A 57671-nucleotide genomic window follows, 5' to 3' on the forward strand; every position below is an offset into this window, starting at 1 on the left:
CCTGCCGCCGAGCGTCACAGCGGAATGTTTCCATGCTTCTTCGGCGGGAGCGAAACCATCTTCCGCTCGAGCAGGCGCAGCGCGGAGACGATCTGACCGCGCGTGTGCGACGGCGGGATCACCGCGTCGACGTAACCGCGCTCGGCGGCGACGTACGGGTTCACCAGGGTGTCCTCGTACTCGTTCTGCAGCTCGAGGCGCAGCGCGTCGACGTCCTGACCGTTCTTGGCGGCCTCGAGCAGGCGCTTGCGGTAGACGAAGCCGACGGCGCCGGAGGCACCCATGACGGCGATCTGCGCGGTGGGCCATGCGAGGTTGACGTCGGCACCCATGTGCTTGGAACCCATGACGTCGTACGCGCCGCCGTAGGCCTTGCGGGTGATGACCGTGATCTTGCCGACGGTCGCCTCGCCGTAGGCGTAGAGCAGCTTGGCGCCGCGGCGGATGATGCCGTTGTACTCCTGCTCGGTGCCGGGCAGGAAGCCGGGAACGTCGACGAGCGTGATGATCGGCACGTTGAACGCGTCGCAGGTGCGGACGAAGCGCGCGGCCTTCTCGGACGCGTCGATGTCGAGGCAGCCGGCGAACTGCGTGGGCTGGTTGGCGACGATGCCGACGCTGCGGCCGTCGACGCGCCCGAAGCCGACGATGATGTTCTTCGCGCGCTCGGCCTGGACCTCGAGGAACTCGTCGTCGTCGAGCAGGCGACGGATGACCTCGTGCATGTCGTACGGCTGGTTCGGCGAATCCGGGATGAGCGTGTCGAGCTCGATGTCCTCGGCGGTGAGGGAGTCCTCGATCGCACCCTCGATCGGGTCGCTCGGCGCGAGGCGCGGTGCAGCGGCCTGGTTGTTGCTCGGCAGGTAGGACAGCAGGTCCTTGACGTAGTCCAGGGCGTCCTGCTCGCCGTCGGCGACGTAGTGCGCGACACCCGACTTGACCATGTGGGTGTGGGCGCCGCCGAGGTCCTCCATCGTGACGTCCTCGCCGGTGACGGTCTTGATGACGTCGGGGCCGGTGACGAACATCTGGCTGGTCTGGTCGACCATCACGACGAAGTCGGTGAGAGCGGGGGAGTAGACGTGACCACCGGCCGCGGGGCCCATGATCAGCGAGATCTGCGGGATGACACCGGAGGCCTGCACGTTGCGGTGGAAGATCTCACCGTAGAGGCCGAGGGAGACGACACCCTCCTGGATGCGCGCGCCGGCGCCTTCGTTGATGCCGATCAGCGGACGGCCGGTCTTGAGGGCCAGGTCCATGACCTTGACGATCTTCTCGCCGTAGACCTCGCCGAGGCTGCCGCCGAAGACGGTGGCGTCCTGCGAGAAGACGCAGACGTCGCGGCCGTCGATCGTGCCGTAGCCGGTGACGACGCCGTCGCCGAGCGGACGGTTGTCGGCCAGGCCGAAGTTGGTGCTGCGGTGGCGAGCGAGGGCGTCGAGCTCGACGAACGATCCTTCGTCGAGGAGCGCCTGGATGCGCTCGCGAGCGGTCAGCTTGCCCTTGGCGTGAACCTTCTCGACTGCGGCCTCACCGACCGGGACCTTGGCCTGTGCTTGACGGTTGCGCAGGTCGGCCAGCTTGCCGGCGGTGGTGTGGATATCGGGCGTACTCGCCGCCTCGGGCGCGGACGGCTCCTGGACAGTGGTCATGGCCAGTCAGCTTAGCGATCGTCATACAAGGCCGCTGCATCGAGGTCCCGAAGGCCGGACCACCGCTCCGGACCTACCGGCGGGTAGGTAGCGAAGGCCCACTTTAGGCTGTGTACATGGCATCCGACCTGCCCACGACCGATCTCCTCGCCCTCCGCACACCGCTCGACGAGGCGGCGTTGCGCGATGCCCTCGTCGGCGTCGAGCGCGAAGGTTTCTACACACGTCTCGACGTCGTCGCCGACACGGCCTCGACGAACGCGGATCTGCTCGCCGTCGCCGCGACCGGCGACGACCGTCGCGTGCTGCTCGCCGAGTTCCAGCACGGCGGCCGCGGTCGCCACTCGCGCACCTGGAACGGTGTGCCCGGCGCGCAGGTCATCGTGTCGGTCCTGCTGCGGCTGCCCGAGTGCCCGCTGCAGAACCTCGGCTGGCTCCCGCTGTTGTGCGGCATCGCCGCCGTCGACGCCGTGCGATCCGTGACCGGCGTTGCGGCACAACTGAAGTGGCCCAACGACGTCCTTGTCGACGGACGCAAGCTCGCCGGGATCCTCGTGGAGGTCGCGGCCACCTCGCCGGTGCCCACGGTCGTCGCGGGCATCGGCATCAACGCCACCCTCGGACGCGACGAACTGCCCGTCCCCACCGCCACCTCGCTGCTGCTCGAGGACGCCACCGAACTCGATCGCACGCCGCTCGCGCAGGCGCTGCTCGCCGGCTTCGGCGAGCGGATCCGGGCGTGGGCCCGCGCGGGATGGGACACCACCGAACTCGCCGCGGCCTACCGCGAACGATGCAGCACGGTCGGGCAGCGCGTCCGTGCGATCCTGCCCGGCGACACCGAACTGCACGGCGTCGCGACCGACGTCGACGACCAGGGCCGGATCGTGATCCGCCCCGACGGCGGGGGAGAGTCCGTGGCGGTCGCTGCGGGCGACATCACACATCTGCGACCGGTCTGAGCACCCTGCGACCGCTCGCATCGGTACAAGACCGACATATGCCATCGTGGGCGGTATGGGATACCCGGAGGACGCCCTCGCACCCGAGGAAGAGTTGCTGCTGCACCGGCATCCGCACTGGAAGTCTCTCGTACTGCCGACGGCCACCTTCCTCGTGTCGACGATGGTCGCCGGTTTCCTGCTGGGACTCGTCCAGGCCCGGCTCGACGGTGCCGCCGCGACCTGGTGTGGCCTCGCCGTGGCCGCGGCGTGGATCGGCCTCGTCGGCTGGCGGTGCGTCCCTCCCTTCGTCGGGTGGCTCACCACGCACTTCATCGTCACCGACCGGCGCGTCCTCGTCCGCACCGGTGTGCTCACCCACACGGGTATCGACATCCCGATGGGCCGGATCAGCAACGTCCAGTTCCGGCACGGCCTCGTCGACCGGATGCTCCGGACCGGCACGCTCGTCGTGGTCTCCGCCGCCGACGATCCCATCGAGTTCGACGACATCCCCGACGTCCAGCAGGTGCACGCCCTGCTCTACCGGCAGGCCTTCGACGCGCAGGACCAGCGCCCCGACGACCGTCACACCACCCGCTACCGGCGCGACGAGCACGGGCACGAGCACCGCAAGGCGTGGTGACCGCGAGTCGCAGGTGCGCCGACGCGAGTCGCAGGTGCGCCGACACGACCCGCCGGTAATCCCGACAAAGCGAACCCCGATCCGTAGGCTGGCGTGGTGACTGCCGTTCTACTCGCCGAAGACGACGACGCAATCGCTGCACCGCTGTCCCGCGCGCTGGGACGCGAAGGGTACGACGTGACCGTCGAGGACAACGGTCCGGCCGCGCTCGAACAGGCACTGTCGGGCAGGTTCGAACTGCTCATCCTCGACCTCGGTCTACCCGGGATGGACGGACTCGAAGTGTGTCGCCAGATCCGGGCGAGCCGCTCCGATCTGGCCGTGCTCATGCTCACCGCCCGCACCGACGAGGTCGACTTCGTCGTCGGTCTCGATGCCGGCGCCGACGACTACGTCGGCAAACCGTTCCGTCTCGCCGAGCTCATGGCGCGTGTGCGCGCGCTGTTGCGCCGGCGCGGCGGCCCGGAGAACGACGACATCGTGGACGTCGCCGGGATCCGGCTCGAACGTGCCGCGCGCCGTGTCCTCGTGGACGGCTCCGAGGTGACGCTCGCCAACAAGGAGTACGAGCTCCTGCGTGTGCTGCTCGAGCACGCGGGACAGGTCGTCTCCCGCGACGCGATCCTCGAGGAGGTGTGGGGCGACGCCGACCTGCGCGGTTCGAAGACGCTCGACATGCACATGTCGTGGTTGCGCCGCAAGATCGGCGACGAGGGGCCGGCCGGGGAACGTCGCATCGCCACGGTGCGCGGTGTCGGTTTCCGGCTGAACACCGACTAGCGTCTCCGGCGTGCGCAGCCGCATCCTCAACGCCGTCCTGGCGACCGTGCTGCTCGTCGCGCTGTTGCTCGGCATTCCGCTGGCCTACACGGCGTTCCTGTTCGTCGAGGACACCGCCCGCCGCGACCTGCAGAACCGGCTCGAACGCATGGCCGACGAGATCATCGCCCAGGAGGGCACCGACGGATTCGTCGTCGGTGGTCTCGACACGAGTTCCCTGCGTCTGCTCGTCCCCACCGACGGGCGGGCCGTCGTGGTCTACCCGACACCCGAGAACGTCGCGGCGCGGCTGGACATCGGCACGCCGGTGCTCGGGGCGTCGATCGTCGAGTCGTTGTCGATGGGGACGTCCGGCTCGCTTCTCATCGAGGTGCCCTCGGAGAGCATGCGGACTCTGCAGCAGCAGGTGCTCGCCGCGGTGAGCCTGCTGGTGCTGCTGTCCGTCGCGGCCGGGGCGCTGGTCGCGGTGGCGACCGCCCGAAGACTCGCCGACCCGCTGCGCGACGTGGCGAACCGGGCGGCCCGTCTCGCCGAGGGCGACTTCCGCCCGGTGGCCCGGCGGCACGGTATCCCCGAACTCGATCGCGTCTCCGACGTGCTGGATTCGGCCGCCGTCGAGATTTCGCACCGCCTGCAGCGCGAGCACGCGCTCGTCGGCGACGTCTCGCACCAGCTCCGCTCCCGGATGACCGCGATCCGGCTGCGGCTCGACGAGCTGTCCACCCACGAGGATCCTGCCGTGGTGGAGGAGGCCGAGGCGGCCATGGCGCAGGTGGACCGGCTGACCACCGCGATCGACGGTCTCGTGCGCCAGTCCCGCGACAGCAGTGCCGACCAGCGCACCGACGTCTCGGTGGTCGGCGAACTCACCGGTGTCGTCGCCGACTGGCGCGGTCCCTACGAGGAGGCGGGACGGGAACTGGTGTTGCGCGGCGATCCGTCGTTGCGGGCGGCGGTGACCGGTTCGCGGTTGCGTGAGGCGGTGGCGGTGCTGGTCGACAACGCGCTCGTGCACGGAGGAGGCACGTGCACGGTCTCGGTGCGGCAGGTCGCGACCCGCGGCGACGTCACGGTGTGTGTCGAGGTGGCCGACGAGGGTGAGGGCGTCAGCGACGAGGTCGCGCCGTACGTCTTCGACCGCGGCTTCTCCGGCGGCGGGTCGACCGGGGTGGGACTGGCGCTCGCACGTGCCCTCGCGGAGGCCGACGGCGGTCGCCTCGAACTGCAGCGACGCCGGCCGGCACTGTTCGCGCTGTTCCTCGGCGCGCCCCGCGATCGGGACACCTATACGCCGACCGGCACGCGCGAACCCCGCTAGACCTTCTTCCCGTCAAGAGCGGTCGAGCTGCTCGCTGGGCTCGCCCAGGGGAGCGTCCGGGACCATCTCCTCCGGAAATACGAACTTCTTGAAGCAGTAGAAGCGGAAGATCATCTGCAGCAGGTTGCCGATGATGTACGCGCTGACGAAGTCGGCGATGTTCTCCGTCGCGAGGCTCACCTCGGGTACGCGCAGGTCGAAGACGTAACTCGAGATCCACAGCGGGATGAACGAGAGCACGACGCCGATACCGCTGACGAAGAAGAACAGGAACGCCTCGTGGGCGCGCTCGCGACCGCCGCGATTACGGAAGGACCATTCGCGGTTGAGGATGTACGAGCAGATCACCGCGACGACACCGGCGATGATCTTGGCGGTCACCGGCTTCTCGGACAGAACTGTGAGCTTGAGCGTGTAGAAGATCGCCGAGTCGATCACGAAGGTGGTGCCGCCGACGATGGCGAATTTGATCAATTCGCGATGCCGGAGCAACAGCCCCCGGAAAGGCTGGGGAACTCTGCTCAACGCTTCATCGACGATTGTCACTTGGAGAAGTGTACGAAACGAAGAGGTGAATTTCCGAAACCCGACCGCACATGTCGGCATTCCCACACCGCTGCGCGGGCCGGTGGGAGGTCCCTCGACGCTCGGCGGGGGAGCAGCGGAACGACGTCACGACATGCTGTGACACCATGGACAGCCGTGACAGGCAGACCTGAATCGTCCCCCAGATCCGATACGCCCCGCACCCTGACGACGGGCATGCCGGTCGTCACGATGATCGGTGGTGGACAGCTCGCGCGGATGACCCATCAGGCGGCGATCGCGCTCGGCCAGACGCTCCGCGTCCTCGCCGGGAGCGCCGACGAACCCGCCGCGCAGGTCAGCCCGAATGTGGTGCTCGGCAGCCATGACGACCTCGACGCCCTCCGCCGCGCCGCGACCGGCGCGCACGCGCTGACCTTCGACCACGAGGGTGTTCCGACCGAACATCTCGAGGTCCTGCAGCGCGAAGGCGTCGCGGTGCTGCCGCCCCCGCAGGCCCTGATCTACGCCCAGGACAAGATCGCGATGCGCAAGCGGCTCGGTGAGCTCGGCGCACCGATGCCGAAGTTCGCGGAGATCACCTCCGTCGAGGATGCCCGCGCCGCCCTCGACGCGCTCGGCGATCCGTACGTGCTCAAGGCCGCACGCGGTGGCTACGACGGCCGCGGCGTGTGGATTCTCGACGACCACGCCGAACTCGAGCGGGTCGTCGCCGACCAGCTCGCTGCCGGTGTCCCGCTCCTCGCCGAGGAGAAGGTCGAGTGGACGCGCGAGCTGTCGGCGATGGTCGCGCGGTCCCCGTTCGGCCAGGGCGCGTCGTGGCCGGTCGTCGAGACCGTCCAGCGCGACGGCCAGTGCGCCGTCGTCATCGCACCCGCCCCGAACCTGCCCGAGGACGTCGCCACCGCCGCCGAGCAGCTCGCGCTGCGCATCGCCGGTGAGCTCGGCGTCGTCGGTGTCATGGCGGTCGAGCTGTTCGAGACGCGCTCCGGTGAGCTGATCGTCAACGAACTGGCGATGCGTCCGCACAACTCCGGTCACTGGGGCATGGACGGTGCCCGCACCGGCCAGTTCGAACAGCACCTGCGCGCCGTGCTCGACTACCCGCTCGGCGACACGAGCCCGATCGCGCCGGTGACGGTGATGGCGAACGTGCTCGGCGCGCCCGAGGCGCCGGCGATGAGCATGGACGAGCGACTGCACCACCTGTTCGCCCGGATGCCCGACGTGCACGTGCACCTCTACGGCAAGGGTGAGCGCAAGGACCGCAAGATCGGCCACGTCAACGTGCTCGGCGCGCCGTCCGGGTCGATCGACGATCCCGAGTACGTCGCCGCCGTGCGCGAACGCGCGGAACGCGCGGCGCACTGGCTCTCGCACGCGGTGTGGACCGACGGTTGGAACGAACACACGGGAGAAAGCGGTGAGTGACGTGGCACAGGGTGCACAGGTCGGCCTGATCATGGGCAGCGACTCGGACTGGCCGACCATGCAGGCCGCGGCCGAGGCGCTGGTCGAGTTCGGGATCCGCTTCGAGGTGGGTGTCGTCTCGGCGCACCGCACGCCGCAGCGGATGCTCGACTACGCCAAGGACGCCGCCGGTCGCGGGATCAAGGTCATCATCGCGGGCGCCGGCGGCGCCGCCCACCTGCCCGGCATGGTCGCCTCGGCGACCCCGCTGCCGGTGATCGGTGTTCCGGTGCCGCTGAAGTACCTCGACGGTATGGACTCGCTCCTGTCGATCGTGCAGATGCCCGCCGGTGTCCCCGTCGCCACCGTCTCGATCGGCGGCGCCCGCAACGCGGGTCTGCTCGCCGCGCGCATCCTCGGTGCCTCCGATCCGGCGCTGCGCGAGCAGATGGAGAAGTTCCAGGCGGGTCTCGAGCAGATGGTGCTCGAGAAGGACGAGGCGCTGCGGCAGAAGCTGCTCGGCTGACGGAGCGTCGCCGTGCAGACGACCCCACTGCTCGAACGCTGGAACCGGTGGGCCCGCGGGCACACCGGAGTGATCGACGGGGCGTTGGCCGCGGTGCTCGCCCTGTTCGGGGTCGCCCTGCACGTGGCGGACGCGCGATCGGTGGCGGGTCTGTTCGTCACCCTCGCGCTCACGCTGCCGCTGGCCTGGCGCAGGACCCGCCCGGTGGTGGCGGGTTCGCTCGTCGCGCTCGCCGCCTACGCGCACCTGCTCGTCCTGCCGGAGGTCCTGCCGATCTCGGCGATCGCGGTGCCGATCGCGGTGTACGCGCTCGCCGCCTACGCTCCGCGGTGGGCCGCCAACACCGCGCTGCCCGTCGCGGTGGTGGGGGGCGCACTCGCCGGGGTGCGCTATTTCGGCTACGACGGCCGCACCGCGCTCGAAGCGTTCGTGACGGCCACCTTCGTCGCGGTCTTCCTCGCCGGTGTGTGGGCGTTCGGCCGGGTCCGCGGGTTGCGGTTGCGCGAGATGGATTCGCTCACCGAGCGCAACCGGTTGCTCGAACTCGAACGTCTCAAGGAGGCCGAACTGGCCGCCACCCAGGAGCGCACCCGCATCGCCCGGGAGATGCACGACATCGTCGCGCACTCGCTCACGGCGATCATCGCGCAGGCCGACGGTGGTCGCTACGCCGCCGCGACGAACCCGGAGGCGGCCGCGGGGGCGTTGACCACCATCGCCGAGACCGGGCGTCGCGCGTTGACCGACATGCGCGGGTTGCTGTCGGTGCTCCGTGAGGACACGCCGCGCGAATTCACCACCACACCAGGCGTCGGCGACGTGCCGGCGCTCGTCGAGCAGATGCGCACGAGCGGGCTCGAGGTCGAGTTCTCGGTCGACGGGCAGAGCCGCGAGGTGCCCGAGGGACTGGGGCTGTCGGTTTACCGGATCGTGCAGGAATCGCTCACCAACGTCCTCAAGCACGCGGGTCCCCGCGCCCGCACCCACGTCCGTCTCGACTGGCGGCCCGACACGCTCGTCGTCGAGATCGTCGACGACGGCAGGGGAGCGGCGGCGCTCGTCGAGGCCCGCCCGGGTGGGCAGGGGCTGACCGGTATCGAGGAGCGGGCCCGGCTGCACGGCGGTCGCGCGGCGGCCGGTCCGAGGGACGGTGGCGGCTACCGGGTCCGTGCCGAACTGCCCGCACCGGCGGTCTCCCCCTAGGGTGGCGTCCGTGACCGAACCCGCCCGCGACACCCGATCCGACACGACCATCCGTGTCGGGCTCGTCGACGACCAGCAGCTCGTGCGCGCCGGTTTCCGCATGGTGCTCGAATCGCAGCCGGACATCGAGGTCGTCGTCGAGGCGTCCGACGGCGAGGCCGCCGTCGCCGAACTCGAACGGGTCCGCGCCGACGTCGTGCTGATGGACGTGCAGATGCCGCGGGTCGACGGGATCTCGGCGACGCGGTCGTTGCTGCGCTCGGCCGACGCGCCGAAGGTCGTGGTGCTCACAACCTTCGACAACGACGACTACGTCGTCCAGGCGATCGCCGCCGGTGCGAGCGGCTTCCTGCTCAAGGACGCGCCGCCCGAGGACCTGCTGGCCGCGGTACGGACGGTGCACCGCGGTGACGCCGTGATGGCCCCGCGCGCGACCCGCTCACTGCTGCACCACGTCTCGCCGTTGCTCGACGGTGCGGAGCGGCGCGCGGTGCCGGTCGCGGTGCCCGAGGATCTGACCCCGCGCGAACTCGAGGTGCTCGTCGCGATGGCGCACGGCCTGACCAACGGGGAGATCGCCGAGCGGTTCGTGCTCTCCGAGACGACCGTCAAGACCCACGTGGGCCGGGTGCTGGCGAAGACGGGATCGCGCGACCGCGTGCAGGCGGTGCTGTTCGCCTTCCGCGCCGGTCTCGTGCATCCCGACGATCTGCTCGGCTCGGGGGAGTAGGACCGTGGTGCCATCCCGGAGACGACCGGTCCTCCCGGGGTAGGACACCGGGGCGGCGAAGATCGACTCGCGGGTCGATGTGCGTGCGCCGCATCGTTTCTAGCGTCGAAGCATGACTTCGATCAGCTCTTTCGTACCGGCATGTTCGGCCCGGGGGGTCGCCCGCGTCTACGGGCGCGGCGACGCCGAGGTGCGTGCCCTCGACGGGGTGTCCGTCGCCTTCGAGCGGGGACGCTTCACCGCGATCATGGGACCGTCCGGATCCGGCAAGTCGACGCTCATGCACGCCCTCGCCGGTCTCGACGGTGTCGATTCCGGGCGCGTGATCCTCCACGGTGACGGCCGCCGCGCCGACGTCGAGATCAGCACCGCCCCCGATGCGGTGCTCACCGAACTGCGCCGCGACCGCATCGGATTCGTCTTCCAAGCGTTCAATCTGCTGCCCGTGCTCACCGCCCGCGACAACATCCTGCTGCCGATGCGGCTGGCCGGCTCGCGCCCGACGCCCGAGTGGTTCGACGAGGTGACCGGCCGGCTCGGTCTGACCGACCGGCTCGACCACCTTCCCCACGAGATGTCCGGCGGTCAGCAGCAACGCGTCGCCGTCGCGCGGGCGCTCCTGCCGCAGCCCGACGTGATCTTCGCCGACGAACCCACCGGAAACCTCGACTCGCAGTCCGGCGGGGAGGTGCTCTCGATGCTCCGGTCGAGCGTGCGGGAGACCGGTCAGACCGTGGTGATGGTGACGCACGATCCGGTCGCGGCCTCCTACTCCGATCGGGTGGTGCTGCTCGCCGACGGCCGGCTCGCCGGTGAGATCGCGCAACCCACAGCGGATTCGGTGATCGATGCGATGCGCGACCTGCGCACCTCCCGAACGGTGGTGCCGGTCCGATGAGGCATCTCGTCCTGGCCCAGGCCCGCGCCCATCGGGGGCGGTACGCCGCGTCCGTGCTGGCGGTCTTCGTCGCGGTCGCGTTCGTCGTCACCACCCTCGTGCTCGGCGACACGGTGAGTGCGTCGGTCTCGAAATCCACGGCGGCCCGGTACGAGGGGGTCGCGGCCGTCGCTCTTCCCGCCGACTCCACCGTCGCACCCGACGAGGTGCTCACGCTGGTCGCCACGACACCGGGCGTCGAGGCGGCGGCGCTCGACGTCAGCGGTCCCGTCCGGCTGATCGGCGCCGACGGGTCGTCCTCGAACGGCACCGCGACGAGCATCGCACCCGAGGGCGCCCTGCGGTGGCAGCAGCTCGGGGACGGCCGCTGGCCGTCGAACCCGGGTGAGGTCGCCGTCGGCTCGTCGTCCGGCCGGGCGATCGGTGACGAGATCACCGTCGCCGGCCCGACGGGTTCCGTCCCCCCGACCACCGTGGAGGTCGTCGGTGTCGTCGATCTCGACGGATCACCGCTCGCCCTGAGCCCGGGATCGGTCTTCGGCGACGCCGCGCAGGTGCGGTCGTGGTCCGGGGACACGACGGACTGGGAGGTCCGTGCAGCCGGTGACGCCGACGCCGTGCGAGCGGCACTCGCGCCGGTGCCGGGCGTCGACGTCGTGCCGGGTGCCGATCGCGCCACGGCGGTCGCCGACGACTACGTCGGGGACGTCGCCCTGCTGCGCAACGTCCTGTTGTGCTTCGCGGCGATCTCGGTGGTCGTGGCCGGCCTGGTCATCGCCAACACCTTCTCCGTCCTGCTCGCCGCGCGCACCCGCGAACTGGCCCTGATGCGCTGCGTGGGTGTGACGTCCGCCCAGGTCCGCCGCAGTGTCCGCGGCGAGGCGTTCGTCGTCGGCCTCGTCGCGGCCGTCCTCGGCGTGCTCGGCGGGTCCGGACTCGCCGCGGCCGTGGTGGCCGTGGCGCGGGCCGTGGACGCCCCGATCCCGCTCACGTCGGTCTCGGTGACGACCACCACGGTGATCGCGGGTCTGATCGTGGGAACGGGCATGACGGTGGTCGCCGCGAACGGTGCCGCGCGGGCGGCGACCCGCGTGCGGGCGCTCGCGGCCCTGCAGCCCCTCGAGACCCGCCCCGAACCGGTGCGCGATTCGTGGGTGCGCCGCATCTGTGCCGCGCTGGCGATCGTCGGGGGCACGGCCCTGCTCGGTCTCGGGGTCGTCATGGCGAACGTGCTCGTCGCGTGCCCGGGTGGACTGCTGCTGTTCGTCGGTGTGGTGCTCGCCTCCCGCCGTCTCGTGCCCGCCGCGGTCGGTGCGGTGGGGGACGTGTTCGCCCGTGCCGGTGGTCCGCTCGCGGTGCTCGCCGCCGGCAACGCCCGGCGCAATCCGCGCCGCACCGCGTCGACGGCCACCGCGCTGTTCATCGGCGTGACGTTGACCTCGACCCTCGTCGTGGGGATCGGCACGCTCGAGGCCGGGGCGCCGGACGTGATCGACGAGCAGTTCCCCGTCGACATGGCCGTGACCGCGCCCGAACGTGACGGGCTCGCACCGGAGGTGACCGAGCGGCTGACGGCGGTCGACCGGGTGAGCAGCGGCGCCGAGCTCGCGACGGTCGACCTCACGATCGGCGGCACGGAGGCGTCGGTCCTCGGCGTCGATCCCGCGGCGATGGCCTCGACCGTCCGGACCGACGTGCGCCTGCCCGAGGCCGGGACGATCGTGCTCGAACGCTCCCTGGCGAGGTCGGTGGGCGTGGACGACGGAGCCGTCGTCACCGTCGGTGGCCCGGTGGGCACCCGCGAGCTGACCGTCGCCACGACCGAGCCGGGGATGCCCGACATGATCGAGTGGAGCGACCTGACCGCCGTCGCCGGCCCCGTCACGGCGGACACCGTGTGGCTGAAACTCGATCGGGGAATGTCGGACGAGGACCTCGTCGCCGTTTCCGACGACCTGTCTCGGGTCGCCGCGGCCGAGGTTCCGGGCAGCGAGGTGGTCGGTGCGGTACAGATGCGGCAGATGCTCGAGAAGATCCTCGACACGATGCTGCTGATCGTCGGCGGGCTGCTGTCCGTGGCCGTGGTGATCGCCCTGATCGGCGTGGGCAACACGATGGCGTTGTCCGTGCTCGAGCGGCGACGGGAGACCGCGATGCTGCGCTCGGTGGGTCTCTCGCGGGCCGGTGTGCGGAGTCTGCTCGTGCGGGAGGCGTCGATCATGGCCGGCGTGGCGTCGCTGCTCGGCGTGGTGCTCGGCCTGCTGCTCGGGGCGGCCGGCACGGCCTCGGTGATCGGCCCGGGCCACATCGCACTCGGTTCGGTGCCGTGGTGGCAGCTCGCGGCGATTGTCCTGGTGGGCGGTGTCGCGGGCGTCGTCGCCTCGCTCGTCCCCGCCCAGCGCGCGAGCCGGGTGTCGCCGGTCGCGGCGATGGCGGGGTGACGGTCGGTCCTCCGCCCGACGGTGCTCCCGGTCGACCGGAACGCGCTCGAGTCCTTCCACGGCTCGGGCGCGTTCGTCGTCGAATCGGCGGTTCGAGACGACCGGCCGAGAATCGGGCCGACGAAGTCGGCAGAGGATCGGACCGATCGAGTCGGCGTAGGCTCGAGCCGTGTCGGGACGGGACCGGAAGCGTGCCAGGGCGATACGCGTGTCGCGCGGGGTCCCGTCGGTGCGGTTCGTCACCGCGCTCGCGACGGTGTGGGGCAGGGCCTGGGGCGGCTCGGTGTCCTTCGACGACGAGTTCGGCTTGTTCGTCTGCAGCGGTATGCGCGGTGGCTTCGCGCGCGGCGGCACCACCGTCGGCGATGTCTTCCTCACCCGTAGGCCACCGTCGCGCGCGCTGCTGCGCCACGAATCCGTGCACGCGGACCAGTGGGCCCGTTACGGCATCGGCTTCGCGGTGCGCTATCTGTGGGAGGAACTCCGCAACCCGGGGTCCCGCAACAGGTTCGAGATCGAGGCGGGACTCGCCGATGGCGGCTACCGCGCGGAGCGCGGGATCACCCGTCCAGACGAACCGTGATCTTCTCGCTCGCGACGCGGCGTTCGGTGACCTCCGGGTCGGGATTGCTCACCTGCACCAGCGACGCCCGGGCCGCGAGCACCGCGAGCAGTCCGGCGACGAGATCGTCGGGCTGCGACCAGGACCGGGACGACAACACGCGGTCGCTGCTGCCGATACCCGCCGCCGACGCCGCCTCGGTGGCGGCGGTGAGCACGTCCGACTGCGAGCGTCCGGTGAGCACCGCGTCGCCCGCACCGGAGGATCGGAACTGGTCGCCGTGAATCCGCACGTCCGTCGCATAGTCCGTGATCCCGGGCGGCAGGTCGCGCACGGGTGCACCGAAGGCGTCGAGCGACAACGCCGCGACCTCGGCGACCGTGTCGACCTCGTCCAGCCGGTCGGGGGTGACGAGAGCGAGATCGGCATCGGGGTCGGCCTCGAGCACCACCTCGGCGCCGGCCCACCACGCACCGAGCAGCACCGCTGCGCTCTGCCAGTGGGCCGGCAGCAGCACCGCGACGCGACCGCCGGGAAGAACGCCGAACTGATCGCGGATCATGTTGGCCGTCTTGGCGGCCCAGTTGGCGAGGGTGAGCGCCGACAGTTCGATCCGCGCGCCGGTCGCGTCGTCGTACCAGGTGATCCGCGGACCCGCCGGATCTTCGGCGAGGATCGGGTCGAGCAGTGCGTCGGTCAGGGTGGTCACGATGTCCTTCTTCTCGGCTGTCAGTTCACGCAGCGCGGGCCGTCGGAGCCCGCGTCGATGGGCGGTGCGGCGGGAGCCGGAGTGGCGGTGCCACCGGCGGGGCTCACGCCGATGTCGGAGGCGGATGCGGCGATGGACGAACCGGAGTACGACGACGAGCCGGGGCCGGTGTAGTCGCCGGCGAGCACGACCCGCACGGTGCCGGCCGGGAGCGAGGGATCGGACTCGGTGGCGAGACCACCGAGCGCCGCGGCCACCGCGCGGGTCTCGTCGGAGTCCTCGTCGGCACCGAAGACCGTCGACGTGCCCACCCCGGAACCGGTGTAGTTGCCCACCTCACCTTCGACGTAGCCCTTCTCGGACAGGACCGCGGAGACCTGGGATGCCAGGCCGGACACTGATCCGGCGTTCGCGACGTCGACCGTGACGGTCGACGCGTCGATGTCGGGGGCGGGCACCGGGGTCGAGGTGGTCTCGCTGCCGTCCGGCTCGCGGCCGATCAGCTCGGCGACGAAGGAGCGCACCTCGTCCGGATCGACCTGCACGACCGACTCGCCGTAGTCGGTCATCGCGTTGATGTCCTGCACCGGGATCGTCGAGAAGGTCACGTCGCCACCGGCGAGGCCCTGCAGCTGGGTCGCGAGCGCCATGATGTCCCAATCGGAGTCGAGCACCACCGAGCGCTGCACCGCGGCGGTCAGCTGACTCACCTTCGACGGGTTGGACAACGTCTTGGCGCTGAGGACCTTCTGTGCCAGCGACGCCATGAACACCTGCTGCCGCACGATCCGGTCGAGATCGCCGCGCGGCAGGTCGTGACGCTGGCGGACGAAGCTCAGTGCGTCCGAACCCTGCAGGGTCTGCTCACCGGCATCGAAACGGGCACCCGACAGCGGCTCGTCGACCGGTGCGTTCAGGCACACGTCGACACCGCCGACGGCGTCGGTGAGCAGCACGAAGCCGAGGAGTCCGACCTCGGCGTAGTGGTCCACCGTCACCCCCGTCAGGTCGGCGACCGACTCGATGAGCGCCTCCCGGCCCGCCTGGGTCGATTCCTTCTCGAGTTCGGCCTCGGTCGCGTCGGCGTCCGCTTCGACGAGCTCGGCACGCCGGTTCGCCTTCGTGGCGCCGTAGGCCGCGTTGATCTTCGACATCCCGATCTCGGGCACCTCGACGTAGGTGTCGCGGGGGATCGACATCGCGGTGGCAGACCGGCCGTCGTTCGGCACGCGGATCAGGATGATCGTGTCGGTGTTGTTCGCCACTTCCTCACCCGCGCGCAACGCGTCGAGCTCGCGCTGGGAGAGGGGATTGCCGTGCGCGTCGGTGCGGCTGTCCGTGCCCACCAGCAGGATGTCGACGGCGCCGTCCTCGCCGTCGCCGAGGGCCAGGCCGCGGACCGAGGCCAGCGACGACTGCAGCGCGTCCACGCTGCGCCACGCCACACCGGTGACGACCAGCACGAGGCACGCCGCGATCGCGACGGCGATCTGCCACGGCCTGCCGCTGTACACCCGCGCCTCCGCCGGTGCTCCGGGGCTGCGCGAGGGCGGCTCGCGACGGGCGGAACGCCGGGACTGCCGGGGACCGGGATCCGACCCGTACCTGCCGTCGGCAGCTGTCGGATCGCCCGCGCGGGTGCGACGTCCCGTGGGGTCGGGACGTCGGCCGGTGCGGCGACGCGGCTCTGGCGGCACCTGGTACTCCTCCTGTGGGTGGTACGGGGTCTGTGTATGTAGCTCTCGGTTGAAGGCTACTGGTGGGGACGCTCGCCCGGCGCGCACCACTCCGGCGTGCCAGACTTCTCCGAGTGCGTAGCGTTCTCGTCACCGGAGCCCGTGGCCAGCTCGGCCGTCATCTCGCGCACCGCGGCACCGCGGCGGGGATGCCGATCCGCGGTGTCGGATCGTCCGAGGTGGACATCACCGATCCGCAGGCCGTGGCCGCCGCGGTCGAACCGGGATCCGTGGTGATCAACGCCGCCGCGTACACCGCCGTCGACGCGGCCGAGACCGACGAGGACCGGGCCGCTGTGGTGAACGGCACGGGCCCGGGCGTGTTGGCCGCCGTCTGTGCCGACAAAGGTGCTCGTCTCGTCCATGTCTCCACCGACTACGTCTTCGCCGGCGACGCGACCGAGCCCTACCGGGTGGACGCGCCGACCGGCCCGCGCACGGCCTACGGCCGCACCAAACTCGCAGGTGAACGAGCGGTGCTCGAGGCGCTGCCCACCGCGCACGTCGTGCGCACCGCCTGGGTGTACACGGGTGACGGCAACGATTTCGTCGCGACCATGCGGCGACTCGAGGGCGAACGCGAGACCCTGCGCGTCGTCGACGACCAGCGTGGTTGCCCCACCTATGCCCGCGACCTGGCGGACGGCCTGCTCGAACTCGCCTCCCGCGCCGACGGCATCCCCGGTGGGATCCTGCACGCGACCAACGCCGGGGAAGCGACGTGGTTCGACCTCGCCCGGGCGGTCTTCGAGGAGATCGGCGCCGATCCGGAGCGGGTGCACCCGTGCAGCAGCGACGAGTTCGTCCGCCCCGCGCCCCGGCCCGCCTACTCGGTGCTCGACGACAGCGCGTGGATCGGCGCCGGCCTGACACCCTTCCGTCCGTGGCGGGAGGCACTGCACGAGGCGATCGCCGGTGACGGAGTCGTGCCGCCTGCACGATGACATCCGACGAAGCGGCCCGTGAGGTGTCGCACACCGTCGAGGTCGCTAAGGTGACCGGCGTGGAATCGACGCTGGCCGTGGTGACGGTGACCTACTCGCCCGGAGAGCACCTCGAGAACTTTCTCACCTCGCTCACCTCCGCGACCGTTCTGCCGACGCAGGTGATCCTGGCCGACAACGGTTCGACCGACGGTGCTCCCGAGGCCGCCGAGGCGGCACACGAGAACGTGCGACTGCTCCGGACCGGCGGGAACATCGGTTACGGCGGCGCGATCAACCGCGCGGTCGCCGAGGTCGACCCGTCTGCGGAGTTCGTCGTCGTCGCGAACCCGGACGTCCGGTGGCATCCCGGTTCGCTCGACGAGATGCTCGACGCGGCGCGTCGCTGGCCGCGCGCCGGCTCGCTCGGGCCGCTGATCCACGAACCTGACGGAAGCGTCTACCCCTCGGCGCGCACCGTCCCCACCCTCGCCTCCGGTGCCGGTCACGCGCTGCTCGGCACCGTCTGGCCGGCCAATCCGTGGACGCGTCGCTACCGGCAGGAGAACGAGGAGATCAGCGAACGCCCCGTGGGCTGGCTGTCCGGATCGTGCCTGCTGCTGCGGCGAGCGGCCTTCGATTCGATCGACGGCTTCGATTCGCGATACTTCATGTACATGGAGGACGTGGACCTGGGCGACCGGCTCGGACGAGCGGGCTGGCTCAACGTGTACGTGCCGTCCGCGGTGGTCACGCACGCCAAGGGCCACGCGGCCGGACGGCACCCCGAACTGATGCTTCCGGCACATCACGAGAGTGCCTACCGCTTCCAGGCGGACCGTCACCCCCACGGGTGGCAGGCACCGCTGCGGTGGGCGTTGCGGGCCGGGCTCGCGGTGCGATCGCGAGTGGCGGTCGCGGCGGCCGTGCGGGAGCGTCGGAACGGGAGGACCGACCAGAACATTCCGGTCGGCACGACAGTGAACAGGGGAGACGATGACGAGTGATTCGGCACCGCACACCGATGCGGTGATTCTGGTCGGCGGACAGGGCACGCGGCTACGGCCGTTGACGCTGTCGGCACCCAAGCCGATGCTGCCCACCGCGGGGGTGCCCTTCCTCACCCACCTGCTCGCGCGGATCCGTGAGGCGGGCATCAAGCACGTCGTGCTCGGCACCTCGTTCAAGGCCGAGGTCTTCGAGGAGTACTTCGCCGACGGGTCCGACTTCGGCCTCGAGATCGAGTACGTCACCGAGACCGAGCCGCTCGGCACCGGCGGTGGTATCCGCAACGTGCTGCCGAAGCTGCGCGCCGACAACGTCATGGTCTTCAACGGCGACGTGCTCGGTGGCACCGATCTCGGCGCCGTGCTCGACACGCACGTGCGCACCGAGGCGGACGTGACCCTGCACCTGGTGCGGGTGAGCGATCCGCGTGCCTTCGGATGTGTGCCGACCGACGAGGACGGCCGGGTGACCGCCTTCCTCGAGAAGACCCAGGATCCGCCGACCGATCAGATCAACGCCGGTTGCTACGTCTTCCGCCGCAAGATCATCGAGCAGATCCCCGAGGGCCGCCCGGTCTCGGTGGAGCGCGAGGTGTTCCCGGCGCTGCTGACCGAGGGCAAGAAGGTCTACGGCCACGTCGACGCCGCCTACTGGCGCGACATGGGCACCCCGGAGGATTTCGTCCGCGGCTCGGCCGATCTGGTCCGCGGTATCGCTCCGTCGCCGGCGCTTCCGCCGCAGCGCGGCGAGTCGCTCGTTCATCCGGGTGCCTCCGTCGCCCCCGGCGCACTGCTGATCGGCGGCACGGTCGTCGGCCGCGGCGCGGAGATCGGTGCCGGCGCCCGCCTGGACGGCGCGGTGATCTTCGACGGCGCACGGGTCGAGGCCGGTGCGGTGATCGAGCGGACCATCATCGGTTTCGGTGTGCGGGTCGGTCCGCGCGCCCTGATCCGCGACGGCGTGATCGGCGACGGCGCCGACATCGGCGCCCGGTGCGAACTGCTGCGCGGTGCGCGGGTGTGGCCCGGGGTGAAGATCCCCGACGGCGGCATCCGCTTCAGTACCGACGTCTGAGTCGAGAGGACGAAGTGAGCTTCGAACGGTATGTGGCCCTCGGTGATTCGTTCACCGAGGGGGTCGGCGACCCGGATCCGGCGCGTCCCAACGGGCTGCGCGGCTGGGCCGATCTCGTCGCCGGTGAGCTGGCGCGGCACTCGGAGAACTTCGCGTACGCGAACCTCGCCATCCGGGGCCGGTTGCTGCGACCGATCATCGACGAGCAGCTCGAGACTGCCGTGGCGATGCGGCCCGATCTCGTGACGATCTATGCCGGCGGCAACAACCTCATGCGTCCGAAGCTCGACCTCGACGCGCTTGCGGCCGAGTACGACGAGGCGATCGGCAAGCTCGCCGCGACCGGCGCCCGCATCCTGATGTGGACGGCCTACGACGGCAGCTGGGCACCGGTCTTCGGGATGCTGCGCGGCCGCTGGGCCGTGTACAACGAACTCGTCCGGGCGATCGCCGACCGGCACGGGGCGACAATCGTCGACTTCTGGCGGTTCGACGAGTACCGCGATCTGCGGATGTGGGACTTCGACCGGCTGCACATGTCCGCGGCCGGCCACCACAACATGGCGATCCGCGTGCTCGATCTGCTGGGCGTCGCACACGGTCTCGGACCGGTGGAGTTCGACGAGGCACCCGTCCTCACACGGGCCCAGGAACGCGCCGCGGACCGCGCATGGATGCGCGAGTTCCTCGTCCCCTGGATGGGCCGGCGGCTGCGCGGGGTGTCCTCCGGCGACGGCATCACCCCGAAATACCCCGAACTCGGCCCTGTCCGGTTCTGACCTCACGGCCCGGTTCCGACCTCACGCTCGTCCCGGCAACCCGCCGGGACGAGCGTGGTCGCTTCAGGCCCGTCGGGCCGCGGCGAGCCGGACCATGTGCGCGATCGTCTCGTGCTCGGCCTCCGGCGGGAGCGCGTCGACGGGCCACCACTGCAGGTCGGTGGATTCGTCGCTGCGCACCGGCCGGGCGCCCACGGGTGCGGTCACCAGGAACCGCAGGTCGAGGTGACGGGTGGGCACGCCGAGGGAGCACGTGATCGGATGCGTGTGCGCCGACAGCAGTTCCGGATCGATCACCAGATCGGCGATGCCGGATTCCTCGGTGGCCTCGCGCAGGGCCGCGTCGACGACCGTCTCGTCCGACGGCTCGCAGTGCCCACCGAGCTGGATCCACCGCCCCACCCGCGGATGCAGGGTGAGCAACACGTTGCGGTGGTCGGCATCGAGCACGATCGACGACGCCGTGATGTGCCCGGGCACGTGTTCGCGCAGGCACCCGTCGGGCGCCGAATCGAGGAACGCCAGCATCGTGTGCCGCAGCGATTCGGCGTCCTCCGAGTCGGTGCGCCAGGCGGTGAGCCGGTCGATCGCCGAGGCGTGCAGGGAACGCGCCGACACGACTACAGCTCCACGAGGGCGTCGCCCGGGTCCGCGGGTTCGCGCGGTTCCGGTTCGGTGAGCGGGTAACCGACGGCGACGGCCCCGAGCGGCGACCACTCGGCAGGAAGACCGAGTTCCTCGCGGACCACCTCGGGAGCGAAGATCGTCGAACCGATCCAGCAGCTGCCGAGCCCGCGGGTGGCCAGGGACACGAGCAGACCCTGCACCGCGGCGCCGGCGGCGACGGTGAACATCGTCGCCTCGGCCGCGGTGCGACGGGCATCCGGATAGTGGTGTGCGCCGTCGGGCACCCAGAAGGGGACGATCACCTCGGGTGCGTCGTAGAGGATCGCGCCGCGGGAGATCCGGCGTTCGACGGCCACCGGGTCGAGTCCGTCGCCGTGGAGATCCTCGGCCCACCTGTCGCGCATGCGGTCGAGGAGCCGGCGGCGCACCTGCTCGGTGCGCACCCACACGAACCGGACCGGGCGGGTGTGATGAGGTGCGGGTGCGGTGAGGGCCTCGGCGACCGCCTCGCGCAGATCCTCGGGATCGACGGGCTCGGAAGCGAACTGCCGCACCGACCGGCGCAGCAGCAGTGCCTCGCGCCGACCGCGTTCGAGAGCCTCCTCGGTGCCGAGCCAGAACAGGTCGTCCTCGCCGCTGCGGATCAGGGCGCGGGCGGTGGATCCGTCGTCGGGCAGGCCGAGTCCGCGTACCACGGCGACGGGCACACCGCCGAGCTTGCCCTTGACCAGATCGCCTGCGGCGGCGATCTCGTCGGCGACCGCCACGGACGTCACCTGCAGTTCGTTGCCCTGCGAGTCGTGGGAGCCGGCGTAGCCGTGCAGGACTGGAAGCCCGGACGAGCCGATCGCGGCGTCGGTCTGGCCGTTGCGCCAGGCGCGGCCCATGGTGTCGGTGACCACCACGGCGACCCGGACGCCGAGCAGCGCACCGATCCGTTCGCGGAGCGCCGCTGCGCTCGCATCGGGGTTCTCGGGCAGCAGCGCGAGTTCGGCGCTGTCGACGTTGGATCCGTCGATGCCGGAGGCTGCCTGCACGATGCCGAGCTTGTTCTCGGTGATGAGGGTGCGGCCCTTGCGTGCCAGCACGCGCACCGCTTCCTCGTTCACCAGGCGCCGGCGGAGCGCGTCGCGGGCGTCGGGATCGGTGGGCGCGGCGACGATCCGTCCCTCGACCTTCGAGACCACCTTGCTGGTGACGACGAGGACGTCCCCGTCGGCCAGCCACGGCGCGGCCTGCGCGACGGCTGCGGCCAGGTCGTCGCCGGGCCGGAATTCGGGAAGCCCGGCGACGGGCAGGATCTCGATCGGGCCGCCCGGCGCGTGGTCGCGCACTGCGGGGGCGGCGAGGGCATCCGGCATCACAGGGTCACTCCGGCGAGGTCGAGGGCGGCGCGGGCCATCTCGGCCGTCGCGTCGGTGTCGGTCATGAGCAGGGGAACGGATCGGACCTCGACGCCCGGCACCTCGGCGCTGTCGGTCGAGTGCACGAGCCAGCCGTCGAGAAGGCCTGTGCCCGAGCGGGCGCCGTAATACCGCCCGACCGCCTCGGCGGTGGTCTCCACTCCGATGACGTCCAGGCACGCATCGGCCATGCCGCGCAGGGGCTTGCCGTCGATGACGGGGGACAGGCCGACGACCTTCGCCGACGTGGTGCGCAGCGCCCCACGGATACCGGGGATCGCGAGGATCGCTCCGACGCTCACGACGGGGTTCGACGGGGCCAGGACGACGGCGTCGGCGTTCTCGATTGCCTCGAGCACACCGGGAGCGGGCTCGGCCTCTTCTGCGCCGATGTGGGCGAAGCTGTGGGTGGGCACCTGGGCGCGGTGGCGGACCCACCATTCCTCGAAGTGCACGGCCCGCTGTTCACCGTCCTCGGGATCGGTGATGACGACGTGGGTCTCGCTGCGGTCGTCGGAGACCGGCAGCAGGGTCACACCCGGCTTCCACCGCGTGCACAGTGCTTCGGTGATCGCGGAGAGCGGATAGCCGGTCCGCAGCATCTGCGTCCGGATGAGGTGGGTGGCGATGTCGCGGTCGCCGAGACCGAACCAGTCGGGGATCGCCCCGTAGGCGGCGAGTTCCTCCTTGGCGTTCCAGGTCTCACCGGCGCGGCCCCAGCCGCGTTCGGTGTCGATCCCACCGCCGAGGGTGTACATGCAGGTGTCGAGATCCGGACAGATCCTCAGGCCGTGCATCCACACGTCGTCGCCGACGTTGACGATCGCGGTGATGCGGTGTGCCGCGTCCGGATTCGGCTCCACGCCCGGGGAAATATCGAGAAGCCGGCGCAAACCTGAGAGAAAACGCGCCCCACCGACACCTCCGACCAATACAGTCACATTCACGGCCCAAGCCTAAGCGGTGCGTCGCCTACCCGGTCGCGCACCGTCCGAAACGCGTTTCGGCAAAGCGGCCGATGATATGTGAACAACGCCGCTCCGCTTGACCGCGACACACCCGAAGTGTCTAATCACATACATGTCATTCGATAATCGAATTCGAGATCCCTTGCGGTGAACCCGCATTCGAACGAGTATTCGAAGGATGGCAGCGGGTTGATCCCCGGTCATGATTCGGCGCTGCAGGTGAGGAGGGACAATGGCCGGCGAGCGCGACAGCTTCGAGCTCACTCGAAGCGATACTGCAGTCGAGGCTGTCTGTGACTACCCGGACGTCGGGGTGCCCGTCCTGAGTTTGATTTCGGGATTCGGCGACCCAGCGGATGGCGAGGAGCAGTGGCAGGAGCGTGCGCTCTGTGCGCAGACCGATCCGGAGGCATTCTTCCCCGAGAAGGGTGGCTCCACCAGAGAGGCCAAGCGCATCTGCATGGGGTGTGAGGTCCGGGACGACTGTCTCGAATACGCACTCGCCCACGACGAGCGGTTCGGTATCTGGGGCGGGCTTTCCGAGAGGGAACGCCGTCGCCTCAAGCGCGGAATAGTCTGACGAGGGGTTCGGCCCGGTACGGGGAGTACGGGACCGAGTGAAACACCGAGTCGGACGACGAAGGTCGGGTTGCGGCCGTGGGGGACGAGCAACCCGGCCTTCGTCATATCCGGATGTCGTTCAGTCCTCGTCGTCCTCACCGAGTGTCGGATCCACCACTTCCGGCTCGACGCCGAGATAGGTGGCCACCTGGTGCACGAGGACGTCGTGCACCAGATCCGTCAGATCGTCCGGATCCTTCGCGCGCACCTCGAGAGGCCGGCGGAACAACACGATCCGCGCCCGGGTGGCAGCGCCTCGTCGATCGATCCCCGCCGGCACGAGCCGGGACAGCGGCACCGGCCCGTCGGCAACCACGTCGTCCGGCCAGTTGACCGAGTCGGGGTCGCGTGCCCGGATCTTCGGGACCTCGTCGACGGCGATGTCGAGCTTGGTGAGGCGGTCGTGCCAGCGCGCGTCGATCGGCGCGAACGCCCCCAGGACGAGCAGGTCGAATTTCTCGGCGCGTGTCTTCCACGCGGGCAGGCTCTGAGGGAACAGGGGACCGCGGATTCCCCTGCCGCGGCGTGCCACGGAACGGGACGACACAGGGCGGGAACGTCGTGCGCGGACCATGCCATGGACACTACGACACGAAAATCGCTCCACCCTTTCGGTGTGTCCGAATAGTCCTGGCGCGTCCGGCGCGCTACGCTCCCAGTCGTGAGAACACTGCGTCGATGCTGCCGGCCTGGGTGCAAGAACCCTGCTGTTGCGACGCTGACCTACGTGTACTCGGACTCCACTGCCGTTGTCGGTCCCCTGGCGACCGTCGCGGAACCGCACTCGTGGGATCTCTGCGAGATGCACGGTTCGCGCATCACGGCACCCAAGGGCTGGGAACTCGTCCGATACGAGGGAGCGTTCTCGTCGGCCACGCCCGACGAGGACGATCTGACCGCCCTCGCCGAGGCCGTACGCGAGGCCGGCCTGGGGGAGCGTTCCCGTTCCGACTCGAGCGACGACGACGCCGAGGAACCCCAACGGGCCGTCGTGCCGCCCACCGCACGCACCGGCCGACGCGGCCACCTGCGTGTTCTTCCCGATCCCACGTCCTGAGCCGTTCGCACTAGGCTGAGCGAGTGCGATGTCGCGGAGGACGGCATCGCACGAGTCGAGTTCAGGAGCTAATACAGTGGCGAGAGCTGCCGAGTCGGTGTCAGCAGTCATCAAGGCCTACGACGTACGGGGAGTCGTCGGAGAGCAGATCGACGAAGAGTTCGTCCGCGAGGTCGGAGCGTCGTTCGCACGCCTGTTGCGCAGTGAGGGCAGCGCGGACCGTGTGGTGATCGGGCACGACATGCGCGCCTCGTCCCCCTCGCTCTCGCAGGCCTTCGCCGACGGGGTCACCGCCCAGGGACTCGACGTGGTGCTGATCGGCCTCGCATCCACCGACCAGCTCTACTTCGCGTCGGGCCTGCTCGACGCACCCGGCGCGATGTTCACCGCCAGCCACAATCCCGCGAAGTACAACGGCATCAAGCTCTGCCGTGCCGGTGCCAAGCCCGTCGGTCAGGACACCGGTCTGGCGCAGATCTCCGCCGACCTCGTCGAGGGGGTGCCCGCCTACGACGGCGAGCGCGGCAGCATCACCGAGCAGGACGTCCTCGAGGACTACGCCTCGTTCGTCCGCGGCCTGGTCGATCTCGCGGAGATGCGTCCGCTGAAGGTGGCGGTCGACGCCGGCAACGGCATGGGCGGCCACACCGTCCCCGCCGTCTTCGGTGCCCTGCCCGTCGATCTCGTGCCGCTGTACTTCGAACTCGACGGCACCTTCCCGAACCACGAGGCCAACCCCCTCGACCCCGCCAACCTCGTCGACCTCCAGCGTCTGGTCGTCGAGTCCGGTGCCGACGTGGGCCTGGCCTTCGACGGCGACGCCGACCGCTGCTTCGTCGTCGACGAGCGCGGCGAGCCGGTCACCCCGTCCGCGGTCACGGCGCTCGTCGCCGCCCGCGAACTCGCCAAGGAACCCGGCTCGACGATCATCCACAACCTCATCACCTCGCGCGTGGTGCCCGAACTCGTCGCCGAGCAGGGCGGCAAGCCGGTGCGCACCCGGGTCGGGCATTCGTTCATCAAGCAGCAGATGGCCGAGACCGGTGCAGTCTTCGGCGGGGAACACTCGGCGCACTACTACTTCCGCGACTTCTGGGGTGCCGACTCCGGCATGCTCGCGGCGCTGCACGTCCTCGCCGCACTCGCCTCGCAGGACGGTCCGCTCTCCGAGCTGATGAGCTCCTACAACCGGTACGCGGCGTCGGGCGAGATCAACTCGACGGTCGCCGATGCTGCCGAGCGCACCGAGGCCGTCGTCGCGGCGTTCGAGGACCGCGCGGTATCGATCGACCGGCTCGACGGTGTCACCGTCGACCTGCCCGACAACGCATGGTTCAACCTGCGCGCGTCCAACACCGAGCCGTTGCTGCGGCTCAACGTGGAGGCCCGCACGGACGGTGAGGTCGAGGCATTGGTGAAGGAGATCCTTTCCGTCGTTCGTGCGTAGACGGAGGGACAACGGGAATAATCGAAGTGCCGGTACAGGTCGTGCCGGTGTCGGTTCGGCGGAGCACCGATCTCGGGTCGGTGGCCCCACCGGGCCCTGTCAGCCGGCTCGCCGAGGTCGCGGCGGCGGAAGGAAGGTGATGCGGTCGTGACGGCACCCTCACCGCTGTTCGACTTCGACGATGCGGGCGGTGTTCTCGCCGCCGATGTCGACGGCATCCTCAGGAGCGCGGCCCTCGGCGGCGCCCAGATCCGCGCGGTCGCCGCGGCGGTCGACGAAGGTCTGCTCGGCCGGCTCACCGACATGCACCCCCGCAGTGTGGTCTTCGTCGGCACCGACGCCCGCGCCCGCTCGGCCGCGGAACTGGTCGTCGCGATGTTCGGGGGGCAGGCCGGTGTACCGCTGGTCTCCGCGCCGGCCACACCGCCGTGGGTCGGCGCGCTCGACGTCGTGGTGGTCTCGGGAAACGACGCCGGCGATCCCGAGCTGGCGCGCAGCATCGACGCCGGACTGCGTCGCAGCGCTGAAGTCGTCGTCGACGCCCCCGACGAAGGTCCGGTGCGGGCGGTCTCGGCCGGTCGCGCGATGTCGTTGCCGCCGCGCGTCCGGGTCCAGACCCGGTACGTGCTCGCCCGGCACGTCGCGGTGTTCTGTGCGGTGCTCGGCGTGTTGCAGCGCGCCGTCCGGATCACCGGTGTCCCGCCGCTCGCCGAGGTCGCCGACACGGCCGACGAGGAAGCGGCGCGCAATCATCCGGCGAACGAGGTCTTCCACAATCCCGCAAAGTCGCTCGCGGTGCGCATGCAGTCGCGTCGCGTGGTGTTCGCGGGAGACTCCGCCGCGACGACGGTGCTCGCACGGCACGCGTCGGAGGCCCTGCTCCAGGAGGCGGGTGTGGTCGCCGGCGCTGCGGCACTGAGCGACGTGCTGGTCGCGCGCGACCGGCTCACGAACGTCGTCACCGCGAGCGGTGAGAACTACGACCCGTTCTTCCACGACGAGGAGCTGGACGGACCGGCACCGATCGCACCGGCACGGGTGTTCGTGCTCAGCACCGACCCCGACCGCTCGGCGGCGCAGCGCAGGACGGCGGCACTTCCGGATGTGGAATTGATGTCCGTGATCGGAGAATTCGAATCGAGCACGGTTCCGACCGTGCTGGAACAGGTGGCAGTGTTGACCGTCCGCACAGAGATGGCGGCCGCATATCTCGGATTGGCAGGGGGGAGATAGTGCACCGACTCGAAGGTGCGGTGCGCTCGTACGCCTGGGGATCGCGGACCGCGATCGCCACCCTGCGTGGCCGCAATGTGCCGTCCCATCATCCCGAGGCCGAGTTGTGGCTCGGTGCGCACCCGGCCGATCCCGCCAGGCTGGTGGATCCGGACGGCGACGAGCACTCGCTGCTCGACGTGTTGTCGGCCGATCCGCAGCGACACCTCGGTGATCGCACGGTGGGGGCGTTCGGTCCCCGCCTGCCCTTCCTGCTCAAGCTGCTGGCGGCGGAGGAGCCGCTGTCGCTGCAGGCGCATCCCAGCGCCGGCCAGGCGGCCGAGGGCTTCGCTCGTGAGGAAGCACTCGGCATCCCGATCGACTCGCCCGTCCGCAACTACAAGGACGCCAGCCACAAGCCCGAACTCGTGGTGGCGCTGACCCGGTTCGAGGCCCTGGCCGGCTTCCGCGACCCGAAACGGACCGTGGAGCTGTTCGAGGCGCTGGCCGTGCCGGAACTCGACCCCTATGTGGGACTGCTCGCGGGCCAACCCGATTCGAGCGGTCTGCGGGCGCTGTTCACCACCTGGATCACGTTGCCCCCGCCCGCTCTCGCAGCGTTGCTGCCGCGTGTGCTCGACGGTTGCGTCACCTATCTCGCGGCCGGACGGGACGGCGAACGCGATTTCGTTCCGGAGGTACGCACGGCCCTGCAGCTGGCGGACTTCTATCCCGGCGACGCCGGAGTGCTCGCCTCGCTGCTGCTCAACCGCATCACCCTGCAGCCGGGCGAGGGCCTGTACCTCGACGCGGGAAATCTGCACGCCTACCTGCACGGCATGGGTGTCGAGATCATGGCGAACTCCGACAACGTGCTGCGTGGTGGTCTCACCCCGAAGCACGTGGACGTGCCCGAACTGCTGCGGGTGCTCGACTTCGGTGCGGCCTCGGTGCCGATTCTCGAAGCCGTACCGGAGGCCTCGGCGGAGACCGGGTCGGGGCAGAGTCCGATCGAACGCCGCTACCGCACCCCGGCACCGGAGTTCGCGTTGTCCCGCATCGATCTCGGCGCGGGCGACGCCCTCGGGGTCGGTGCCGACGGACCGCAGATCCTGCTGTGCACCGCAGGCGATGCCCGCGTCGAGTGCGACGGCGAGTCGGTGACGCTGAGGCCCGGCGACTCGGCGTGGTTGTCGGCGTGCGACCGGAATCCGACCGTCCACGGTTGTGCCGCGGACACCCAGGTCTTCCGGGCCCGGCTCGGGGAGATACCGGGATCGGCGACCGACGAGTCCTGAAGCAGAGTCCCGGTAGGGACGGAATCGAACCGAAGGCGAGCCCGCACGGGCTCGCCTTCGTCGTTTCCGGATGCATCTTCGTGAGATTTACAAATTCCTCCAAATGTCTAGACCTCGGACGAACAGTGGCCTAGAGTCAAGATATGAGTGGTGTGCGTCACCGTGCGGTGGCGTGCCCGGCGCCATCGACGGTGATGAGGAGACCCGACATGAGTACGGCATCCGCGGATTCGGTGGATCGACCCGACCTCCAGTGGCGCGACCGGAAACGCCATCTGTGGCTTCTGGGGCTGGTGCCCCCGACGGCGCTGTTCGTCGCCGCCGCCCTGGTGTGGGGCGGTAACGAACTCGGTCTGCAGAGCGTCACCCCGGTCCTGTGGTGGATCGGCCCCCTGCTGATCTACGTCCTCGTCCCGCTGCTCGACCTGTTCGTCGGGCCCGACGGCGAGAACCCACCCGACGAGTTGTTCGAGCAACTCGAGAACGACCGCTTCTACCGCTACTGCACCTACCTCTACCTGCCCTTCCAGTTCGCGTCGCTGGTCTTCGCCTGCTACCTCTGGTCGGCCGGCGACCTGTCCTGGCTCGGCATCGACGGCGGGCTCGGCGTGATGTCGAAGATCGGACTCGCGATCTCGGTCGGCGTGGTCGCGGGCATCGGTATCAACACGGCGCACGAACTCGGCCACAAGAAGGTCGAATTCGAACGGCGACTGTCGAAGTGGGCGCTCGCCCCGTCGTTCTACGGGCACTTCTACATCGAGCACAATCGCGGTCACCACGTGCGGGTCGCCACCCCGGAGGACCCGGCCTCGGCCCGGTTCGGGGAGAGCTTCTGGCGATTTCTGCCCCGCAGCGTCGTCGGCAGCCTGCGGTCGGCGTGGCGCCTCGAACGAGCACGCCTCGAACGGCTCGACAAGCCGGTGTGGAGTGTGCACAACGACGTCCTCAACGCGTGGGCGATCTCCGTCGCGCTGTACGCGGTGCTCCTCGGCGTCTTCGGCCTGTCGATCGCGCCGTATCTCGTGATCCAGGCGGTCTTCGGGTTCTCGTTGCTCGAGGTCGTGAACTATCTCGAGCACTACGGTCTGCTGCGGCAGAAGACCGCGAAGGGGCGCTACGAGCGCTGCTCGCCCGCGCACAGCTGGAACAGCGACCACCTGGTGACGAACATCTTCCTGTACCACCTGCAGCGGCACAGCGACCATCACGCCAACCCCACGCGGCGCTACCAGACCCTGCGCAGCATGGAGATCTCACCACAACTGCCCGCGGGTTACGCGACGATGATCACCCTCGCCTACATCGCGCCGCTGTGGCGCAAGGTCATGGACCACCGCGTGCTCGACCACTACGACGGCGACATCACCCGCGTCAACATCGAACCGCGTCGACGCGAGAAGATCCTGGCCCGCTACGGAGCATCGGATCCCGCTACTGCGGAAGGGAAGTGATCGTGGCGTCCTACCGCTGTCCCGTCTGCGAGTTCGTGTACGACGAGACCGCCGGCGTTCCCCGTGAGGGCTTTCCGGCCGGCACCCCGTGGTCCGACGTACCCGACGACTGGCCGTGTCCCGACTGCGGAGTCCGGGAGAAGACCGATTTCGAGGAGTACACCCCGTGAGTACCGACTACCGTCTGTTCCGTTGTCTCGTCTGCGGATTCGAATACGACGAGGCCGAAGGGTGGCCCGACGAGGGCATCGGACCCGGCACCCGGTGGGAGGACATCCCCGACGACTGGTCGTGCCCGGACTGCGGCGCCGCCAAGGCCGACTTCGAGATGGTCGAGATCGTCCGCCGGTGAACCGCTGCACGGGGGATCACTACCCGCCTTGCTTTGACGAGCACATCCGTGCGTGAGAGCGTTCCCACCATGTCGAACGCGCGGGTTCCCTTCCATGAGGCAAGTCGGGTGCTGCTGCGCTCGACGATCCTCGACGCCATGCGCGAGCTGCTGCACGAACACGACTGGTCGGCGGTCACCATGAGCGACGTCGCCCGGGCCGCCGGCATCAGCCGGCAGACCCTGTACAAGGAGTTCTCCTCCCGGCAGGGGCTCGCCCAGGGATATGCGCTGCGTCTGGTCGACGAGTTCGTCGATGCGGTGGCCGATTCGGTGTACGCCCACGTCGGCGACGCGCGGGCCGCGCTCGTGGACGGCTTTGGCTTCTTCTTCGAGGCGTCCGCCGCCGACCCCCTGGTGCAGTCGCTGCTGAGCGGGGAGGCCAAGCCCGACCTGCTGCGGTTGATCACCACCGACGCCGCCCCCATCCTCGAGCGGGGCGCGGGTCGCCTCACGGAGACCTTCCACCACAGCTGGATCGCGGCGTCCGAATCCGACGCGGGGATCCTCGCGCGCGCTGTCGTGCGGGTCGCGCTGAGCTTCGTCTCGATGCCCCCGGCCTCGGGGCGTGATGTCGCCGCCGACCTCGCCGATCTGCTCGTGCCGTTCGTCGAACGGGCCGCCGTACGCGGTTGACGTCCGGGCGTCGTACCGGAGGTGCGACGGACGGATCCCGTCGGGGGACGATCTGCCGGGCCTCTTCTTGCGCAGGTTGTATAGCCTGGAACCAACATCGTCTGCCGACAGGAAGAGGCATCTGCACGTGTCTGACACCACGCTCGTAGCCGACCGGGTCAACGGTCTCGATTTCAAGGTCGCCGATCTGTCCCTCGCCGAGTTCGGGCGCAAGGAGATCCGGCTCGCCGAACACGAGATGCCGGGCCTGATGGCGCTGCGTCGCGAGTACGCGGAGGTGCAGCCGCTGAAGGGCGCACGGATCTCCGGCTCGCTGCACATGACGGTCCAGACCGCTGTGCTCATCGAAACGCTCGTCTCCCTCGGCGCGCAGGTGCGCTGGGCGTCGTGCAACATCTTCTCCACCCAGGACCACGCCGCCGCGGCCGTCGTCGTCGGCCCGCACGGCACCCCCGAGGAGCCCAAGGGCGTCCCGGTCTTCGCCTGGAAGGGCGAGACCCTCGAGGAGTACTGGTGGGCGGCCGAGCAGATGCTCACCTGGCCCGGCGAACCCGCCAACATGATCCTCGACGACGGCGGCGACGCCACGATGCTCGTGCTCAAGGGCGCCCAGTTCGAGAAGGCCGGCGTCGTCCCGCCGATCGACGAGGAGCAGGACTCCGCCGAGTACAAGGTCTTCCTCGAGCTGCTGCGCCGCTCGCTCGCGGCCGACTCGAAGAAGTGGACCACCGTCGCCGAGTCCGTCAAGGGCGTCACGGAGGAGACCACCACGGGCGTTCTGCGCCTGTACCAGCTCTCCGCGGCCGGCGAGCTCGCGTTCCCCGCGATCAACGTCAACGACTCGGTCACCAAGAGCAAGTTCGACAACAAGTACGGCACCCGGCACTCGCTGCTCGACGGCATCAACCGCGGCACCGACGTCCTCATCGGCGGCAAGGCCGCGCTCGTGTGCGGTTACGGCGATGTCGGCAAGGGCTGCGCCGAGGCCCTGCGCGGCCAGGGCGCACGCGTCTCGGTCACCGAGGTCGACCCGATCAACGCCCTGCAGGCCATGATGGACGGCTACGACGTCGTGACGGTCGAGGACTTCATCGGCCAGGCCGACATCGTCATCACCGCCACGGGCAACAAGGACATCATCACCTTCGAGCACATGAAGGCGATGAAGCACCAGGCCATCCTCGGCAACATCGGCCACTTCGACAACGAGATCGACATGGCCGGCCTCGAGCGGGCCTCCGACGTCACGCGGATCAACATCAAGCCGCAGGTCGACGAGTTCACCTTCGCCGACGGCCATTCGATCATCGTCCTGTCGGAGGGCCGCCTGCTCAACCTGGGCAACGCCACGGGCCACCCCTCCTTCGTGATGAGCAACTCGTTCGCCAACCAGGTGATCGCCCAGATCGAGCTGTGGACCAAGCCCGACGAGTACGACAACGAGGTCTACCGCCTGCCCAAGCACCTCGACGAGAAGGTCGCGAAGATCCACGTCGAGGCGCTCGGCGGACAGATCACGAAGCTGACCAAGGAGCAGGCCGAGTACATCGGTGTCGACGTCGAGGGCCCGTACAAGCCCGAGCACTACCGCTACTGATCCCGGCAACTCGACGGGAATCACAGGGCACATGAGTGATCGGGAATCACAGGGCACATGGGTGATCTGATCGTCGTCGAGGGTCTCGATGGGGCCGGCAAAAGGACGTTGTCCGCCGGTCTCGTCGAGACCTGGCGCGAGGCCGGACGGAAGGTCGCGACGCTGGCCTTCCCGCGGTACGGGCAGTCGATCCACGCCGATCTGGGCGCGGAGGCGTTGCGCGGGCAGCACGGCGACACCGCCTCGAGCGTCGAGGCGATGGCGTTGCTGTGGGCGCTCGACCGTCGCGATGCTGCCGACGAGCTGCGGAAGCTGCTCGCCGACAACGACATCGTGCTGCTCGACCGGTACGTCGCGTCCAACGCCGCGTACACGGCGGCGCGCCGGAACCAGGGCGCGACCGGCCCGGCGGTGGAGTGGATCCGCCGTCTCGAGTTCGAACGGTTCGGGCTTCCGGTGCCCGATCTGCAGGTGCTGCTCCGCGTTCCGGTCGCTCTCGCCGCGGAGCGTGCCCGTAACCGCGCCGCGACCGAGGTCGACCGCGATCGCGACGCCTACGAGCGCGATGCCGGTCTGCAGGAGCGCACCGGCGCGGTCTACGACGGGCTCGCACAGCAGCAGTGGATGTCTCCGTGGGAGGTCGCAGGCCCGCAGGCCTCCCCGCGACAACTCGCCGTTGACATCTCAAATCTGCTTCACGACGCTCGAGGGGTGACACGATAGAGGCTATGAAGCCGAGGATTCTGGTAGTCGACGACGACACCGCGCTGGCCGAGATGCTCACGATCGTGCTGCGCGGCGAGGGATTCGAACCGTTCGTGGTGGGGGATGGCACTCAGGCGCTGGGCGCCGTGCGCGAGATCCGGCCCGACCTCGTCCTGCTCGATCTCATGCTCCCCGGCATGAACGGCATCGACGTGTGCCGTGTGCTCCGCGCGGATTCCGGTGTGCCGATCGTGATGCTCACCGCCAAGTCCGACACCGTCGACGTCGTGCTCGGCCTCGAATCGGGCGCCGACGACTACATCGTCAAGCCGTTCAAGCCGAAGGAGCTCGTCGCACGCGTGCGGGCCCGGCTGCGTCGCACCGAGCAGGAACCGGCGGAGGTCCTGACCATCGGGGATATCACCATCGACGTCCCCGCCCACAAGGTCACCCGCGGCGACGAGGCGATCTCGCTCACGCCCCTCGAGTTCGACCTGCTCGTGGCGCTCGCGCGCAAGCCGCGCCAGGTGTTCACCCGTGAGGTCCTGCTCGAGCAGGTCTGGGGCTACCGGCACGCCGCCGACACCCGGCTCGTGAACGTCCACGTCCAGCGTCTGCGCGCGAAGGTCGAGAAGGATCCCGAGAATCCCGAGGCGGTGCTCACGGTGCGGGGGGTCGGCTACAAGGCCGGACCGCCGTGATCCGAACCTACCGGCTTCGGCGGCGTATCACGCGTAGGACGCTGCCGCTGGTGAGGTGGTCGCGGTCGATGAGCAGCCGACTCGCGCACACCTGGCGACGATCGCTGCAGCTCCGGGTCGTGACCTCGACCCTCACGCTGTCGCTGATCGTCATGTTCGTGCTCGGAGTGGTACTCACGAGCCAGATCACCGACCGACTGCTCGAAGTGAAGATCGACGCGGCGACCGAGGAGATGGATCGCTCGCGCGCACTCGTCGAGGGACAACTCGCGGGCGCCGACGACTCCGGCTCGCTCGCGGTCCGCCTCGACGGTGCCGCGGCGATCCTCACCAGCCGCGGCAGCGACGGGGGACAGGACACCGGCGTCGCCGGAACCTTCGACCCCGTCCTGATCGTCCCCGGCGACGGTCCGCGTGCCCCCACCTCGAGCGGGCCCGCCGACCAGATCCCGCAGAACCTGCGCGCCTTCGTCCAGAACGGGCAGATCGCGTACCAGTTCGCGACGGTCGCCGATCCCGACGGCTACACCGGGCCGGCCCTGATCATGGGCAGCCCCACCGACTCCGACATCTCGACACTCGAGCTGTATCTCGTCTTCCCGCTCGGCGGTGAGGAACGCACCCTCGCCCTCGTCCGTGGCACCCTGCTCGTCGGCGCCGTGGTCCTGCTCGTGCTGCTGGCCGCGATCTCGATGATCGTCGCGCGGCAGGTCGTGCTGCCCATCCGGTCGGCCTCCCGGATCGCCGTGCGCTTCGCCGACGGGCGGCTCAAGGAACGCATGCCGGTCCGCGGCGAGGACGACATGGCGCGCCTGGCGATGTCGTTCAACGAGATGGCCGAGAGCCTGTCGCGGCAGATCACCCAGCTCGAGGAATACGGCAACCTGCAGAAACGGTTCACCTCCGATGTGAGCCACGAACTGCGCACCCCGCTCACGACCGTCCGTATGGCCGCCGACCTCATCCACGACGGCAGCGACGAGCTCGACCCCGTCCTCAAGCGGTCCTCCGAACTGCTCGTCGCCGAACTCGACCGCTTCGAGAGCCTCCTCAACGATCTGCTCGAGATCAGCCGGCACGACGCGGGTGTCGCCGAACTCGCCTCCGAACGACTCGATCTGCGGATGTGCGCGCGTGCCGCCGTCTCGACCGTGCGGCACCTCGCCCGCGAGACCGCCACCGAGCTCATCGTCGACCTGCCGGACGAGTCCGTCGAGGCCGACGTCGATCCCCGCCGCGTCGAACGCATCCTGCGCAACCTGCTCGCCAACGCGATCGATCACGGCGAGGGCAAACCCATCCTGCTGCGGTTGCGCGCCGACGACGCGGCCGCGGCCTTCGTCGTGCGCGATCAGGGCGTGGGTCTGCGACCGGGGGAGGAGAAACTCGTCTTCAACCGGTTCTGGCGCTCCGATCCGTCGCGGGTCCGGCGCTCCGGCGGCACCGGCCTCGGTCTCGCCATCAGCGTCGAGGACGCCAACCTGCACAACGGCAAGCTCGAAGCCTGGGGCGAGCCGGGACGAGGCGCCAGCTTCCGGCTGACCCTCCCGCGCGAACGCGGACGTAAGGTGGGTCGCAGCCCCCTGCCTCTCGTGCCCAGCGCCGCGAAGGCCGTGCAGGGCAAGCCCCCGCCGGGTGACGAGACCCCGGAGCAGCCTTCGACGGGAGAGATCCCGACCGACCCTGCGAGCACATCGTCCGAAGGAGCCAGTACATGAGCCGCTCGACTCCGCGTGCAGCGGGCGTGCTCGTCGTATTCCTGACCGCGGCCGGACTCGTGCTGTCGGGATGCGCCACGCTGCCCGATTCGTCGTCACCGCAGGCCATCGGAACCCTCGAACGCGGCCCCGCGACCACCGAGGTCGCCGCTCCCGTGCCCGGTCGCGAACCCGACCTGCTCCTGCGCGACTTCCTGCAGGCGAGCACGGATCCGACCAACCGCCACCGCGCGGCCCGGCAGTTCCTCACCCCCACGATGTCCGAGTCCTGGGACGACGCGGCGAGCGCGACGATCGTCGACAAGGTCGACGTCCTCGTCGAGGAACGCGACGGCGACAGTGCCACCTACGTGGTGCGGGCGAGCACCGTCGGTTACCTCGAGGAGGGCGGCATCTACCGTCCCGCCGACGGGGAGTTCGAGGCGCGGTTCTCCCTGGTCCGCACGGACGGGGAGTGGCGCATCGACCGGTTGCCGGCCGGCGTCATCATGGACCGCCCGCGCTTCCTCAACACCTATCAGCGCCGCTCGCTGTACTTCCTCGACCCGACCGGCAACGCCGTCGTCCCCGACCCGCGCTGGATCACGGGCACCCCCGAACAGACGGCGTCGCAGTTGATCGGGTTGCTCGTCGAAGGGCCCAAAGAGGTCCTCGCGCCTGCGGTCAAGAATCTCCTCGAGGACGTCACCGTCATCGGCTCGGTGACGAAGGCGGACGGCCGCACGACCGACGTCGGCGTCGGACTCGGCGGTATCCGCATCGACTTCCAGGGGGTCGGCTCGATGGGCCGGCAGGATCGCGAACTGCTCGCCGCGCAGGTGATCTGGACCCTCGCCAACGCAGACATCAGCGGCCCGTACCACCTCCTCGCCGACGGCCAGCCCCTCGACGAACGGTTCCCGAACGGCTGGACCACCGCCGACGTGGCGTCCATGAACCCCCTCGCCGCGTCGAGCGTGACGGTGGGCCTGCACGCGCTGCTCGACGGGACGCTGGTGAGCGTCGCCGAGACCGGCGTGACACCGGTCCGCAGCTTTTTCGGCATGTCCGACGACCTGCAGTCCGTCGCCCTGTCGCTGGACGGGGAACTCGTCGCCGCCGTCGAGAACACCGGGAAACCGGCACCGGAGCCGGCCGTGCAGCTGATGGTCGGTGCCTACAGCGAAGGCGCTGCCGAACCCGCGGTCGACGGCGAGTCGATCACCCGGCCGTCCTGGTCACCGAACAACAACTCGGTGTGGGCCGTCGTCAACGGCACCGCGGTAGTGCGTGCGGTGCGCGAGCCCGGCACGGGGCGGGTCACCGTGGTCGGCGTCGAAGCGGGTGCGATCCGTGCCCTCGGGGGCCGCATCACCGAGCTGCGCCTGTCGCGCGACGGTGTCCGCGCCGCCCTGATCATCGACGGACGGGTCTTCGTCGCGACGGTCGTACCGACCACGACCGGCGAGTACTCGCTCACCAATCCGCGCGAGATCGGCTTCGGTCTCGGCGGTCCCGCGCTCGCCCTGGACTGGAGCACGGCCGACACCATCGTCGTCTCCCGCGCGTCGGCCGACGTGCCCGTCGTGCAGGTCGCGGTGGACGGCTCGCGCATCGACGCACTCCCGAGCCGCAATCTCACCCCTCCGGTGGTCGCCGTGGAGGCGTCCACGGCCAGCGAGTTCGTCGCCGATTCCCGGACGGTCTTCCAGCTCAACAACCGCGACCCCGCGGGCGACCGGTACTGGCGCGAGGTACCCGGACTGGCCGGGATGGCGGCCATCCCCGTCCTCCCGGGCTGAGCGCGCCGACGGTGACGCCCGGGCGTCGGTGCCGACGGTGACGCCCGGGCGTCGGTGCCGACGGTGACGCCCGGGCGTCGGTGACTTCGGGCACACTCCCGGTGTGCTCACCGCCCTTCTCGATCTCGTCCTGCCCGCCCGGTGCGGTGGGTGCGCCGCTCCCGGAGCGAGCTGGTGCCGGGTGTGCGCACGCGAGCTCTCCGATCACCCCGTGGCCGTCGCGCCGCGCGTCGACCCCGGGACCCCGGTGTGGAGTCTGGGCCCGTACACCGGCCCCAGGCGCCGCGCGGTGATCGTCGCGAAGGAGCGTGCCCGCCGGGATCTCGCCGAGCCGCTCGGGCTCGCGTGGGCCGTCGCGATCGCGCGGCTGCGCCGATGGAGCGAGCTGCCCGAGGGTCCCTTGATCGTGACGCCCGCCCCCACCCGGGCGCGTGCGGCGCGGGCACGCGGAGGCGATCCCGTCACGCGTGCCGCCCGGGCCGCCGCGACCCACGACCGTCGCCTCCACGTGCATCCGATCCTGAGTGTGGCGGCCGGGGTCCGTGATTCGGTGGGGCTCTCGGCAGCCGACCGGCAGCGCAACCTCGCCGGCCGTGTCGGGGTGCGCGCCGACGGTCTGCCGCGCACGATCCCGGTCCTCGTCGTCGACGACGTGCTCACCACCGGAACCACCGCGCGCGAGTCGGTGCGGGCACTCCGACGCGCCGGATTCGACCCTCTCGGAGTGCTCGTGATCGCCCACGCGTGAGCCCGCGGACGGGCCCGGAAAGTACCTCACCGAGTGACCGGAAGGCGACGCGACGTGAAATCGCGCGGGAACGGTGGCACACCTCCGCGTTACGTACTACCGTCGCCATCAGACCCGGAAACAACAAGGTAGACGGGTGGAAACGCCTGTTCTTCCGATTCCGGGCGAGCGCGCTCTCGCGCTCATACATCATGCCGGCGCGCGGGCTGCGCCGGCCGTAACTCGGGAGGTACGCGTGACGACCCCTTCGAAGTCCAGAGGTTCCGTTGCAGAGGCCGATGCCGCCACGGAAGGCCCCCGTGCCGACGTTGTCGTGAAAGGACGCAACGTCGAGGTCCCCGATCACTTCCGGATCTACGTCTCCGAGAAACTCGCTCGGCTCGAACGTTTCGATCCGACGATCTTCATCTTCGACGTCGAGTTGCAACACGAACGCAACAGGCGTCAGAGGAAGAGTTGTCAGCGGGTCGAGATCACTGCCCGCGGAAAGGGACCTGTCGTACGCGCCGAGGCCAGTGCCGACAGCTTCTACGCTGCCTTCGAGTCCGTGATCAGCAAGCTCGAATCGCGCCTGCGACGGACGAAGGAGCGCCGCAAGGTCTCCTACGGTGAGAAGACGCCCGTGTCCGTGGCGGAAGCCACCGCGGCCCTCGCCCAGGACGACGAGCTCGCGATCTCGCCCGACCTGTCGCTCGGCGACAGCGAGAAGGAACCCCAGGACGGTCCCGGTCGCATCGTCCGGACGAAGGAACACAACGCTCAGCCGATGACCGTCGACGACGCCCTCTACGAGATGGAACTCGTCGGTCACGACTTCTACCTGTTCCACGACAAGGAGACGGACAAGCCGTCCGTGGTCTACCGGCGACACGCCTTCGACTACGGTCTGATCAGGCTCGTGTGACACTGCCGGGAGTGACCGAAGGCACCTCGCCATCGCGGTCACTCCCGCGCAGCGCCTACCATGGAATCCGGCCGGGGTCCGACAAGGCCTCGGCCGGATTTCTTGTCCGTGCAGGTACCCGAGATTGAGGACGAACACACCAGTGCTGTCGCTGACGAAGCTGCTCCGGATCGGTGAAGGTCGCATGGTCAAGCGGCTCAAGCACATCGCCGAGCATGTCGATTCCCTCTCCCCGGACTTCGAGGCCCTGACCGACGCCGAGCTCCGGGCCAAGACGGACGAGTTCCGGAGCCGCTACCAGGACGGCGAGACGCTCGACGATCTGCTTCCGGAAGCCTTCGCGACCGCCCGGGAGGCGTCCTTCCGTGTGCTCGGCCAGAAGCACTATCTCGTCCAGATCATGGGTGGCGCGGCGCTGCACTTCGGCAACATCTCCGAGATGAAGACCGGTGAGGGCAAGACCCTCACCTGCGTGCTGCCGGCCTACCTCAACGCGATCTCCGGCGACGGCGTCCACGTCGTCACCGTGAACGACTACCTCGCCAAGCGCGACGCCGAGTGGATGGGCCGCGTGCACCGTTCCCTCGGACTCGAGACCGACGTGATCCTGTCCGGCATGACCCCGGCCCAGCGCCGCGCGGCCTACTCCGCCGACATCACCTACGGCACCAACAACGAGTTCGGTTTCGACTACCTGCGCGACAACATGACGCACTCGCTCGACGACCTCGTCCAGCGTGGCCACAACTTCGCGATCGTCGACGAGGTCGACTCGATCCTCATCGACGAGGCCCGGACCCCGCTGATCATCTCGGGTCCCGCCGACGCGTCGAGCAAGTGGTACTCCGAATTCGCGCGCATCGCCAAGCTGCTCAAGCCCGAGGTGCACTACGAGATCGACATCCGCAAGCGGACCGTCGGTGTGCACGAGGCCGGCGTCGAGTTCGTCGAGGACCAGCTCGGCATCGACAACCTGTACGAGGCGGCCAACTCGCCGCTGGTGAGCTACCTCAACAACGCCATCAAGGCCAAGGAGCTCTACGCCAAGGACAAGGACTACATCGTCCGCAACGGCGAGGTCGTCATCGTCGACGAGTTCACCGGCCGCGTCCTGTCGGGCCGCCGCTACAACGAGGGCATGCACCAGGCGATCGAGGCCAAGGAAGGCGTCGAGATCAAGGCCGAGAACCAGACGCTCGCCACGATCACGCTGCAGAACTACTTCCGCCTGTACGACAAGCTGTCGGGCATGACGGGTACGGCCGAGACCGAGGCCGCCGAGCTCCACCAGATCTACAGCCTGGGTGTCATCCCGATCCCGACGAACCGTCCGATGGTGCGCGTCGACCAGGGCGACCTGATCTACAAGACCGAGGAAGCGAAGTTCGCGGCCGTCGTCGACGACGTCGTCGAGCGTCACGAGAAGGGCCAGCCGGTCCTCATCGGTACGACGAGCGTCGAGCGGTCGGAATACCTGTCGCGGCAGTTCACCAAGCGCGGTGTGCCGCACAGCGTGCTCAACGCGAAGTTCCACGAGCAGGAAGCGCAGATCATCGCGCAGGCCGGCCGGTCCGGCGCGGTGACGGTCGCGACGAACATGGCCGGTCGCGGTACCGACGTCGTGCTCGGCGGCAACCCCGACATCCTCGCCGACATCGAGCTGCGCAAGCGCGGCCTCGACCCGGTCAACACGCCGGACGAGTACGAGGCGGCCTGGGACGAGACCCTCGAGCGGATCAAGGCCGAGTCGAAGGCCGACGCCGAGAAGGTGCGAGCGGCCGGTGGCCTGTACGTGCTCGGCACCGAACGGCACGAGTCGCGTCGTATCGACAACCAGCTCCGTGGCCGTTCCGGTCGTCAGGGCGACCCGGGCGAGTCGCGGTTCTACCTCTCGCTCGGCGACGAGTTGATGCGACGCTTCAACGGCGCCGCGCTCGAGTCGATCATGACGCGGCTGAACCTGCCCGACGACGTGCCGATCGAGGCGAAGATGGTCTCCAAGGCCATCAAGAGCGCGCAGACGCAGGTCGAGCAGCAGAACTTCGAGATCCGCAAGAACGTCCTCAAGTACGACGAGGTGATGAACCAGCAGCGCACCGTCATCTACGAGGAGCGTCGCCGGATCCTGCGCGGCGAGGACCTCGAGGGTCAGGTGCAGCACATGCTCACCGACGTGATCACCGCCTACGTCGACGGTGCGACCGCCGAGGGCTACGTCGAGGACTGGGATCTCGAGCAGCTGTGGACGGCGCTCAAGACCCTCTACCCGGTGGGTGTCGACCACAAGACGCTCGTCGCCGAGAACGAGGACCTCGACCGCAACGGTCTGCTCGAGGTCCTTCTCGAGGACGCCCGCGCCGCCTACACACGTCGCGAGGCCGAACTCGAGGCCATTGCCGGTGAGAACGCGATGCGCGAACTCGAGCGTCGCGTGCTGTTGTCGGTTCTCGACCGCAAGTGGCGCGAGCACCTCTACGAGATGGACTACCTCAAGGAGGGCATCGGCCTGCGCGCGATGGCGCAGCGTGATCCGCTCGTCGAGTACCAGCGCGAGGGCTTCGACATGTTCACCGCGATGCTCGAGGGCCTGAAGGAGGAATCGGTCGGATTCCTGTTCAACCTCCAGGTCGAGGCCGCGCAACAGCAGCAGTCCGCGGGTGTGGCGGTCACGCCGGCCTCTGCGGCGGCCGCCGCGCAGGCGGCCCCGAGCCTCGCCAAGGCTGCTCCCGCCCGACCGGCACAGCCGGCCCCGACGGCACAACAGGCACAGCCGGCTCCGGCGGCGCAGGCGGAGCCCGCACCGGCCGCGCTGCGGGCCAAGGGTCTCGACGAGACCGAGCGGCGTCTGACCTACACCGGTCCCGACGAGGACGGCCGCGCCCACGTCGCGCGTACGACCGCCGGTTCCGACGCGGGCTCCGCGCCCAGGCAGGCGGGCACCCGCAAGGAGCGTCGTGCCGCGGCCCGGCGCGACGCGAAGACCAACCGGCGGCGCTGAACGCGCTGAGTCGAAGACTCACGTAGGCGCTGAGTCGAAGACTCACGTAGGCGCTGAGTCGAAGACTCACGTAGGCGCTGAGTCGAAGACTCACGTAGGCGCTGAGTCGAAGACTCACGATCACCCCACGACCCTGTGGCTCACCCGAGCCACAGGGTCGTGATCGTCCAGCGGTGCGGAGCACGAGGACGGGGACGCTTGCGCACCATCCGGCCGGCGAAGGCGAACACCCGGTCCCCGCGGCCGTAGCTGCCGAACAGTTCCACGGTGTCGGCGTCGACGGGACGCACCCGCGTCCGCAGCAGCACCGCAGTGCTGCGTCCGGCACGCGGAGGCCGGCCCGCGGTGATCGTCGCGACGAGACGCGGATCGAGGACCGTGGTGGACTGCACCGCGGGACGGCGGCCGTCGACGACCTCGAGGACCAGGCGCACCGCCGTCTCCGCGACCCGCACGACACCCGGATCGAGCACGATCGCAGGCCGGTCACCCGGTCCGGTGGCCGGACCTTCGATGCCCCGGCCGTCGGCAGGACGTCCCGTTCCGTCGCGGCGGAGCGGGGCGCGTCCCGAGCGTCCGTCGTGCGGCGTGGGCCGACGGGCGACGTGGCTGCGGGGACGGTGGCAGCTCTCCTCGACCGGAGGTTCGAGGCGGGTGAGGCGGCGCACGTAGCGCCCGGTGTGATGCGACATGGACCCTCCCGAAGGGCATGAGAACGGATCGTCACGGTGACACCGTGACGGCGGATCGGTTCGGGAGAGGACGAACCGCGCACATGATGCCACATCGCCGGGCGACGGTCCCGGTTCGACGCGCGCGGGATGCGCTGCGCGAGCAGGACGTCCGGGACCTACGGTGGTGTCGTGATGCGAGGGCTCGTACTCGACGTCGGTGGCGTCCTGGTCGGGCCGGGAAGCGACCCCGACACCTTCGGCGCGGCCGTGACGGTCCTGCGCGCGCGTGGGGTGCGGACCGCTCTGCTGAGCAATGATCCCGGTGGGCCCGGCGCGCAGTGGCTGCGCGATCTCGAGGGCCCGTTCGTCGACCGCGTGGTGCTCTCGGGTGACGCACGTGTCGCCAAACCCGACCCCGAGAGCTACCTGCTGGTCGCCCGGCTGCTGGACCTCGAGCCCGGCGAGTGCGTCTTCGTCGACGATTCGGTCGGCAACGTGCGAGGCGCCGCCGCTGCGGGGATGGTCGGCGTACACCATGATGGTTCACACGACGCGCCGGGCGAACTGGCCGTACTCTTCGATCTCGATCCCGAGGAGATCGGGAGCGGAGCCACGGACGGCGCCGAGTCGTGGTGGCGACGCTCGGGAGGTTCGGGTCAGGAGGGGGAACGGGGTCGATGACGAGCCGGATGACGGCGCAGGACGCGTCGTATTACTACCTGGAGACGAGTAACACGCCGATGCACGTCGGGTCGCTCGCGATCCTCGAACCCCCCGAGGGCGGTCTCGACTACGAGAGCGTGCTGCGGTTGGTCGAGCAGCGACTGCCCGAGGTGCCCCGTTACCGGAAGAAGGTGCGGGAGGTCGCATTCGGGCTCTCGCGACCCGTGTGGGTCGACGACCGCGATTTCGACATCACCTACCACGTGCGGCGCTCCGCGCTGCCGAAACCCGGCTCCGACGAACAGCTGCACGACCTCGTCGCGCGTCTGGTCTCGCGACCGCTCGACCGCACGCGACCGCTCTGGGAGATGTATCTCGTCGAGGGGCTCGCGAACGATCGGGTGGCGCTGTTCACGAAGTCGCATTCGGCGCTCGTCGACGGCGAGGAGGCCCTCGACATCGTCCAGGTGCTCTTCGACAAGGAGCCGGTGCCGCGTGAGGTCCCCGAGGAATTGTGGATGCCCGAACGCGAACCGTCGGAGTCCGCTCTGCTCGTCGGAGCGCTCGCCGAACTCGTCGCGCGCCCGGGGGAGGGGATCGCCGCCGTGCGATCGGCCGTGGGCGATCTCACGGCGACCCTCACCGAGACCGTCGACGCCGTCGGCCGGATCGCCCGCACGGCAGCGCAGTCGGCGCCCGAGACTCCGCTGAACACGCAGATCTCGAGGAGCCGTCGGTTCTCCGTGGTGCGCTCCGATCTGGAGCCCTACCGCAAGATCCACTCCCGCTACGGCTGCACGATCAACGACGTGGTGCTTGCGGTCCTCGCCGGCGCGTTGCGGTACTGGCTGCTCTCCCGCGGGGAGCCGGTCACCGAGGCGACGGTGGTGCGGGCGATGGTCCCGATGTCGGTGTACACCCAGGATCCGGACGACTGCGGCGACAACGACACGATCCAGGTGCACCCGCAGGGCGAGGTGTCGTCCTTCCTGCTGGATCTGCCGGTGGGGGAGCCGAACGCGGTGGTCCGGTTGTCGCACATCGCGCATGCGGGCGAGGCCTACTCGCGGCAGCGGCGGCGGGTGGCGGCGCAGACGATGGTCCGCTTGTCGGGCTTCGCCCCGGCGACGATGCACGCGGTGGGAGCCCGGGTCGCGATGGGTTTCTCGCAGCGGATGTTCAACCTCATGATCACCAATGCGCCCGGTCCGCAGCACCCGCTCTACCTCACCGGAGCCCGGCTGCTCGAGATCTTCCCGGTCTCGCCGCTGCTGAAGAATCAGGCCCTGAGCATCGCGTTGACGTCCTACGACGGCAAGATCTACTACGGTTTGAATGCGGATCGTGATGCGATGCCCGATGTGGACGTGGCAGCGACGCTGATCCAGGAATCTCTCGAGGAGTTGACGGATGCCGGCAGGTGAGAAGTGACGCGTGTCTATGTACCGGCAACGCTCGCGATGTTGCAGGGCCTCGTCGCCGACGGTGAGTTCGACGCGGTGGGCCGGACGGCCTTCGCGGTGACCCCCGCTCTGCGCGAGGCTTACACGGCGGGCGACGACGAGGAGCTCGCCGAGGTCGCGATGGCCGAGGCGGCACGCGCGTCGCTGCGGTTGCTCGGATCGGAGGAGCCGAACGATCATCCGTCCTTCGCGTCCCGTCGGGTGGTGATCGCGGCCGACGTCGACGAGGTGAAGCCGCGACCGGATCTCGACGATGCGGTCGTCAAGCTCACCGGGCCGATCACGATGCGTGCGGTCGCGTCGGTGCACATCGACCTGCAGGAGGCGGAGGCCGACGTCGCGCGGGCACGCGAGATCGTCGATGCCGCCGAACTGGGTGACGAGGAGGCCGAGTTCGTCCTCGGCGACGCGGAGGACCACGAACTGGCGTGGTACGCGGCCCAGGAACTGCCCTTCCTGCTCGAACTGCTCTGACCTCGCATATCGCCACGTCATCGGTGTGACGACCGTCTCTCGCGCAACCTACGCTTCCGTAACCTCTGATAACCTACGGAGCCGTAACCGGAGTGAGGAGAAACGGTCGGATGGGCCTGAAGGAATGGATCGAGAAGCCTGCGGCACACGTCGCGCCAGGGGAGAAGTCGCTCTCCAACGTCCTGCGTGGCGCGGTGGCCCGGCTGACCACCCCTCTGCTCCCCGACGACTACCTGCATCTGGTCAACCCGCTGTGGTCCGCCCGTGAACTGCGCGGGCGCATCGTCTCGGTGCGCCAGGAGACCCCCGATTCCGCGACGATCGTCATCCGTCCCGGCTGGGGCTTCGACTTCGGATACGCACCCGGCCAGTACATCGGCATCGGTCTGCACGTCGACGGTCGCTGGCACTGGCGCTCCTACTCGCTGACCTCCTCGCCCACCTGGGACGACAAGGTCATCTCCATTGCCGTGAAGGCGATGCCCGAGGGCTTCCTGTCCAGCCACCTCGTCGGCGGTGTCCCCGAGGGCACCGTCGTGCGCCTCGCCGCCCCGAAGGGCGATTTCGTCCTGCCCGACCCGCCGCCGGCGAAGATCCTCTTCCTCACGGCCGGCAGTGGCATCACGCCGATCATGTCGATGCTGCGGACGCTCGACCGGCGTGCGGTCGAGCGCGAACTCGACCTGCCCGACGTCGTGCACATCCACTCCGCGCCGACGGCCGAGAACGTGATGTTCCGGTCCGAACTCGAGCGTTTCGACGCCACTCACGATCGCTTCCGCGTGCACGTGCGTCACACCCGTGAGAAGGGCAAGTTCGCGCTCTCGGAGCTCGACGAGGTGTGCCCCGACTGGCGCGAGCGTCAGACCTGGGCGTGCGGTCCCCAGCAGATGCTCGACGACATCACCGCGCACTGGGCTGCGGAGGGCATCGAGGATCAGGTCCACCTCGAGCGCTTCGCCGTCAGCCGCGCCGACACCTCGGGCTCGGGCGGAACGATCACGTTCGCGAAGTCCGGCAAGACCGTCACCGTGGACGGCGCCACGACGATTCTCGAGGCCGGTGAGAGCGTCGGTGCGCTGATGCCCTTCGGTTGCCGCATGGGAATCTGTCAGACTTGTGTTGTGCCGCTCGAGAAGGGGCACGTCGTCGATCTGCGATCCGGCAAGGAGCACGCAGAGGGCGAACGCGTCCAGACCTGCATCTCCGCCGCTGCCGGCGACTGCACACTGGACGTGTAGACACCGACAGCAAACCTCCGAAGGATCCCGCTTGGCCATCACCGACATCCGCGCGTTCTCTCATCTGACCGAAGACGACATCGTTGCTCTTGCAAACGAATTCGACGCGATTCGACGGGATGTGGAGAATTCGCGCGGCCCGCGGGACGCCCGCTACATCCATTCCGTCATCCGTGCGCAGCGTGTGCTGGAGGTGGTCGGACGCTGCGCGCTGTTCGGTTCGCGTCGACGGTCGCGCTGGATCATGGGTACCGCCGCGCTGTCGCTCGCGAAGATCATCGAGAACATGGAGCTCGGGCACAACGTGATGCACGGGCAGTGGGACTGGATGAACGACCCCGAGATCCACTCGACCTCGTGGGAATGGGATCAGACCGGTCCGTCCGAGCACTGGAAGCGCGCCCACAACTACGCGCACCACACCTACACGAACATCGTGGGCATGGACGAGGACGTGGGATTCGGCATCCTGCGGATGACGCGCGACGAGAAATGGCGTCCGCGCAATCTCGCGCAGCCGATCGCGAACATCGTCCTCGCGCTGACCTTCGAGTGGGGGATCGCGCTGCACGACCTCTCGGCGAAGAAGGAACTCGAGGGCGTCCCGCCCACGCAGTGGAATTCGGGCCCCAACAAGGAATTCGCAGCGAAGGCCGGCCGGCAGGTCGTCAAGGACCTGGTGTTCTTCCCGGCGCTCACCGGCCCGGCCTGGCGCAGCACGTTGTCGGCGAACCTCACCGCGAACGTGATCCGCAACATCTGGGCGTATCTCGTGATCTTCTGCGGCCACTTCCCCGACGGCGCAGAGAAGTTCACGACCGAGCACTACGAGAACGAGACGCGCGGAGAGTGGTATCTGCGCCAGTTGCTCGGTAGCGCAAACATTTCCGGTGGGCGTGCGATGGATTTCCTCACCGGGAATCTCAGTTATCAGATCGAGCATCACCTGTTCCCGGATCTGCCGAGCAACCGTTACCCGGAGATCGCCGCCCGCGTGCGGGCGCTGTGCGGCAAGTACGACCTGCCGTACACGACCGGTTCGCTCGCCCGGCAGTACTGGCTCGCCCTGCGCACGATCCACAAGCTCGCGTTGCCCGACCGATTCCTCAAGGCGACGGCCGACGACGCCCCCGAGACCTCCTCCGAGCGCAAGTTCGACAGGTGGCGCCCGGACGCGCCCGCGGTGGTCACCGAGGCGTCCACGGGCCGGCGCCGGGGTCTGCTCACGGCGCTACGGGTGCACGCCGAGCATGCGGTAGCAGAGCGTCGCCGTCGCCGTGGTGAATCGGGTCACCGGCGACCTTCCGTCACTGTGTGATTCGCGCCACAGCTCCGAATCCGGCTAACCTACGGACCCGTAACCTACGGTAGAGTAGCCCGCATGGCGATATCGGATGTCAAGGAGTACGCGCACCTGACGGAGGCGGACGTCGAGGCCATCGGCCGCGAACTCGACGCCATCCGGCGCGATATCGAGGAGTCCCGCGGTGAGCGCGACGCTCGATACGTCCGCAACACGATCCGGCTGCAGCGCGGCCTCGAGATCGGCGGGCGCCTCGTGCTGCTCGGCTCGAACAAGCGTCCGCTGTGGCTGCTGGGCACGGGCATGCTCTCCCTGTCGAAGATCATCGAGAACATGGAGCTCGGGCACAATGTGATGCACGGGCAGTGGGACTGGATGAACGACCCCGAGGTGCACTCGGCCAACTGGGAGTGGGACAACGTCGACCCGTCGGCGCACTGGAAGATCACCCACAACTACCTGCACCACAAGTACACCAACATCCTCGGCATGGACGACGATGTGGGATACGGCCTGCTGCGCGTCACCCGCGACCAGCGATGGAAGCCGTTCTACCTCGGCAACGTCGCGTACAACGCCATCCTCGCAGCGCTGTTCCAGTACGGCATCGCCATCCAGCTGCTCGAGCTCGGCAAGGTCATCCAGGGGCGCGACGACCGCGAGCTCACCAAGGCACGCGGCAAGGAGGTGCTCGCCAAGCTCGGCAAGCAGCACCTCAAGGACTACGTGATCTATCCGGCGCTCACCGGCAAGTCGTGGAAGTCCACGATGAAGGCCAACGCCACGGCCAACTTCGTGCGCAACATCTGGACCAACGCGGTGATCTTCTGCGGTCACTTCCCGGACGGTGCGGAGAAGTTCACGAAGCAGGACATCGAGACCGAGACGCGTGCCGAGTGGTACCTGCGTCAGATGCTCGGCTCCGCGAACATCTCCGGCGGCAAGGTCATGGACTTCATGACCGGCAACCTGAGCTACCAGATCGAGCACCACATCTACCCCGACCTGCCGTCCAACCGGTACGCGGAGATCGCGGTGCGCGTGCGTGAGCTGTGCGAGAAGTACGACCTGCCGTACACCACCGGCCCGCTCGCGGTGCAGTACTGGAAGTCCTGGCGCACCATCGCCAAACTGTCGCTGCCCGACAAGTACCTCAAGGACGACCGCGACGCCGCCCCGGAGACCGCTTCCGAGCGGGGCTTCGGCGGAGCGCCGGAGATCGATCCGGCCACCGGCCGCCGCGTGGGTCTGGCCACCACCATCGAGAAGACACGCAAGCGCGGATTCGTCCGCCGCGCGCTCGGCATGCGCTGACGGTCACGAGAACGAGCACGAACCCCNGGGGTTCGTGCGTTCGGCCGGGGTTCGTCGGTTCACCAGGGGTCGTTGGACGCGAGCGCCGTGAGCAGTTCGCGCACGGCCACCGCCCGGTTGTGCGACTTGCCCTCCAACGAGTCGAAGGCACATTCGGGATCGGCGGGCGGGCCGAGATGCGTGCACCCGCGCGGGCAGTCCTCGACCGCTTCGGCCAGGTCCCCGAACGCCGCGACGACGTCGTCGGGCCCGATGTGCGCGAGCCCGAACGACCGGATGCCCGGGGTGTCGACCACCCACCCGCCCTCGGGCAGGTGCAGGGCCACCGACTGGGTGGAGGTGTGACGTCCCTTGCCCACCCCGGAGACCTCGCCGGTGGCGCGGTCGGCGTCGGGGACGAGCCTGTTCACCAGTGTCGACTTGCCGACCCCCGAGTGCCCGATCAGGGCGGTCACGCGACCGTCGATCCGCTCGTGCAGGGCGGTGAGATCGTCGTCCTGACCGACGAGCAGCACCGGGATGTCGAGATCCGCGAAGTGCGCGGCGAACTCGTCGGGATCGGCGAGGTCGCTCTTGGTCAGTCCCAGCAGGGGAGCGAGACCGCCGGCATAGGCCGCGACGAGTGCGCGTTCGACGAGTCCGGTCCGCGGTGGGGGATCGGCGAGCGCGACCACGATGAGCAGCTGTTCGGCATTGGCGACGACGATGCGCTCGAACGGATCGGTGTCGTCGGCCGTGCGCCGCAGGACGGTGCTGCGGTCCTCGACCCGCACGATGCGCGCGAGCGTGTCGGGGCGACCGGAGAGATCGCCGACGACACCCACCTGATCGCCCACCACGATCGGGGTCCGGCCGAGCTCGCGTGCCCGCATCGTCGTCACGATGCGGTCGGGATCACCGCCGAGCGCGACACCCCACCGCCCGCGGTCGACGGAGACGACCATGCCCTCCTCGGCATTGCGGTGGGCCGGGCGGTCCTTCGTGCGCGGCCGCGAGCCGCGCCCGGGACGGACCCGGACGTCGGACTCGTCGTACTCCCGCCGCCTCAGGAGTCGCTCCCCGTCAGCAGCGACTCCCACAGGCCTTCGAAATCGGGGAGCGTCTTGGCGGTGGTGCCGATGTCCTCGACCTCGATCCCATCGACGACGAGCCCGAGGATCGCACCGGCCGTGGCCATCCGGTGGTCGGCGTAGGAGTGCCAGATACCACCGTGCAGCGGCGCCGGCTCGATGTGCAGGCCGTCCTCGGTCTCGGTGATCGAACCCCCGAGACGACCGATCTCGGTGGCGAGCGCCGCCAGCCGGTCGGTCTCGTGACCGCGCAGGTGCGCGATACCGCGCAGGTCGGAGGGCGAGGCGGCGACCGCGGCGAGGGCCGCGACGGTCGGCGCCAGCTCGCCGACGTCGTGCAGGTCCACGTCGATGCCTCGCAATTCGCCCGGGCCGCGCACGGTCAGCGTCCCGTCGGCCCACGTCACCTCGGCGCCCATCTGCTCGAGGATGCCGCGGATCGCGTCGCCGGCCTGGGTGGTCGACTCGGGCCACAGGGGCACCGAGACGACACCACCGGTGACCCCCGCGGCCGCGAGGAAGGGCGTGGCGTTCGACAGGTCGGGCTCGACGGTGACGTCGACGGCCTTGATCGTCGTCGGGGGCACCCGCCAGGTGTCGGTCTCGGAGGTGTCGACGGGGACCCCGGCCGTTCGGAGCATCTCGACCGTCATCTCGATGTGCGGCATCGACGGCACCGGTTCGCCGGCGTGGCGGACCACCACGCCCTCGTCGAAGGCGGCCCCGGACAGCAGCAGACCCGAGACGAACTGCGAGGAGGCGGAGGCGTCGATAGTCACGGAACCGCCGCGCACCGCACCGCGGCCGTGCACGGTGAAGGGTAGCCGGTCGCCGTCGATGTCGGCGCCGAGGGCGCGCAGGGCGTCGAGCACGGTGCTCATCGGGCGGACGCGGGCCTGTTCGTCACCGTCGAACCGCACGTCGCCGTCGGCCAGTGCGGCCAGCGGCGGTACGAACCGCATGACGGTGCCGGCCAGTCCGCAGGCGACCTCGCCTCCGCGCAGGGGGCCGGGGGTCACGTCGAGGGTGGTGCCGCCGTCGCGTTCGGTGACGGTCGTGCCGAGTGTGCGCAGGGCCCCGATCATCAGGTCGGTGTCGCGGCTGCGCAGCGCGCCGGTCAGGGTGGACGGCCCGTCGGCGAGTGCGGCCAGGATCAGGGCACGGTTGGTGATCGACTTCGATCCCGGCAGCGTCACCGACGCTCGAACCGGGGACACGGCGCGGGGTGCTCTCCACAGACTCACCCGACCATCTTCGCCCATCCGGACCGGTGCGGGCACCCTCGCCCACCCGGTGCGCGCCGGTGTCGGTTCCGTCACCCGGCGATGCCACACTCGACGGCATGTGCGGAAGGTATGTCTCCACGGCCGACCCGGCGACGCTCGCCGTCGAACTCGACGCACTCGACGAGACCGGTGACGGCGACAGCGGCCGGGACAGGCGCGGACCCGACTACAACGTCGCGCCGACGACCGAGGTGCTCACCGTCGTCGCCCGGCACGACGGCGAGGACCCCGACGGTCCCGTCCGCCGCCGTATCCGCCGCATGCGCTGGGGACTCGTGCCGCCCTTCGCCGAAGAGGTGGGCGGAAGCGCACCGCTGATCAACGCGCGATCCGAGTCGGTCGCCACCAAGCCGAGCTTCGCGCGGTCGCTGCGCTACAAGCGGTGCCTCGTCCCGATGGACGGCTGGTACGAATGGCAGGTCGAACCCGCACCGGACGGCAAGCCTCGCAAGGTGCCGTACTTCATGGCGCCGGCCGACGGATCGTGGATCTGCATGGCCGGGGTGTGGGCGGAGTGGCGCGACCCGCGGAACCCGAAGGCACCGCCGCTGTCGAGCACGGCGATCCTCACCGCGCAGTCGGTCGAGCAACTCGGCAACGTGCACGAACGGATGCCGCTGATCCTCCCGCCGGAGCGGTGGGATGCGTGGCTCGACCCCGACAGTCTCGGCCATCCGGATCTGATCGTGCCGAGCGTCGAGGCGATCTCGGCGATCGAGATCCGCCGCGTGTCCGCGAAGGTCAACAGCATCCGCAACAACGGCCCCGAACTGCTGCAACCCGACGACGGCGCCGGCGATCAGATGGTGCTGTTGTAGGCGCTGCCGGAGTGGACGGGCCCTACGGACCGGCCGTGATCGGTGCCACGACGGCGCCGGTCAGCCGGATCAGATCGTGCGGATCCAGTTCGATCTCGAGCCCTCGCCGACCCGCGCTGCACAGCACCCGGTCCCACTGCTCGGCGGAGACGTCGATCACGGTGCGCAGACGCTTGCGCTGCCCGAGCGGGGAGATGCCGCCGACGACGTACCCGGTCGCGCGTTCGGCGGCGGTGTGATCGGCCATCACGGCCTTGCCGCCGCCCAGCACCCCCGCTGCGGCCTTGAGCGACAGCGTCGCCGGGACCGGGATCACCGCGACGGCGAGCTTGCCGTCGGACAGCGACACCACCAGCGTCTTGAAGATCTGTTCGGCGGAGACCCCGAGGTGTGTGCCGAGTTCCTCGACGGCTTCGGCGCCGAAGGACGACGACCTCGGGTCGTGTGCGTATTCGTGGACCCGGTGCGCGACCTTCTCGCGCTTCAACAACACCGTCGCGGGAGTGGATGTCGAGGCCATCCGATCACTCTAGAAAACCAGAGGTGGGGAACAAGCGCGGTGGGTACGGCGTTGCACACCGACGGGTGGATCCACCGGCCACCCGAGACCCGACGATCGGAGAATTCGTGGCAGTGCTGTGCCCGCCTCGACCGGACGCCGTCGGACGTCCCCCCGATCCGGACGCCGTCGGACCGGTAGCCTTCTCGACAGGCGTCGATGAAGGGATCGGTGTGATCGAGGAGTCTGTGGAAGAACTGACCGAGCGGTTCGAGCGGGACGCGCTTCCCCTGCTCGATCAGCTCTACGGCGCTGCGCTGCGGATGACCCGCAATCCCTCCGACGCCGAGGACCTCGTACAGGAGACCTACATCAAGGCGTTCTCCGCCTTCCGGTCGTTCCGCGAGGGCACCAACCTCAAGGCCTGGCTGTACCGGATCCTCACCAACACCTACATCAACTCGTATCGGAAGCGTCAGCGGCAACCCGCGCAGTACCCGACCGACGAGATCACCGACTGGCAGCTCGCCGCCACGGCCGAGCATTCGTCGACCGGTCTGCGGTCCGCGGAGGTCGAGGCGCTCGACGCGCTTCCCGACGACGACATCAAGGCGGCGTTGCAGGAGCTTCCCGAGGAGTTCCGCATGGCCGTCTACTACGCCGACGTCGAAGGGTTCCCCTACAAGGAGATCGCCGAGATCATGGGGACGCCGATCGGCACCGTGATGTCGAGACTGCATCGGGGTCGCAAGCAGCTGCGGGGCCTGTTGGCCGACGTGGCGCGCGATCGCGGTTTCATGCGGGAGAAGGCCGTGGACGCGACAACCGGAACATCGGATCAGCCCGAGAGCGGAAAGGGAGCACCGCAGTGAGCGAACCCGACTTCGATCGACTCGACTGCTCGGCGGTCATCGCGGACGTCTACCTGCTTCTCGACTCCGAGTGCGACGCCGGTTCCCGCGAGAAGCTGCAGCGGCACCTCGACGAGTGCGGCACCTGCCTCGAGGCCTACGGGATCGAGGAGAAGATCAAATCGCTGCTCAGCCGCAAGTGCGGCGGGGAACACGCACCCGAGGGCCTGCGGGAGCGGCTCATGCTGCAGATCCGCCGCACCGTGGTGATCACCGAGACGGACAGCGCCGAGTCGTAGGCGAGTTCACTCGTACCGAGTCGTAGACGAGTTCACTCGTACCGAGTCGTAGACGAGTTCACTCGTACCGAGTCGTAGACGAGTTCACTCGTACCGAGTCCTGGGCGAGACCCCCGAACGTGACAGGGGCCGGAAAGCTGCTGCTTTCCGGCCCCTGTCCGCGTCTCAGGCGTTGGGACGCTTGCCGTGGTTGGCGGCGTTACCCTTGCGGCTGCGCTTCTTGCGACCTCGCTTACCCATGGTGGGATCTCCTTTCTCGTTCATTACAGTGTTTCACGTGCGGTCGAGTGGTCCTGTCGGCAGGTCCGCCGCCGGAGCGTGAAACGAGGTGTTCGATGGCGGAAGACGTACGCGCGGAGATGGTATCGACCGTGTTCGAGGTCGTCGTGCGAGAGGGTGACGTGGTGGCCGAGGGCGACACGCTGGTGATCCTCGAGTCGATGAAGATGGAGATTCCCGTGCTCGCCGAGTCGGCGGGCACCGTGACCTCCGTCGGAGTCTCGGTCGGGGATGTCATCCAGCAGGGCGACCTCATCGCCGTGATCTCCTGACGGCGGATATCTCCTGAGTACGAAAGCGGTTCCCGTGTCCACACTCAGTTCGTTGCTCGCGAGGTACACGGATCTTCCGGGCGCGGCCGTCGATCACCTCCAACGTGTCGTGGGCGAGTGGCAGTTGCTCGCCGACCTGTCGTTCGCCGACGTCCTCCTGTGGGTCGACGCGGCGCCGTCCGGAATCGTGTGCGTCGCACAGTGCCGGCCCACCACCGCCTCGACGGTGATCCCCGAGGACGCCGTCGGCACGCTCGTCTCCGACAACGAACATCCTTACGTCCGTGAGGCTTTCGAAACCGGAAAGATCGTCGACGTCAAGTCGTCCCCGGGCGCCGGGATCAACATCCGTCAGGCCGTGCCGGTGCGCTGGGACGGTCGGGTCGTCGCGGTGCTCAGCCGCGACGCCGCCCGCGTGTCGCGGCGGTCGGCCAGCGCGCTCGAGACGGCCTATCTCGAATGCGCCGACGACCTCTACCGGATGATCAGCGAGGGCACCTTCCCCACGCCCGAGGCGCGCTCGGACACCAAGTCGAGTCCGCGTGCGGGCGACGGATTCATCCGGCTCGACCGGAAGGGCAAGGTCGTCTACGCCAGCCCGAACGCGCTGTCGGCCTATCACCGGATGGGTCTGAACTCCGACCTGATCGGTCAGGATCTCGTGGAGACGACCCGCGCACTGGTCACCGACCCCTTCGAGAGCCGCGACGTCACCGACTACCTCCGCGGGGCCGTGGAGGGCCGTCTGGGGCAGCGCATGGAGATCGAGGCACGCGGTGCCACAGTTCTGATCCGTGCGTTGGTCCTGAATCCGGGAGGGAAGATCCGGGGCGCCGCGGTGATCGTCCGCGACGTCACCGAGGTCAAACGACGCGACCGCGCACTGCTGAGCAAGGACGCGACCATCCGCGAGATCCACCATCGCGTCAAGAACAATCTGCAGACGGTCGCCGCGCTGCTGCGACTGCAGGCGCGCCGAACCGGGAACACCGAAGCCCGGCAGGCCCTCGGCGAAGCGGTTCGCCGGGTGACGTCCATCGCCCTGGTTCACGAGGCGCTGTCGATGTCCGTGGACGAGGAGGTCGATCTCGACGGTGTCTTCGACCAGCTGATCCCCATCGTCGTCGACGTGTCGACGGTGGGCAGTCAGATCCGTGTGCTGCGGGAGGGGAACCTCGGTGTGTTCCCCGCAGATCGCGCGACGCCCCTGGTCATGGTGCTGACCGAGCTCGTCCAGAACGCCGTCGAGCACGCCTTCGATCCGGGCGTCAACGGCACGGTCACCGTGAGGGCACAGCGTTCGGCCCGCATGCTCGACGTCGTGGTCCGTGACGAGGGGAAAGGCCTTCCCGACGGATTCAGCCTCGAGGCGTCGAACCGGCTCGGTCTGCAGATCGTCCGGACCCTCGTGGCCGCCGAACTCGGCGGATCGCTGGAACTGACCTCCAACGAGACCGGCGGGACCGATGCGCGCCTGCAATTACCGCTGGGCAAGGTACCGGTCGCCTGACCGTTTCGGCCTGTGCACGTAAGAAGGGCCGGCCTCCGCGAGGGGGCCGGGCCTTCGAACGTCTATCGGAGCTGCTCAGACCGCCGTGCGAGCGCGGGTGCGGGCGTTGCGACGCTTGAGAGCGCGGCGCTCGTCCTCGCTCATACCGCCCCAGACGCCGGCATCCTGGCCGGACTCGAGCGCCCAGGAGAGGCATTCGGCGGTGACGGGGCAACGGTTGCACACGAGCTTGGCATCCGCGATCTGCGCGAGAGCCGGGCCGCTGTTCCCCACGGGGAAGAACAGTTCCGGATCCTCGTCGCGGCAGATGGCCTTGTGGCGCCAGTCCATGCTTCTACTCTCCTTCGATGGTGCGTGTGCACCGGCTGATCGGTCAATGCGTGTTCACGCCTGTGGCACGGAGTGTTTCCGCGCGGTTACTTGTGAATGCTTTCACGAACGAGCGTGGAGTCAATAGAATCGACCACGATCGTGGGGAAGCTCACGCTGTTGTGAGCTTCGAGTTCGCCAATCCCTCTTTCTACTCCACTCGGGCCGAGAAGGTAGTGGTAATCACAGAATTCGTGCTTTTCTTTCTGTCGCTGTCCCGCTAGAGGGGATCGTCAGCGGGGCGCGACGACATCGAGGATCGACGGCACGGCCACGAACTCGACCTCGGTGCGGAGTCCGAGATAGTCGCCGTCGACCTGAAGTCCGATCGGGCGCGAGGCCCGGGCGCGCACGTGCGCGACATCGTCCGCACGCACCAGATGCGGCGATGCCGGCTCGCCACGGGCGGCCAGGAGTTGCCTCACCACCCGCAGGCTCGGAAATACCCGGGTCGTCGTCATGGCAAACACACCCAACCCGGTGTCGAACGATGTGCCGGGATTCGTGTGCACCGGCCGGGACTCGAGATAGGTCCAGGGACTCGAGTTCGACACGAACGCGTAGTGCACCCCCGGCACGGGTTCGGATCCGGGCATCTCGAGCGTGAGCGTAGGCTCGTCCCGCTTCGACGCGAAGAACCGGGCCACCGCATGCCGCACGTAGCGCGCCGTCGTCACCTTCTTGCCCTCGGCGCGGCTCAGGTCGATGGCCTCGCATACCTGGGCGTCGAGGCCGAGGCCCGCGTTGAAGGTGAACCACCGTCCGTCGCAGTGGCCGAGGCCGATCCGGCTGGTCCTGCCCTCCTGCAACGACTCGAGCACCTGCTCGGTGGCCTCGAGCGGATCGGCGGACAACCCCAGGGACCGCGCGAACACGTTCGCCGAGCCGCCGGGCACCACCGCGAGTCGCGGGAGGGTCGGATCGGCGCCTCGGTCGGGGGAGGGGCCGAGCAGGCCGTTGACGATCTCGTTGACGGTGCCGTCGCCACCGTGCGCGACGACGACGTCCATCCCATCTTCGTGCGCCGAACGCGCCAGTTCTGCGGCGTGCCCGCGGTGGGTGGTGTGCGCGACGGTCAGTGCGAGCCGGCCTCTCAGGGCGTGAGCGAGGCGGTCGCGACCGGCCGGGGTGGTTG

Annotated in this window: 58 protein-coding genes (1 of these 58 cut by a window edge); 43 read left to right on the forward strand and 15 right to left on the reverse strand. The window is 69.3% G+C overall.

The window, feature by feature from the left end; genetic code table 11:
* Positions 1-14 precede the first annotated feature (14 nt).
* Entirely contained in the window at positions 15-1655 is a 1641-nt protein-coding gene (locus ACLBYD_RS06100; protein ID WP_019288520.1) for an acyl-CoA carboxylase subunit beta, read from the reverse strand.
* Positions 1656-1771: 116 nt separating this feature from the next.
* Between ACLBYD_RS06100 and ACLBYD_RS06105 the strand changes: the two genes are divergently transcribed.
* The 4 genes from ACLBYD_RS06105 to ACLBYD_RS06120 all read left to right on the forward strand — a co-directional run bounded on the left by ACLBYD_RS06105 (position 1772) and on the right by ACLBYD_RS06120 (position 5340).
* A complete protein-coding gene (locus ACLBYD_RS06105) occupies positions 1772-2617 on the forward strand; it encodes a biotin--[acetyl-CoA-carboxylase] ligase (RefSeq protein WP_447815775.1) in 846 nt (281 codons plus the stop codon).
* A gap of 55 nt (positions 2618-2672) precedes the next feature.
* Positions 2673-3242, forward strand: a complete 570-nt coding sequence (locus ACLBYD_RS06110; RefSeq protein WP_252172957.1) for a PH domain-containing protein — start codon at positions 2673-2675, stop codon at positions 3240-3242.
* Between the two features lie 96 nt (positions 3243-3338).
* The gene (locus tag ACLBYD_RS06115) at positions 3339-4022 is read left to right on the forward strand and encodes a response regulator transcription factor (RefSeq protein WP_024101522.1); all 684 of its coding nucleotides are present in this window, start codon (positions 3339-3341) and stop codon (positions 4020-4022) included.
* Positions 4023-4032: 10 nt separating this feature from the next.
* A complete protein-coding gene (locus tag ACLBYD_RS06120; RefSeq protein WP_271036819.1) occupies positions 4033-5340 on the forward strand; it encodes a sensor histidine kinase in 1308 nt (435 codons plus the stop codon).
* Positions 5341-5352: 12 nt separating this feature from the next.
* On the opposite strand, the gene ACLBYD_RS06125 is transcribed toward ACLBYD_RS06120, so the two are convergent.
* Positions 5353-5886 (reverse strand): GtrA family protein, encoded by a 534-nt coding sequence (locus ACLBYD_RS06125; protein WP_024101520.1) that lies wholly within the window; start codon positions 5884-5886, stop codon positions 5353-5355.
* Between the two features lie 156 nt (positions 5887-6042).
* Here ACLBYD_RS06125 and ACLBYD_RS06130 point away from each other — a divergent pair, with 156 nt between their 5' ends.
* The 7 genes from ACLBYD_RS06130 (at position 6043) to ACLBYD_RS06160 (ending at position 13677) form a co-directional block, all read left to right on the forward strand.
* Positions 6043-7317 carry a 5-(carboxyamino)imidazole ribonucleotide synthase gene (locus ACLBYD_RS06130; RefSeq protein ID WP_159417873.1) on the forward strand — a complete coding sequence of 425 codons (1275 nt, stop codon included), beginning with the start codon at positions 6043-6045 and terminating at the stop codon, positions 7315-7317.
* Positions 7310-7822: a 5-(carboxyamino)imidazole ribonucleotide mutase gene (purE, locus tag ACLBYD_RS06135; RefSeq protein ID WP_019288515.1), complete on the forward strand. Its 513-nt coding sequence runs from the start codon at positions 7310-7312 to the stop codon at positions 7820-7822. Before ACLBYD_RS06130 ends, purE begins: the two co-directional genes overlap by 8 nt.
* 12 nt (positions 7823-7834) lie before the next feature.
* The gene (locus ACLBYD_RS06140; protein ID WP_447815776.1) at positions 7835-9025 is read left to right on the forward strand and encodes a sensor histidine kinase; all 1191 of its coding nucleotides are present in this window, start codon (positions 7835-7837) and stop codon (positions 9023-9025) included.
* A gap of 1 nt (position 9026) precedes the next feature.
* Positions 9027-9755 carry a response regulator gene (locus ACLBYD_RS06145; protein ID WP_447815777.1) on the forward strand — a complete coding sequence of 243 codons (729 nt, stop codon included), beginning with the start codon at positions 9027-9029 and terminating at the stop codon, positions 9753-9755.
* Positions 9756-9867: 112 nt separating this feature from the next.
* Positions 9868-10653, forward strand: coding sequence for an ABC transporter ATP-binding protein (locus tag ACLBYD_RS06150; RefSeq protein ID WP_447815778.1), 786 nt, complete (start codon positions 9868-9870; stop codon positions 10651-10653).
* Entirely contained in the window at positions 10650-13094 is a 2445-nt protein-coding gene (locus ACLBYD_RS06155) for an FtsX-like permease family protein (protein WP_447815779.1), read from the forward strand. Before ACLBYD_RS06150 ends, ACLBYD_RS06155 begins: the two co-directional genes overlap by 4 nt.
* Before the next feature lie 208 nt (positions 13095-13302).
* Positions 13303-13677: a hypothetical protein gene (locus ACLBYD_RS06160; RefSeq protein WP_447815780.1), complete on the forward strand. Its 375-nt coding sequence runs from the start codon at positions 13303-13305 to the stop codon at positions 13675-13677.
* On the opposite strand, the gene ACLBYD_RS06165 is transcribed toward ACLBYD_RS06160, so the two are convergent.
* Positions 13655-14365, reverse strand: coding sequence for a TIGR03089 family protein (locus tag ACLBYD_RS06165; protein WP_447815781.1), 711 nt, complete (start codon positions 14363-14365; stop codon positions 13655-13657). The genes ACLBYD_RS06160 and ACLBYD_RS06165 overlap by 23 nt on opposite strands.
* A 20-nt stretch (positions 14366-14385) precedes the next feature.
* Positions 14386-15879: an LCP family protein gene (locus tag ACLBYD_RS06170; protein ID WP_447815865.1), complete on the reverse strand. Its 1494-nt coding sequence runs from the start codon at positions 15877-15879 to the stop codon at positions 14386-14388.
* A gap of 296 nt (positions 15880-16175) precedes the next feature.
* Here ACLBYD_RS06170 and rfbD point away from each other — a divergent pair, with 296 nt between their 5' ends.
* The 4 genes from rfbD to ACLBYD_RS06190 are packed head-to-tail and all read left to right on the forward strand — an operon-like array spanning position 16176 to position 19885.
* Positions 16176-17045, forward strand: a complete 870-nt coding sequence (gene rfbD, locus ACLBYD_RS06175) for a dTDP-4-dehydrorhamnose reductase (RefSeq protein WP_447815782.1) — start codon at positions 16176-16178, stop codon at positions 17043-17045.
* Positions 17046-17104: 59 nt separating this feature from the next.
* Positions 17105-18031, forward strand: a complete 927-nt coding sequence (locus ACLBYD_RS06180; protein ID WP_120283531.1) for a glycosyltransferase family 2 protein — start codon at positions 17105-17107, stop codon at positions 18029-18031.
* Positions 18021-19106 carry a sugar phosphate nucleotidyltransferase gene (locus tag ACLBYD_RS06185; protein ID WP_447815783.1) on the forward strand — a complete coding sequence of 362 codons (1086 nt, stop codon included), beginning with the start codon at positions 18021-18023 and terminating at the stop codon, positions 19104-19106. Before ACLBYD_RS06180 ends, ACLBYD_RS06185 begins: the two co-directional genes overlap by 11 nt.
* 14 nt (positions 19107-19120) lie before the next feature.
* Positions 19121-19885: an SGNH/GDSL hydrolase family protein gene (locus ACLBYD_RS06190; protein ID WP_447815784.1), complete on the forward strand. Its 765-nt coding sequence runs from the start codon at positions 19121-19123 to the stop codon at positions 19883-19885.
* Positions 19886-19948: 63 nt separating this feature from the next.
* Here the strand turns inward: ACLBYD_RS06190 and ACLBYD_RS06195 are convergent, their stop codons facing one another.
* From ACLBYD_RS06195 to cofD, 3 genes are read right to left on the reverse strand one after another with little or no spacing between them, the layout of a single operon-like run.
* Complete coding sequence (locus ACLBYD_RS06195) at positions 19949-20503, reverse strand: NUDIX hydrolase (RefSeq protein WP_059382266.1); 555 nt, start codon at positions 20501-20503, stop codon at positions 19949-19951.
* Positions 20504-20505: 2 nt separating this feature from the next.
* A complete protein-coding gene (locus tag ACLBYD_RS06200) occupies positions 20506-21873 on the reverse strand; it encodes a coenzyme F420-0:L-glutamate ligase (protein WP_447815785.1) in 1368 nt (455 codons plus the stop codon).
* On the reverse strand, positions 21873-22862 hold the full coding sequence (cofD, locus tag ACLBYD_RS06205) for a 2-phospho-L-lactate transferase (RefSeq protein WP_447815786.1): 990 nt from the start codon (positions 22860-22862) through the stop codon (positions 21873-21875). Before cofD ends, ACLBYD_RS06200 begins: the two co-directional genes overlap by 1 nt.
* 334 nt (positions 22863-23196) lie before the next feature.
* On the opposite strand from cofD, the gene ACLBYD_RS06210 reads away from it, so the two are divergent.
* On the forward strand, positions 23197-23463 hold the full coding sequence (locus tag ACLBYD_RS06210; protein ID WP_167388378.1) for a WhiB family transcriptional regulator: 267 nt from the start codon (positions 23197-23199) through the stop codon (positions 23461-23463).
* A gap of 120 nt (positions 23464-23583) precedes the next feature.
* Here the strand turns inward: ACLBYD_RS06210 and ACLBYD_RS06215 are convergent, their stop codons facing one another.
* The gene (locus tag ACLBYD_RS06215) at positions 23584-24078 is read right to left on the reverse strand and encodes a metallopeptidase family protein (RefSeq protein WP_447815787.1); all 495 of its coding nucleotides are present in this window, start codon (positions 24076-24078) and stop codon (positions 23584-23586) included.
* A gap of 87 nt (positions 24079-24165) precedes the next feature.
* On the opposite strand from ACLBYD_RS06215, the gene ACLBYD_RS06220 reads away from it, so the two are divergent.
* The 16 genes from ACLBYD_RS06220 to secA all read left to right on the forward strand — a co-directional run bounded on the left by ACLBYD_RS06220 (position 24166) and on the right by secA (position 42151).
* Positions 24166-24561 carry a DUF3499 domain-containing protein gene (locus ACLBYD_RS06220; RefSeq protein ID WP_172414905.1) on the forward strand — a complete coding sequence of 132 codons (396 nt, stop codon included), beginning with the start codon at positions 24166-24168 and terminating at the stop codon, positions 24559-24561.
* A gap of 76 nt (positions 24562-24637) precedes the next feature.
* Positions 24638-26008, forward strand: coding sequence for a phosphomannomutase/phosphoglucomutase (locus ACLBYD_RS06225; RefSeq protein WP_024101508.1), 1371 nt, complete (start codon positions 24638-24640; stop codon positions 26006-26008).
* Positions 26009-26155: 147 nt separating this feature from the next.
* Positions 26156-27241, forward strand: a complete 1086-nt coding sequence (locus ACLBYD_RS06230) for a tobH protein (RefSeq protein WP_447815788.1) — start codon at positions 26156-26158, stop codon at positions 27239-27241.
* On the forward strand, positions 27241-28518 hold the full coding sequence (gene manA / locus ACLBYD_RS06235) for a mannose-6-phosphate isomerase, class I (protein ID WP_447815789.1): 1278 nt from the start codon (positions 27241-27243) through the stop codon (positions 28516-28518). Before ACLBYD_RS06230 ends, manA begins: the two co-directional genes overlap by 1 nt.
* A 209-nt stretch (positions 28519-28727) precedes the next feature.
* Positions 28728-29972, forward strand: coding sequence for an alkane 1-monooxygenase (locus ACLBYD_RS06240; protein ID WP_447815790.1), 1245 nt, complete (start codon positions 28728-28730; stop codon positions 29970-29972).
* 2 nt (positions 29973-29974) lie between these two features.
* Positions 29975-30142: a rubredoxin gene (locus ACLBYD_RS06245; protein WP_059382389.1), complete on the forward strand. Its 168-nt coding sequence runs from the start codon at positions 29975-29977 to the stop codon at positions 30140-30142.
* Positions 30139-30324: a rubredoxin gene (locus ACLBYD_RS06250; RefSeq protein ID WP_019288502.1), complete on the forward strand. Its 186-nt coding sequence runs from the start codon at positions 30139-30141 to the stop codon at positions 30322-30324. Before ACLBYD_RS06245 ends, ACLBYD_RS06250 begins: the two co-directional genes overlap by 4 nt.
* Positions 30325-30393: 69 nt before the next feature.
* The gene (locus ACLBYD_RS06255) at positions 30394-30999 is read left to right on the forward strand and encodes a TetR family transcriptional regulator (RefSeq protein ID WP_447815791.1); all 606 of its coding nucleotides are present in this window, start codon (positions 30394-30396) and stop codon (positions 30997-30999) included.
* Positions 31000-31126: 127 nt separating this feature from the next.
* A complete protein-coding gene (ahcY, locus tag ACLBYD_RS06260; RefSeq protein WP_447815792.1) occupies positions 31127-32596 on the forward strand; it encodes an adenosylhomocysteinase in 1470 nt (489 codons plus the stop codon).
* 57 nt (positions 32597-32653) lie between these two features.
* Positions 32654-33319: a dTMP kinase gene (locus tag ACLBYD_RS06265; RefSeq protein ID WP_447815793.1), complete on the forward strand. Its 666-nt coding sequence runs from the start codon at positions 32654-32656 to the stop codon at positions 33317-33319.
* Positions 33320-33324: 5 nt separating this feature from the next.
* On the forward strand, positions 33325-34002 hold the full coding sequence (gene mtrA, locus ACLBYD_RS06270; RefSeq protein ID WP_006550216.1) for an MtrAB system response regulator MtrA: 678 nt from the start codon (positions 33325-33327) through the stop codon (positions 34000-34002).
* 68 nt (positions 34003-34070) lie between these two features.
* Positions 34071-35720, forward strand: coding sequence for an MtrAB system histidine kinase MtrB (mtrB, locus tag ACLBYD_RS06275; protein ID WP_138843822.1), 1650 nt, complete (start codon positions 34071-34073; stop codon positions 35718-35720).
* Positions 35717-37501, forward strand: coding sequence for an MtrAB system accessory lipoprotein LpqB (gene lpqB / locus ACLBYD_RS06280; RefSeq protein ID WP_447815794.1), 1785 nt, complete (start codon positions 35717-35719; stop codon positions 37499-37501). Before mtrB ends, lpqB begins: the two co-directional genes overlap by 4 nt.
* 103 nt (positions 37502-37604) lie before the next feature.
* Positions 37605-38249 carry a ComF family protein gene (locus tag ACLBYD_RS06285; protein ID WP_271036804.1) on the forward strand — a complete coding sequence of 215 codons (645 nt, stop codon included), beginning with the start codon at positions 37605-37607 and terminating at the stop codon, positions 38247-38249.
* Positions 38250-38484: 235 nt separating this feature from the next.
* On the forward strand, positions 38485-39153 hold the full coding sequence (gene hpf / locus ACLBYD_RS06290; protein ID WP_060651341.1) for a ribosome hibernation-promoting factor, HPF/YfiA family: 669 nt from the start codon (positions 38485-38487) through the stop codon (positions 39151-39153).
* Positions 39154-39337: 184 nt separating this feature from the next.
* Entirely contained in the window at positions 39338-42151 is a 2814-nt protein-coding gene (gene secA, locus ACLBYD_RS06295; RefSeq protein WP_447815866.1) for a preprotein translocase subunit SecA, read from the forward strand.
* 140 nt (positions 42152-42291) lie between these two features.
* Here secA and ACLBYD_RS06300 read toward each other — a convergent pair whose 3' ends face one another.
* A complete protein-coding gene (locus tag ACLBYD_RS06300; protein ID WP_447815795.1) occupies positions 42292-42843 on the reverse strand; it encodes an Rv3235 family protein in 552 nt (183 codons plus the stop codon).
* A 174-nt stretch (positions 42844-43017) separates the two neighbouring features.
* Between ACLBYD_RS06300 and ACLBYD_RS06305 the strand changes: the two genes are divergently transcribed.
* The 6 genes from ACLBYD_RS06305 (at position 43018) to ACLBYD_RS06330 (ending at position 49283) form a co-directional block, all read left to right on the forward strand.
* Positions 43018-43506, forward strand: coding sequence for an HAD-IA family hydrolase (locus ACLBYD_RS06305; RefSeq protein WP_059382387.1), 489 nt, complete (start codon positions 43018-43020; stop codon positions 43504-43506).
* Positions 43503-44912: a WS/DGAT/MGAT family O-acyltransferase gene (locus tag ACLBYD_RS06310; protein WP_026061398.1), complete on the forward strand. Its 1410-nt coding sequence runs from the start codon at positions 43503-43505 to the stop codon at positions 44910-44912. The genes ACLBYD_RS06305 and ACLBYD_RS06310 overlap by 4 nt, the downstream gene beginning before the upstream one ends.
* 3 nt (positions 44913-44915) lie before the next feature.
* Complete coding sequence (locus ACLBYD_RS06315) at positions 44916-45425, forward strand: DUF6912 family protein (RefSeq protein ID WP_447815796.1); 510 nt, start codon at positions 44916-44918, stop codon at positions 45423-45425.
* Positions 45426-45535: 110 nt separating this feature from the next.
* Positions 45536-46666: a ferredoxin reductase gene (locus tag ACLBYD_RS06320; RefSeq protein WP_024101494.1), complete on the forward strand. Its 1131-nt coding sequence runs from the start codon at positions 45536-45538 to the stop codon at positions 46664-46666.
* A 31-nt stretch (positions 46667-46697) separates the two neighbouring features.
* Complete coding sequence (locus ACLBYD_RS06325; RefSeq protein WP_271036801.1) at positions 46698-47984, forward strand: acyl-CoA desaturase; 1287 nt, start codon at positions 46698-46700, stop codon at positions 47982-47984.
* A 63-nt stretch (positions 47985-48047) separates the two neighbouring features.
* Positions 48048-49283: a fatty acid desaturase family protein gene (locus ACLBYD_RS06330; protein ID WP_060651347.1), complete on the forward strand. Its 1236-nt coding sequence runs from the start codon at positions 48048-48050 to the stop codon at positions 49281-49283.
* A 59-nt stretch (positions 49284-49342) separates the two neighbouring features.
* Here the strand turns inward: ACLBYD_RS06330 and rsgA are convergent, their stop codons facing one another.
* Both rsgA and aroA read right to left on the reverse strand, forming a co-directional pair.
* Positions 49343-50362 (reverse strand): ribosome small subunit-dependent GTPase A, encoded by a 1020-nt coding sequence (gene rsgA, locus ACLBYD_RS06335; RefSeq protein ID WP_258258538.1) that lies wholly within the window; start codon positions 50360-50362, stop codon positions 49343-49345.
* Positions 50329-51615, reverse strand: a complete 1287-nt coding sequence (aroA, locus tag ACLBYD_RS06340; RefSeq protein WP_447815867.1) for a 3-phosphoshikimate 1-carboxyvinyltransferase — start codon at positions 51613-51615, stop codon at positions 50329-50331. The genes rsgA and aroA overlap by 34 nt, the downstream gene beginning before the upstream one ends.
* Before the next feature lie 80 nt (positions 51616-51695).
* On the opposite strand from aroA, the gene ACLBYD_RS06345 reads away from it, so the two are divergent.
* Positions 51696-52457, forward strand: coding sequence for an SOS response-associated peptidase (locus tag ACLBYD_RS06345; RefSeq protein ID WP_271036799.1), 762 nt, complete (start codon positions 51696-51698; stop codon positions 52455-52457).
* 22 nt (positions 52458-52479) lie between these two features.
* On the opposite strand, the gene ybaK is transcribed toward ACLBYD_RS06345, so the two are convergent.
* The gene (ybaK, locus tag ACLBYD_RS06350; RefSeq protein ID WP_271036798.1) at positions 52480-52977 is read right to left on the reverse strand and encodes a Cys-tRNA(Pro) deacylase; all 498 of its coding nucleotides are present in this window, start codon (positions 52975-52977) and stop codon (positions 52480-52482) included.
* Positions 52978-53183: 206 nt separating this feature from the next.
* Between ybaK and ACLBYD_RS06355 the strand changes: the two genes are divergently transcribed.
* Together ACLBYD_RS06355 and rsrA are read left to right on the forward strand one after the other, a co-directional pair.
* Positions 53184-53828 carry a sigma-70 family RNA polymerase sigma factor gene (locus ACLBYD_RS06355; RefSeq protein ID WP_371683125.1) on the forward strand — a complete coding sequence of 215 codons (645 nt, stop codon included), beginning with the start codon at positions 53184-53186 and terminating at the stop codon, positions 53826-53828.
* Positions 53825-54106 carry a mycothiol system anti-sigma-R factor gene (rsrA, locus tag ACLBYD_RS06360; RefSeq protein WP_006550233.1) on the forward strand — a complete coding sequence of 94 codons (282 nt, stop codon included), beginning with the start codon at positions 53825-53827 and terminating at the stop codon, positions 54104-54106. Before ACLBYD_RS06355 ends, rsrA begins: the two co-directional genes overlap by 4 nt.
* 165 nt (positions 54107-54271) lie before the next feature.
* Here the strand turns inward: rsrA and ACLBYD_RS06365 are convergent, their stop codons facing one another.
* Positions 54272-54346 carry a 50S ribosomal protein bL37 gene (locus tag ACLBYD_RS06365; RefSeq protein ID WP_022597109.1) on the reverse strand — a complete coding sequence of 25 codons (75 nt, stop codon included), beginning with the start codon at positions 54344-54346 and terminating at the stop codon, positions 54272-54274.
* Positions 54347-54441: 95 nt separating this feature from the next.
* On the opposite strand from ACLBYD_RS06365, the gene ACLBYD_RS06370 reads away from it, so the two are divergent.
* On the forward strand, positions 54442-54657 hold the full coding sequence (locus tag ACLBYD_RS06370; RefSeq protein ID WP_006550234.1) for a biotin/lipoyl-binding carrier protein: 216 nt from the start codon (positions 54442-54444) through the stop codon (positions 54655-54657).
* A 34-nt stretch (positions 54658-54691) separates the two neighbouring features.
* Positions 54692-56167: a sensor histidine kinase gene (locus ACLBYD_RS06375; protein WP_447815797.1), complete on the forward strand. Its 1476-nt coding sequence runs from the start codon at positions 54692-54694 to the stop codon at positions 56165-56167.
* Positions 56168-56242: 75 nt separating this feature from the next.
* Here the strand turns inward: ACLBYD_RS06375 and ACLBYD_RS06380 are convergent, their stop codons facing one another.
* Together ACLBYD_RS06380 and ACLBYD_RS06385 are read right to left on the reverse strand one after the other, a co-directional pair.
* Positions 56243-56497, reverse strand: coding sequence for a WhiB family transcriptional regulator (locus ACLBYD_RS06380; protein ID WP_006550236.1), 255 nt, complete (start codon positions 56495-56497; stop codon positions 56243-56245).
* 272 nt (positions 56498-56769) lie between these two features.
* Positions 56770-57671, reverse strand: the 3' portion of a protein-coding gene (locus ACLBYD_RS06385; protein WP_447815798.1) for a diacylglycerol/lipid kinase family protein. It continues 37 nt past the right edge of the window; the window shows 902 of its 939 coding nt (coding positions 38-939); the start codon falls outside the window, past its right edge — the gene reads right to left on this strand; it ends in the stop codon at positions 56770-56772.

The organism is Rhodococcus sp. C26F (assembly GCF_053345925.1).

What these genes read in the sequence shown, in the direction of transcription:
- aroA (WP_447815867.1), bottom strand. Translation starts at nt 51,615, where the DNA reads ATGGGCGAAGATGGTCGGGTGAGTCTGTGGAGAGCACCCCGCGCCGTG.
- ACLBYD_RS06380 (WP_006550236.1), bottom strand. Translation starts at nt 56,497, where the DNA reads ATGGACTGGCGCCACAAGGCCATCTGCCGCGACGAGGATCCGGAACTG.
- ACLBYD_RS06330 (WP_060651347.1), top strand. Translation starts at nt 48,048, where the DNA reads ATGGCGATATCGGATGTCAAGGAGTACGCGCACCTGACGGAGGCGGAC.
- ybaK (WP_271036798.1), bottom strand. Translation starts at nt 52,977, where the DNA reads ATGGCCTCGACATCCACTCCCGCGACGGTGTTGTTGAAGCGCGAGAAG.
- mtrB (WP_138843822.1), top strand. Translation starts at nt 34,071, where the DNA reads ATGAGCAGCCGACTCGCGCACACCTGGCGACGATCGCTGCAGCTCCGG.
- ACLBYD_RS06255 (WP_447815791.1), top strand. Translation starts at nt 30,394, where the DNA reads ATGTCGAACGCGCGGGTTCCCTTCCATGAGGCAAGTCGGGTGCTGCTG.
- ACLBYD_RS06320 (WP_024101494.1), top strand. Translation starts at nt 45,536, where the DNA reads ATGGGCCTGAAGGAATGGATCGAGAAGCCTGCGGCACACGTCGCGCCA.
- lpqB (WP_447815794.1), top strand. Translation starts at nt 35,717, where the DNA reads ATGAGCCGCTCGACTCCGCGTGCAGCGGGCGTGCTCGTCGTATTCCTG.
- ACLBYD_RS06305 (WP_059382387.1), top strand. Translation starts at nt 43,018, where the DNA reads ATGCGAGGGCTCGTACTCGACGTCGGTGGCGTCCTGGTCGGGCCGGGA.
- ACLBYD_RS06265 (WP_447815793.1), top strand. Translation starts at nt 32,654, where the DNA reads ATGGGTGATCTGATCGTCGTCGAGGGTCTCGATGGGGCCGGCAAAAGG.
- ACLBYD_RS06200 (WP_447815785.1), bottom strand. Translation starts at nt 21,873, where the DNA reads ATGCCGGATGCCCTCGCCGCCCCCGCAGTGCGCGACCACGCGCCGGGC.
- secA (WP_447815866.1), top strand. Translation starts at nt 39,338, where the DNA reads ATGGTCAAGCGGCTCAAGCACATCGCCGAGCATGTCGATTCCCTCTCC.
- ACLBYD_RS06110 (WP_252172957.1), top strand. Translation starts at nt 2,673, where the DNA reads ATGGGATACCCGGAGGACGCCCTCGCACCCGAGGAAGAGTTGCTGCTG.
- mtrA (WP_006550216.1), top strand. Translation starts at nt 33,325, where the DNA reads ATGAAGCCGAGGATTCTGGTAGTCGACGACGACACCGCGCTGGCCGAG.
- ACLBYD_RS06240 (WP_447815790.1), top strand. Translation starts at nt 28,728, where the DNA reads ATGAGTACGGCATCCGCGGATTCGGTGGATCGACCCGACCTCCAGTGG.
- ACLBYD_RS06105 (WP_447815775.1), top strand. Translation starts at nt 1,772, where the DNA reads ATGGCATCCGACCTGCCCACGACCGATCTCCTCGCCCTCCGCACACCG.
- ACLBYD_RS06100 (WP_019288520.1), bottom strand. Translation starts at nt 1,655, where the DNA reads ATGACCACTGTCCAGGAGCCGTCCGCGCCCGAGGCGGCGAGTACGCCC.
- ACLBYD_RS06215 (WP_447815787.1), bottom strand. Translation starts at nt 24,078, where the DNA reads ATGGTCCGCGCACGACGTTCCCGCCCTGTGTCGTCCCGTTCCGTGGCA.
- ACLBYD_RS06300 (WP_447815795.1), bottom strand. Translation starts at nt 42,843, where the DNA reads ATGTCGCATCACACCGGGCGCTACGTGCGCCGCCTCACCCGCCTCGAA.
- ACLBYD_RS06150 (WP_447815778.1), top strand. Translation starts at nt 9,868, where the DNA reads ATGACTTCGATCAGCTCTTTCGTACCGGCATGTTCGGCCCGGGGGGTC.
- ACLBYD_RS06345 (WP_271036799.1), top strand. Translation starts at nt 51,696, where the DNA reads ATGTGCGGAAGGTATGTCTCCACGGCCGACCCGGCGACGCTCGCCGTC.
- ACLBYD_RS06370 (WP_006550234.1), top strand. Translation starts at nt 54,442, where the DNA reads ATGGCGGAAGACGTACGCGCGGAGATGGTATCGACCGTGTTCGAGGTC.
- ACLBYD_RS06155 (WP_447815779.1), top strand. Translation starts at nt 10,650, where the DNA reads ATGAGGCATCTCGTCCTGGCCCAGGCCCGCGCCCATCGGGGGCGGTAC.
- ACLBYD_RS06185 (WP_447815783.1), top strand. Translation starts at nt 18,021, where the DNA reads ATGACGAGTGATTCGGCACCGCACACCGATGCGGTGATTCTGGTCGGC.
- ACLBYD_RS06310 (WP_026061398.1), top strand. Translation starts at nt 43,503, where the DNA reads ATGACGAGCCGGATGACGGCGCAGGACGCGTCGTATTACTACCTGGAG.